This window comes from Dyella lutea, assembly GCF_024158035.1.
Taxonomy (GTDB): domain Bacteria; phylum Pseudomonadota; class Gammaproteobacteria; order Xanthomonadales; family Rhodanobacteraceae; genus Dyella_A; species Dyella_A lutea.
Map to the genome: position 1 here is coordinate 55,029 of NZ_JAMZEK010000004.1, position 54,869 is coordinate 109,897.

General features: G+C 67.6%; 55 protein-coding genes (2 of these 55 cut by a window edge). 33 read left to right on the forward strand and 22 right to left on the reverse strand.

The window, feature by feature from the left end; translation table 11 throughout:
- Both NC595_RS16855 and NC595_RS16860 read right to left on the reverse strand, forming a co-directional pair.
- Window positions 1-144 carry the beginning of a phosphatase PAP2 family protein gene (locus NC595_RS16855; RefSeq protein WP_253568470.1) on the reverse strand. Its footprint begins 426 nt before the window's first position, so the window shows 144 of its 570 coding nt (coding positions 1-144); the start codon lies at window positions 142-144; the stop codon falls past the left edge of the window.
- Window positions 113-1,273 carry a glycosyltransferase family 4 protein gene (locus tag NC595_RS16860; protein WP_253568472.1) on the reverse strand — a complete coding sequence of 387 codons (1,161 nt, stop codon included), beginning with the start codon at window positions 1,271-1,273 and terminating at the stop codon, window positions 113-115. The genes NC595_RS16855 and NC595_RS16860 overlap by 32 nt, the downstream gene beginning before the upstream one ends.
- Window positions 1,274-1,419: 146 nt before the next feature.
- Between NC595_RS16860 and NC595_RS16865 the strand changes: the two genes are divergently transcribed.
- Complete coding sequence (locus NC595_RS16865) at window positions 1,420-1,755, forward strand: hypothetical protein (protein ID WP_253568474.1); 336 nt, start codon at window positions 1,420-1,422, stop codon at window positions 1,753-1,755.
- A 12-nt stretch (window positions 1,756-1,767) separates the two neighbouring features.
- Here the strand turns inward: NC595_RS16865 and NC595_RS16870 are convergent, their stop codons facing one another.
- Window positions 1,768-2,511, reverse strand: coding sequence for a transporter (locus NC595_RS16870; protein ID WP_253568476.1), 744 nt, complete (start codon window positions 2,509-2,511; stop codon window positions 1,768-1,770).
- A gap of 65 nt (window positions 2,512-2,576) precedes the next feature.
- Between NC595_RS16870 and gltX the strand changes: the two genes are divergently transcribed.
- From gltX to NC595_RS16895, 5 genes are all read left to right on the forward strand, one after another.
- Complete coding sequence (gene gltX / locus NC595_RS16875; RefSeq protein ID WP_253568478.1) at window positions 2,577-3,992, forward strand: glutamate--tRNA ligase; 1,416 nt, start codon at window positions 2,577-2,579, stop codon at window positions 3,990-3,992.
- A 36-nt stretch (window positions 3,993-4,028) separates the two neighbouring features.
- Window positions 4,029-4,319 (forward strand): hypothetical protein, encoded by a 291-nt coding sequence (locus NC595_RS16880; RefSeq protein WP_017460427.1) that lies wholly within the window; start codon window positions 4,029-4,031, stop codon window positions 4,317-4,319.
- Window positions 4,320-4,388: 69 nt separating this feature from the next.
- Entirely contained in the window at window positions 4,389-4,892 is a 504-nt protein-coding gene (locus tag NC595_RS16885) for a transcriptional repressor (protein WP_253568480.1), read from the forward strand.
- Window positions 4,893-5,001: 109 nt separating this feature from the next.
- Window positions 5,002-5,430 (forward strand): MerC domain-containing protein, encoded by a 429-nt coding sequence (locus NC595_RS16890; protein ID WP_253568482.1) that lies wholly within the window; start codon window positions 5,002-5,004, stop codon window positions 5,428-5,430.
- A gap of 89 nt (window positions 5,431-5,519) precedes the next feature.
- Entirely contained in the window at window positions 5,520-5,681 is a 162-nt protein-coding gene (locus NC595_RS16895) for a 30S ribosomal protein THX (protein WP_017460430.1), read from the forward strand.
- A 76-nt stretch (window positions 5,682-5,757) separates the two neighbouring features.
- Here NC595_RS16895 and hutI read toward each other — a convergent pair whose 3' ends face one another.
- The 3 genes from hutI to NC595_RS16910 are packed head-to-tail and all read right to left on the reverse strand — an operon-like array spanning window position 5,758 to window position 10,125.
- Window positions 5,758-6,984: an imidazolonepropionase gene (hutI, locus tag NC595_RS16900; protein ID WP_253568484.1), complete on the reverse strand. Its 1,227-nt coding sequence runs from the start codon at window positions 6,982-6,984 to the stop codon at window positions 5,758-5,760.
- Window positions 6,985-7,000: 16 nt separating this feature from the next.
- Complete coding sequence (locus tag NC595_RS16905; RefSeq protein ID WP_253568486.1) at window positions 7,001-8,533, reverse strand: chloride channel protein; 1,533 nt, start codon at window positions 8,531-8,533, stop codon at window positions 7,001-7,003.
- 26 nt (window positions 8,534-8,559) lie between these two features.
- Entirely contained in the window at window positions 8,560-10,125 is a 1,566-nt protein-coding gene (locus tag NC595_RS16910; protein ID WP_253568487.1) for a bifunctional GNAT family N-acetyltransferase/carbon-nitrogen hydrolase family protein, read from the reverse strand.
- Window positions 10,126-10,203: 78 nt separating this feature from the next.
- Between NC595_RS16910 and NC595_RS16915 the strand changes: the two genes are divergently transcribed.
- From NC595_RS16915 to NC595_RS16935, 5 genes are all read left to right on the forward strand, one after another.
- Window positions 10,204-11,580: a formimidoylglutamate deiminase gene (locus NC595_RS16915; protein ID WP_253568488.1), complete on the forward strand. Its 1,377-nt coding sequence runs from the start codon at window positions 10,204-10,206 to the stop codon at window positions 11,578-11,580.
- Window positions 11,581-11,688: 108 nt separating this feature from the next.
- Complete coding sequence (locus NC595_RS16920; RefSeq protein ID WP_253568489.1) at window positions 11,689-12,417, forward strand: ABC transporter ATP-binding protein; 729 nt, start codon at window positions 11,689-11,691, stop codon at window positions 12,415-12,417.
- Complete coding sequence (locus NC595_RS16925) at window positions 12,414-14,780, forward strand: ABC transporter permease (RefSeq protein ID WP_253568490.1); 2,367 nt, start codon at window positions 12,414-12,416, stop codon at window positions 14,778-14,780. Before NC595_RS16920 ends, NC595_RS16925 begins: the two co-directional genes overlap by 4 nt.
- A gap of 16 nt (window positions 14,781-14,796) precedes the next feature.
- Window positions 14,797-15,990 (forward strand): efflux RND transporter periplasmic adaptor subunit, encoded by a 1,194-nt coding sequence (locus NC595_RS16930; RefSeq protein ID WP_253568491.1) that lies wholly within the window; start codon window positions 14,797-14,799, stop codon window positions 15,988-15,990.
- 107 nt (window positions 15,991-16,097) lie between these two features.
- Entirely contained in the window at window positions 16,098-16,265 is a 168-nt protein-coding gene (locus NC595_RS16935; protein ID WP_253568492.1) for a hypothetical protein, read from the forward strand.
- 4 nt (window positions 16,266-16,269) lie between these two features.
- Here NC595_RS16935 and NC595_RS16940 read toward each other — a convergent pair whose 3' ends face one another.
- Together NC595_RS16940 and NC595_RS16945 are read right to left on the reverse strand one after the other, a co-directional pair.
- Complete coding sequence (locus NC595_RS16940; RefSeq protein ID WP_253568493.1) at window positions 16,270-16,878, reverse strand: hypothetical protein; 609 nt, start codon at window positions 16,876-16,878, stop codon at window positions 16,270-16,272.
- A gap of 150 nt (window positions 16,879-17,028) precedes the next feature.
- Complete coding sequence (locus tag NC595_RS16945) at window positions 17,029-17,535, reverse strand: Spy/CpxP family protein refolding chaperone (protein ID WP_253568494.1); 507 nt, start codon at window positions 17,533-17,535, stop codon at window positions 17,029-17,031.
- Window positions 17,536-17,667: 132 nt separating this feature from the next.
- Here NC595_RS16945 and NC595_RS16950 point away from each other — a divergent pair, with 132 nt between their 5' ends.
- From NC595_RS16950 to NC595_RS16965, 4 genes are all read left to right on the forward strand, one after another.
- Window positions 17,668-18,354 (forward strand): response regulator transcription factor, encoded by a 687-nt coding sequence (locus NC595_RS16950; protein WP_253568495.1) that lies wholly within the window; start codon window positions 17,668-17,670, stop codon window positions 18,352-18,354.
- Window positions 18,351-19,715, forward strand: coding sequence for a sensor histidine kinase (locus NC595_RS16955; RefSeq protein ID WP_253568496.1), 1,365 nt, complete (start codon window positions 18,351-18,353; stop codon window positions 19,713-19,715). The genes NC595_RS16950 and NC595_RS16955 overlap by 4 nt, the downstream gene beginning before the upstream one ends.
- Window positions 19,716-19,855: 140 nt before the next feature.
- The gene (locus NC595_RS16960) at window positions 19,856-20,851 is read left to right on the forward strand and encodes a TolB family protein (RefSeq protein WP_253568497.1); all 996 of its coding nucleotides are present in this window, start codon (window positions 19,856-19,858) and stop codon (window positions 20,849-20,851) included.
- A gap of 100 nt (window positions 20,852-20,951) precedes the next feature.
- A complete protein-coding gene (locus tag NC595_RS16965) occupies window positions 20,952-22,232 on the forward strand; it encodes an MFS transporter (RefSeq protein WP_253568498.1) in 1,281 nt (426 codons plus the stop codon).
- 407 nt (window positions 22,233-22,639) lie between these two features.
- Here NC595_RS16965 and NC595_RS16970 read toward each other — a convergent pair whose 3' ends face one another.
- Complete coding sequence (locus NC595_RS16970) at window positions 22,640-23,887, reverse strand: alkaline phosphatase family protein (protein WP_253568499.1); 1,248 nt, start codon at window positions 23,885-23,887, stop codon at window positions 22,640-22,642.
- Window positions 23,888-23,998: 111 nt separating this feature from the next.
- Window positions 23,999-25,252: an alkaline phosphatase family protein gene (locus NC595_RS16975; RefSeq protein WP_253568500.1), complete on the reverse strand. Its 1,254-nt coding sequence runs from the start codon at window positions 25,250-25,252 to the stop codon at window positions 23,999-24,001.
- A gap of 60 nt (window positions 25,253-25,312) precedes the next feature.
- Between NC595_RS16975 and NC595_RS16980 the strand changes: the two genes are divergently transcribed.
- The gene (locus NC595_RS16980; RefSeq protein WP_253568501.1) at window positions 25,313-25,735 is read left to right on the forward strand and encodes a hypothetical protein; all 423 of its coding nucleotides are present in this window, start codon (window positions 25,313-25,315) and stop codon (window positions 25,733-25,735) included.
- Window positions 25,736-25,744: 9 nt separating this feature from the next.
- Here the strand turns inward: NC595_RS16980 and NC595_RS16985 are convergent, their stop codons facing one another.
- From NC595_RS16985 to soxR, 5 genes are all read right to left on the reverse strand, one after another.
- A complete protein-coding gene (locus NC595_RS16985; protein ID WP_253568502.1) occupies window positions 25,745-26,251 on the reverse strand; it encodes a methylated-DNA--[protein]-cysteine S-methyltransferase in 507 nt (168 codons plus the stop codon).
- Window positions 26,248-27,744: a DNA-3-methyladenine glycosylase 2 gene (locus NC595_RS16990; RefSeq protein WP_253568503.1), complete on the reverse strand. Its 1,497-nt coding sequence runs from the start codon at window positions 27,742-27,744 to the stop codon at window positions 26,248-26,250. The genes NC595_RS16985 and NC595_RS16990 overlap by 4 nt, the downstream gene beginning before the upstream one ends.
- A 56-nt stretch (window positions 27,745-27,800) precedes the next feature.
- Window positions 27,801-28,295, reverse strand: a complete 495-nt coding sequence (locus NC595_RS16995; protein ID WP_253568504.1) for a YybH family protein — start codon at window positions 28,293-28,295, stop codon at window positions 27,801-27,803.
- Between the two features lie 82 nt (window positions 28,296-28,377).
- A complete protein-coding gene (locus tag NC595_RS17000; protein ID WP_253568505.1) occupies window positions 28,378-28,812 on the reverse strand; it encodes a barstar family protein in 435 nt (144 codons plus the stop codon).
- Between the two features lie 72 nt (window positions 28,813-28,884).
- Window positions 28,885-29,343: a redox-sensitive transcriptional activator SoxR gene (gene soxR, locus NC595_RS17005; protein WP_253568506.1), complete on the reverse strand. Its 459-nt coding sequence runs from the start codon at window positions 29,341-29,343 to the stop codon at window positions 28,885-28,887.
- A 93-nt stretch (window positions 29,344-29,436) separates the two neighbouring features.
- Between soxR and NC595_RS17010 the strand changes: the two genes are divergently transcribed.
- The 3 genes from NC595_RS17010 to NC595_RS17020 all read left to right on the forward strand — a co-directional run bounded on the left by NC595_RS17010 (window position 29,437) and on the right by NC595_RS17020 (window position 31,020).
- Window positions 29,437-29,808, forward strand: a complete 372-nt coding sequence (locus NC595_RS17010; protein WP_253568507.1) for a hypothetical protein — start codon at window positions 29,437-29,439, stop codon at window positions 29,806-29,808.
- A 26-nt stretch (window positions 29,809-29,834) separates the two neighbouring features.
- Complete coding sequence (locus NC595_RS17015) at window positions 29,835-30,497, forward strand: HAD family hydrolase (protein WP_253568508.1); 663 nt, start codon at window positions 29,835-29,837, stop codon at window positions 30,495-30,497.
- Window positions 30,498-30,588: 91 nt separating this feature from the next.
- Window positions 30,589-31,020: a DUF3429 domain-containing protein gene (locus NC595_RS17020; protein ID WP_253568509.1), complete on the forward strand. Its 432-nt coding sequence runs from the start codon at window positions 30,589-30,591 to the stop codon at window positions 31,018-31,020.
- A 4-nt stretch (window positions 31,021-31,024) separates the two neighbouring features.
- Here the strand turns inward: NC595_RS17020 and chrA are convergent, their stop codons facing one another.
- Both chrA and NC595_RS17030 read right to left on the reverse strand, forming a co-directional pair.
- The gene (gene chrA, locus NC595_RS17025; RefSeq protein WP_253568510.1) at window positions 31,025-32,212 is read right to left on the reverse strand and encodes a chromate efflux transporter; all 1,188 of its coding nucleotides are present in this window, start codon (window positions 32,210-32,212) and stop codon (window positions 31,025-31,027) included.
- Window positions 32,209-33,693 carry a multicopper oxidase domain-containing protein gene (locus tag NC595_RS17030; protein ID WP_253568511.1) on the reverse strand — a complete coding sequence of 495 codons (1,485 nt, stop codon included), beginning with the start codon at window positions 33,691-33,693 and terminating at the stop codon, window positions 32,209-32,211. Before NC595_RS17030 ends, chrA begins: the two co-directional genes overlap by 4 nt.
- A 156-nt stretch (window positions 33,694-33,849) precedes the next feature.
- Here NC595_RS17030 and NC595_RS17035 point away from each other — a divergent pair, with 156 nt between their 5' ends.
- The 4 genes from NC595_RS17035 to NC595_RS17050 all read left to right on the forward strand — a co-directional run bounded on the left by NC595_RS17035 (window position 33,850) and on the right by NC595_RS17050 (window position 42,706).
- Entirely contained in the window at window positions 33,850-35,544 is a 1,695-nt protein-coding gene (locus NC595_RS17035) for a DUF4034 domain-containing protein (RefSeq protein ID WP_253568512.1), read from the forward strand.
- An 87-nt stretch (window positions 35,545-35,631) separates the two neighbouring features.
- On the forward strand, window positions 35,632-37,059 hold the full coding sequence (locus NC595_RS17040) for a S41 family peptidase (RefSeq protein ID WP_253568513.1): 1,428 nt from the start codon (window positions 35,632-35,634) through the stop codon (window positions 37,057-37,059).
- A gap of 27 nt (window positions 37,060-37,086) precedes the next feature.
- Window positions 37,087-38,757, forward strand: coding sequence for a urocanate hydratase (gene hutU, locus NC595_RS17045; RefSeq protein ID WP_253568514.1), 1,671 nt, complete (start codon window positions 37,087-37,089; stop codon window positions 38,755-38,757).
- 142 nt (window positions 38,758-38,899) lie between these two features.
- Window positions 38,900-42,706, forward strand: a complete 3,807-nt coding sequence (locus NC595_RS17050) for an SIR2 family protein (protein WP_253568515.1) — start codon at window positions 38,900-38,902, stop codon at window positions 42,704-42,706.
- A 118-nt stretch (window positions 42,707-42,824) separates the two neighbouring features.
- Here NC595_RS17050 and NC595_RS17055 read toward each other — a convergent pair whose 3' ends face one another.
- Window positions 42,825-44,396, reverse strand: coding sequence for an ATP-binding protein (locus tag NC595_RS17055; RefSeq protein ID WP_253568516.1), 1,572 nt, complete (start codon window positions 44,394-44,396; stop codon window positions 42,825-42,827).
- Between the two features lie 249 nt (window positions 44,397-44,645).
- Window positions 44,646-44,915, reverse strand: a complete 270-nt coding sequence (locus NC595_RS17060; protein ID WP_253568517.1) for a helix-turn-helix transcriptional regulator — start codon at window positions 44,913-44,915, stop codon at window positions 44,646-44,648.
- Window positions 44,916-45,137: 222 nt separating this feature from the next.
- Here NC595_RS17060 and NC595_RS17065 point away from each other — a divergent pair, with 222 nt between their 5' ends.
- The 5 genes from NC595_RS17065 (at window position 45,138) to NC595_RS17085 (ending at window position 48,100) form a co-directional block, all read left to right on the forward strand.
- Window positions 45,138-45,410 carry a hypothetical protein gene (locus NC595_RS17065; protein WP_253568518.1) on the forward strand — a complete coding sequence of 91 codons (273 nt, stop codon included), beginning with the start codon at window positions 45,138-45,140 and terminating at the stop codon, window positions 45,408-45,410.
- A 102-nt stretch (window positions 45,411-45,512) separates the two neighbouring features.
- Complete coding sequence (locus tag NC595_RS17070; RefSeq protein WP_253568519.1) at window positions 45,513-45,797, forward strand: hypothetical protein; 285 nt, start codon at window positions 45,513-45,515, stop codon at window positions 45,795-45,797.
- A gap of 118 nt (window positions 45,798-45,915) precedes the next feature.
- The gene (locus NC595_RS17075) at window positions 45,916-46,476 is read left to right on the forward strand and encodes an RNA polymerase sigma factor (RefSeq protein ID WP_253568520.1); all 561 of its coding nucleotides are present in this window, start codon (window positions 45,916-45,918) and stop codon (window positions 46,474-46,476) included.
- 130 nt (window positions 46,477-46,606) lie between these two features.
- On the forward strand, window positions 46,607-47,389 hold the full coding sequence (locus tag NC595_RS17080; RefSeq protein WP_253568521.1) for a hypothetical protein: 783 nt from the start codon (window positions 46,607-46,609) through the stop codon (window positions 47,387-47,389).
- Window positions 47,390-47,542: 153 nt separating this feature from the next.
- Window positions 47,543-48,100 (forward strand): excalibur calcium-binding domain-containing protein, encoded by a 558-nt coding sequence (locus tag NC595_RS17085; RefSeq protein WP_253568522.1) that lies wholly within the window; start codon window positions 47,543-47,545, stop codon window positions 48,098-48,100.
- 109 nt (window positions 48,101-48,209) lie between these two features.
- Here the strand turns inward: NC595_RS17085 and NC595_RS17090 are convergent, their stop codons facing one another.
- Window positions 48,210-48,968: an SDR family oxidoreductase gene (locus tag NC595_RS17090; protein ID WP_253568523.1), complete on the reverse strand. Its 759-nt coding sequence runs from the start codon at window positions 48,966-48,968 to the stop codon at window positions 48,210-48,212.
- Window positions 48,969-48,980: 12 nt separating this feature from the next.
- On the opposite strand from NC595_RS17090, the gene NC595_RS17095 reads away from it, so the two are divergent.
- Together NC595_RS17095 and NC595_RS17100 are read left to right on the forward strand one after the other, a co-directional pair.
- Window positions 48,981-50,018, forward strand: a complete 1,038-nt coding sequence (locus NC595_RS17095; protein ID WP_253568524.1) for a LysR family transcriptional regulator — start codon at window positions 48,981-48,983, stop codon at window positions 50,016-50,018.
- A 442-nt stretch (window positions 50,019-50,460) separates the two neighbouring features.
- Window positions 50,461-50,721: a hypothetical protein gene (locus NC595_RS17100; RefSeq protein WP_253568525.1), complete on the forward strand. Its 261-nt coding sequence runs from the start codon at window positions 50,461-50,463 to the stop codon at window positions 50,719-50,721.
- 56 nt (window positions 50,722-50,777) lie between these two features.
- On the opposite strand, the gene NC595_RS17105 is transcribed toward NC595_RS17100, so the two are convergent.
- Window positions 50,778-52,145 (reverse strand): alpha/beta hydrolase family protein, encoded by a 1,368-nt coding sequence (locus tag NC595_RS17105; protein ID WP_253568526.1) that lies wholly within the window; start codon window positions 52,143-52,145, stop codon window positions 50,778-50,780.
- A gap of 137 nt (window positions 52,146-52,282) precedes the next feature.
- On the opposite strand from NC595_RS17105, the gene NC595_RS17110 reads away from it, so the two are divergent.
- From NC595_RS17110 to NC595_RS17120, 3 genes are all read left to right on the forward strand, one after another.
- Complete coding sequence (locus NC595_RS17110; RefSeq protein WP_253568527.1) at window positions 52,283-52,909, forward strand: AHH domain-containing protein; 627 nt, start codon at window positions 52,283-52,285, stop codon at window positions 52,907-52,909.
- A complete protein-coding gene (locus NC595_RS17115; RefSeq protein WP_253568528.1) occupies window positions 52,906-53,478 on the forward strand; it encodes a hypothetical protein in 573 nt (190 codons plus the stop codon). Before NC595_RS17110 ends, NC595_RS17115 begins: the two co-directional genes overlap by 4 nt.
- A gap of 166 nt (window positions 53,479-53,644) precedes the next feature.
- Entirely contained in the window at window positions 53,645-54,190 is a 546-nt protein-coding gene (locus NC595_RS17120; RefSeq protein WP_253568529.1) for a DUF922 domain-containing protein, read from the forward strand.
- 189 nt (window positions 54,191-54,379) lie between these two features.
- Here NC595_RS17120 and NC595_RS17125 read toward each other — a convergent pair whose 3' ends face one another.
- Window positions 54,380-54,869 carry the 3' portion of an MBL fold metallo-hydrolase gene (locus tag NC595_RS17125; protein WP_253568530.1) on the reverse strand. 272 nt of this gene lie beyond the right edge of the window, so the window shows 490 of its 762 coding nt (coding positions 273-762); its start codon lies beyond the right edge, outside the window; the stop codon is at window positions 54,380-54,382.

A 54,869-nucleotide genomic window follows, 5' to 3' on the forward strand; every position in this document is an offset into this window, starting at 1 on the left:
GCCCAGGCGGCTGATCGCACCGAAGAACACGCCCACCGCGCGGCGCGCGCCCCAGCGGTTGGCCGCCACGCACATGCGGCGGTCGATCGCGAAGCGTGGCCCGATGGCAAGCTCAGGCGTGGGCAGCGGCGGCAGGCGGGACATGGCGCTTCTCCTCGGCGAGCTGCATCAGCAGGGATTCGAAATCGCGGATCACCGCGTCCGGCGACAGTGCGGCAACGCTGGCCTGGGCGGCGCGGCCCATGTGGCGGATCAGGCTGGGGTTGCTGCCCAGGGTGATCGCCGCCTCGATGAAACGCGGCTCGTTGTCCGGCTCGATCACGTAGCCGTTGTGGCCGTCGGTCATGTGCTCGCGCGCGGCGCCTTCGCGATAGGCGACCACCGGCACGCCGGCGGCCAGCGACTCCAGGATCACGTTGCCGAAGGTCTCGCTCAGGCTCGGGAAGGCGAACAGGTCGGCACTGGCCACGTGCCGTGCCAGCGCGTCGCCGCGCTGCATGCCGGCGAAGATGAAGTCCGGGTGGGCCTCCTGCAGCGCTGTGCGCTCGGGGCCATCACCGACCCACACGTAGCGGGCTTCAGGCATCTGCTGCTGCAGCGCGCGGAAACTGCGCACGGCCAGATCGAGGTTCTTCTCCGCGGCGATGCGGCCGACGTAGAGCATCACCGGAGCATGGCCTTCGGCGCCCCACTGCAGGCGCAGCGCCGGGTCGCGGTGCTGCGGATGGAACAGCCGGGTGTCCACGGCGCGACGCAGGATGCGCGCGTTGGCCACGCCCATGTCGTTGAGTTCCCGCCGCAGCGCCTCGGTAGGCACGAGCGTAGCGCCGCCGCGGTTGTGGAAGCGCCGCAGATAGCCGCGGACCGCTTCGGTCAGGAAGCCGACCCCGTAGTGAGCAGCGTAGGTATCGAAGCGGGTGTGGAAGCCGGTGGCGACCGGCAGGTCGAGCTGCTGTGCGACGCGCATGGCCGACCACCCCAGCGGGCCTTCCGTGGCCACGTAGATGGCGTCCGGCCGCAAACGGGTCCAGCGGCGGCGCAGCATCCGTCCGGCGGGCAATCCGAAACGCAGGCCAGGATAGCGCGGCAGCGAGGCACCACGGGTCTCCACCGGCAGCGTGCCCGGTTCGTCGGCGAACGGCTGCGGTTGCCGCGGTCGGATCACCTCGACCGAATGCCCCAGCGACGCGAGTCCGGCGGCGAGGCTGTGCACGGTCAGCGCGACGCCGTTGATCTCCGGCGGATAGGTTTCGGTGACGATGCCGATACGCATGGCGTGCCTCTGTGTGGCTTGGCATAGCGTGGGCAGGGGAGGTTTCGCGGGCATGGCGCGGCTGTGACGTCCTGGTGACGCCCCGAAAGGGCTACCATCAGGTGCGCGCCCGCTTTCCCCCACCTGTGCGGCGCTGAGGAGTCCTCATGAAGCCGATGCTGCTGTGCCTGGGACTGGCCCTGCCGATGGGCTGCCTTGCCGCTGCCGTGCCGCCGCAGCAGGCGGATGTGGGGTTCGTCGCCCCCGACAAGGTGCCGCCCAGGCCACATCACCCGCTGTTCGAGGTGCGTTACGAGCTGGTCAGCGCGATACCGTCCCGGCATGAAGAGGTCTTGCCGGTGATCGACCTGGGCAGCGCGAAGGCCTCGATCCACCCGGTGTCGCTGGAGGGCCCGGGCGCGATCGCGGTGGGTGGCCGGTTCCGCAATCCCAACATGGAGCTGTGCCGCGGTTGGGGCTGCGAGGCGAAACCGCGCCGCTGAGGGCGGGCCGGCTCAGTTGCCGAAGTAGTACGACGCGCCCAGGTTGGCCTGCCAGCGCGAGGCGTTGCCCGCCAGGTGGTGGTTGAAGCCGGCATCGAGCTGCAGGCGCGGCGTGGCCATCCAGGCCAGGCCCGCGCCGGCGAGCTGGCCTGCCTGTGCATGGGTTGGATGCAGCGTCGCCACCTGCAGGTAGGCACTCAGTCGGGGCGTGATGGACACGGAGTCGCTGACTGCGATCGTGCGGCTGTCGCCACCGGCACGCGCATCGGCCACGTAAAGGCCGAGCGATTGCCGCGCGCTGGCCTGCCAGTTCACCTCCAGCGCGAGTGCGTACTGGCGGCGGTCGGCGCGGAACGCGCGGCTGCCATCGGTGAAGGTCACGTTGCCGAGCAGTCCCCAGCTCCACGCCGAGCCGCCGGCCGGCAGCGCGAACTTCAGGCCCAGGCTGCTGCTGCCACGCCCGTGCAGGTCGCCGCCGGGGGCCGCCAGCCGGTTCCACGGCGTGCTGCCGAGCTGCAGTTCCAGCGGTCCGCCCAGACCCAGGCGGAGCAGGGTGTCGGCGCTGCAAAGGCGGGTGGTCGAGGTACCGTTGCGGTCCTCACTGACATCCGGCAGGCCCTGTTCGATGGTGAACGCACCGGCATCCAGCACGACGGGCGAAAAGCCCATGCCGGGCCGGTCGTAGCCGGGATTGCGGGTCTGTGCCTGGACTGTCCCCGACCCGGCCGAAGCGGCCAGCGCGATCGCCCACGGCATCAGCCGGCACAACCGGCCGGATGGTCTAAAATGGAACGTTCCCTTTCGCATCGCGCCAGTATCCCATGACCGTCCGCACCCGCTTCGCCCCCAGTCCCACCGGCTTCCTGCACATCGGCGGTGCGCGCACCGCGCTGTACTGCTGGCTGGAGGCGCGTCGTCGCGGCGGCGAGTTCGTGCTGCGCATCGAGGACACCGACCGCGAGCGCTCCACCGACGCGGCGGTGCAGGCGATCCTCGACGCCATGCACTGGCTCGACCTGGATGCCGACCAAGCGCCGGTCTACCAGACCCAGCGGCTCGCCCGCTACAAGGAAGTCGCCGACAAGCTGCTGGCCGAGGGCAAGGCCTACTACGCCTACGAGTCGAAGGAAGAGATCGAGGCGATGCGCGAGGCCGCGATGGCGGCCGGCGACAAGCCCCGCTACAACGGCTATTACCGCGACCGCAACGAGCCCGGCTTCCATGAGGCCCGTCGCGACGATCCGAACCGGGTGATCCGTTTCAGGAATCCCACCGAGGGTTCGGTGGTGTTCGAGGACAAGGTCAAGGGCCGCATCGAGATCGCCAACAGCGAGCTGGACGACCTTGTGATCTTCCGCTCCGACGGCTGGCCGACCTACAACTTCGCCGTGGTGGTGGACGACATCGACATGGGCATCACCGAGGTGATCCGCGGCGACGACCACGTCAACAACACCCCGCGCCAGATCAACATCTACCACGCGCTCGGCGCACCGGTGCCGGAATTCGCGCACCTGCCGATGATCCTCGACCATGAGGGCAAGAAGCTCTCCAAGCGCACCAATTCGGTGAGCGTGATGGAGTACCGCAGCGGCGGTTACCTGCCGCATGCGCTGCTCAACTACCTGGTGCGTCTCGGCTGGTCGCACGGCGACCAGGAGATCTTCTCGCGCGAGGAGATGGTGAAGCTGTTCGACATCGCCGACGTCAACAAGGCCGCCTCGCGCTTCGACACCGAGAAGCTGAAGTGGCTGAACCAGCACTACCTGAAGACCGGCGATCCGCAGACCATCGCACCTGAATTCGAGTGGCACCTGCGCCAGGCGGGCCTGGATCCGGCGAAGGGTCCGGCTGCGGCCGACCTCATCGTCGCCTTGCGCGACCGCGTGCAGACGCTGAAGGAGATGGCCGAGCGCGCGGCGATCTGGTTCGGCCCTATCCCCGAATGGGACGAGAAGGCCGTCGCCAAGCACCTGAGGAACGACAGCGCGGTCGCCGTGCTGACCGAATCGAAGGCGCTGCTGGCCGACTGCGCGTGGAAGCCCGAGCCGATCCATGCGGTGATCGAGCAGGTGGCGGCGAAACTGGAACTGGGCATGGGCAAGGTGGCCCAGCCGCTGCGCGTGGCGATGACCGGCACCCAGGTGTCGCCGTCGATCGACCACACCATCTATCTGGCCGGCCGCGACGTGGCGCTGCAGCGCATCGACGACGCGATCGCGCGCGCGCAGGGCTGATCGGCCGCGCCATGCATCGTCGCCCCGGCCTCCGGCATGGATGAATTGCTGGCCAAGGCAACGCAGGGCGTGGATCTGGATGCGCCGGGCGCGTTCTGGCACGTCTTTGCCAACCTGATGGCGTTGGTGCCCTGGGCCGCGCTGACCTGGTGGAGCCTGTTCTTCGTCGCGGTCGGTGCCGCGCTGGGATGGTGGCGCGGACGCACCGGGGCGGGCGTGGTCTGGGCACTGCTGCTCGGACCGGTCGGTTGGTGGGTGGTCTGGCGCCTGCCGCCACCCTCGGCCAGCCGTCCGCCGCCCTTGCCGCCACGACGTCCGTCGCGCTGATCCGTACGAACTTTCGTTCCTGCCGTTCGTCCCCATCTGGCGGTATCGGGTGCATGCGGTGCCCGATGTATGATCCCGGTCGAGGTGAACCGATTGAGCAAGCAGGCAGCGGGCAAGTTCCACACGCACCACGAGGAGACCGCGGAGGGTTTCGTCGAGGCGGTTTCGCACGCGAGCGAGGAGCGCGGCCTGCGGCTCACGCCGCTGCGCAAGGAAGTGCTGGAGCTGGTGGCGGCGGCGGGCAAGCCGGTCAAGGCCTACGACCTGCTCGACCAGTTGCGCGAGCATCATGGCAATGCGGCACCGCCCACGGTCTACCGCGCGCTGGATTTCCTGCTCGAGCAGGGCTTTATCCACAAGCTCGAATCGGTCAACGCCTTCGTCTCCTGCCACCATCCGGCCGAGGCACACCAGGTGCCGTTCCTGATCTGCGATGTCTGCTCCAGCGCGCAGGAAGTGTGCGACGAGCGGGTCGCGGCACTGATCGAATCCCAGGCCGAGAGCTTCGGCTTCCGGCCGCAGGCGCAGACGCTGGAAGTACACGGCGTGTGCCGCAACTGCCGCAAGGACTGAACCGACCCACGCGGGCCGCCGGCTCCGGGTTGGCAAGCGGCAGTGTTATAAAGTAACATCCTGATCCAGACAGGCGGTCCTCCCCGCCGCCGTTGACTGGGGCGACCCCATGCAACCCGAGCCTTCTGACAAATCCTTCTGGTGGCACGTGGCCGATCGCATCGGCGCCACGGCCTCGTTCCTCTGCGCGATCCACTGCGCTGCGCTTCCATTCTTGCTGGCGATCCTGCCGTTGGTGGGGCTGGAGTTCCTGGCCAGCCATGCCTTCGAGCGGGGGTTCGTGATGTTCGCCAGTGCGCTTGCCCTGTTCAGCCTGGGGCGCGGCTATCGGCGCCACCGCGTGCCCCAGCCGTTGACGTTCGCGTTGCCGGGACTGACCCTGCTGTTGCTCGGCGTGACCCTGGCCGAGGGGTACTCGATCGTGGTGCACAGCGTGCTGGTGACGATCGGTGGTCTGCTGCTGGCCTTCTCGCACTTCCTTAACCTGCGTGCCGACCGCCTGAACGGGCACATCCACGGCCCCACCTGCGTGCACTGAACGGCGGCGCCGCGCCGTCTTGCGATTTGCGGGTCCACTGCTACGATGGTCGGCCGTACCAGTCATCAACGAATCATCGAGGAGTTCCCATGGGTAAGGGCGATCGCAGGACCCGCCGCGGCAAGATCAATCGTGCCAGCTACGGCAACAGCCGCGCTCATGGCGCCCAGCCGGCCGTGGCCGGCGGCAAGCCGACCGTGACCAAGCCGGCGGCGGCCAAGAAGGCGGCACCGAAGAAGAAGTCCGCCTGAGCCCACGCGCCAGGCGACGCAAGAGAAACCCCGCCGCGGCGGGGTTTTTCGTGTCCGCGGCAGGCGTGACGCGGAATCAGCCGGCGCGGCGACCGCCGACCCAGCGCTGGCGGAGCAGGGTGCCGCCGATCCAGTAGCAGAGTTCGGCCGGCTCGCGCACATTCCACACGGCCAGATCCGCCCTCTGGCCGGCGGCGAGCGTGCCGCGGTCGACCAGCCTCAGCGCGCGTGCGGCGTGCACGGTGATGCCGCGCAGGGCTTCCTCCGGAGTCAGCCGGAACAGCGTGCAGGCCATGCCGGCTGCCAGGCGCAGCGACAGCAGCGGGGAAGTGCCCGGGTTGCAGTCGGTCGCCACGGCCAGCGGCACTCCGGCGGCACGCAGGCCATCCACCGGTGGAAGTTTAGTCTCGCGCAGTGCGTAGAATGCCCCCGGCAGCAGAACCGCGACGGTACCGGCGCTGGCCATTGCCTCGATGCCGGCCTCGTCCAGATGTTCCAGATGGTCGGCCGACAGCCCGCCGAACTCCGCCACCAGCGCCGCGCCACCCTGGTCGGACAGTTGCTCGGCGTGCAGCTTCACCGGCAGGTTTAGTGCGGTCGCCCGCTCGAACAGGCGACGCGTCTCTTCCGCGGTGAAGGCGATCCGTTCGCAGAAGGCATCCACTGCATCGATCAGGCCTGCCTCCGCCAGCGCCGGCAGCCAGTGGTCGCAGACCTCGGCGAGGTAGGCCGCGCGCCGCTCGCGGAATTCCGGAGGCACCGTGTGCAGGCCCAGGAAGCTGGTGCGCACGGTGATGCCCAGTTCCTCGCCGAGCCGGCGCGCCACGCGCAGCATCTTCCGCTCGTCGTCCAGCGTCAGGCCGTAGCCCGACTTGATTTCCAGCGTGGTGACGCCGTCGGCCAGCAGGGCGCGCGCACGCGCCGAGGCGCTGGCCAACAGCTCGTCCTCGCTGGCCGCGCGCGTGGCGGTCACGGTCGAGACGATGCCGCCACCCGCCCGCGCAATGGTCTCGTAGCTGGCGCCGTGCAGGCGCATATCGAACTCGCGCGCGCGCTGTCCGCCGAACACCAGGTGGGTGTGGCAGTCGATCAGGCCGGGCGTGACCAGCGCGCCGCCCAGATCGATCGTCTCGACGGCGGACGGGTGGTCGACCGTGTCCAGTTCCGTGCGTCGCCCCACCCAGGCGATGCGATCGCCGGCGATCGCCAGTGCGCCGTCGTCGATCAGGCCGAACGGCGCATCCTCGGCGAAGGTCGCCAGCCTGGCTCCGGTCAGCAGCACGTCCCAGCGCGTTGCGTTCATCGCGGCGACCTCCGGCTCAGTGGGCGTCGGGTGCGGTGTCGTGCGGCGGTGCGGCCGGCTCCTCGTAGTCGCGCGGAGCGGCTTGTTCGTCGTAGGCGCTGGTCTTGCCGGCGGGCATCGGTTCCACCACCTCCAGGTCGTCTGGTGCGGCGGTGGGGTGGCCGTCGCCATGTGCTTCGGCCTCGGCCTGGGCGGCAGCGTGCTGGCGTTCGAAATCCTGCACCATGCGCTCGGCGAAATCCTTGTAGACCGGGGTCGGGCTGAAGATCGACGCGGCCGCGCGGGCCAGCAGGCAGGCGGCCATGATCGGGATCACCATGTCCTGGTTGTCGGTCAGTTCCATCGCGATCACCGCCGAGGTCAGCGGCGCGCCGGTCACGCCCGACAGGTAGGCGCTCATGCCCAGCAGCACCACCGCCGCAGCCGGCACGCCCGGCAGGAAGGTGGCGATGTTGTGGCCCAGGCCCGCGCCCACGGCCAGCGCCGGCGAGAAGATGCCGCCGGGAATGCCGGCCCAGTACGACACCACGTTGGCCAGCAGCTTGGCGATGCCGAAGCCCTGGCCCGGGGTGGTGGCGGCCTCCTGCACGAAGGCGCGGGCCTGGTCGTAGCCGGTGCCGTAGATGTTGTTGTGGGTGAGCACGCCCAGCACCGCCAGCGCCAGGCCGCAGCCGGCGGCGAACAGCACCGGTGCACGCGAGCGCAGCCGGCCGATGGTGGCCAGCGGGCCGCGACGGCTGAGCAGGATCAGTCGCGCGAACAGGCCGCCGAGCAGGCCACAGATGATGCCGGTGAGCAGCACCGCCAGCCAGGCGTGGCCCAGCGGCAGGCTGGCGTCCACCTCGCCGAAGTAGGCGTAGTTGCCCATGATGCCCAGCGAGACCACGCCGCCGACGATCACCGCGGTGAGCAGCAGACCGCTGAAGCGGTGCTCGAAGGTGCCGGCCAGCTCCTCGATGGCGAACACCACGCCGGCCAGCGGCGTGTTGAACGCCGCCGCGATACCGGCTGCGCCACCGGCCAGGATGAAGCGCGAAGCCGCCTTCGGGTCGGTGAAGCCGAAGCGCCGGCCCAGTGTGTAGAACAGGCCCGCGCCCACGTGCACGGTCGGACCCTCGCGGCCGATCGAGGCACCGACGCCCAGCGCGATCAGCGTGAGGATCATCTTGCCGGCGGCGATCGGCAGCGCCAGCATCCTCGCGCGGAAGCCCTCGTCCTCGATGTGCAGGGTCCCGATCACCTGCGGGATACCGCTGCCGCGCGTGGCGCGCAGCCTGCCCTCGGTCACCCAGGCCAGAGCGGCGAACACGATCGGCGTGAGGATCAGCGGGATCCACACGCCGTAGCCGAGCACCTTCTGGAACAGGTGGAACGACCAGTCGCTGGCCTTGGCGAACACGATCGCCGCCAGCGCCACCAGCACCGCACCGATCCACAGCGCCAGTCGGCGCTTCCACTGGGCCGGGGCGAAGAATTCGTGGCCCAGCAGCGCCTGCAGGCGCGGGTTGGACGAGGGCGGGGGAGGGGATTGCTGGTGGTGGTCGGTCATCGGATCGCGGGCTGGAGGGGAAGGGGTCAGCGCGCCAGCGTATGCCAGCGCGTCTGGTAGAGGTCGAAGCGGCGATCCTTGAGGTTCTGCACCGCGCCGGCGTTGCGGGCTTTGGCCAGGTTCTCCAGGCTGAGGTCGGCGAACAGCACCGTCTCGATGTTCGGCGTGGAGTCGGCGGCGATGCCGTCGCGGGCGAACGGGAAGTCGCTGGGCGTGAGGATGCAGCTCTGGCCGTACTGGATGTCGAAGTTGTTCACGCCGGGCAGGTTGCCGACGTTGCCGGAGAGCACCACATAGCACTGGTTCTCGATCGCCCGTGCCTGCGAGCAGTAGCGCACGCGCAGGTAGCCCTCGCGCACGTCGGTGCAGAACGGCACGAACAGGATCAGCGCGCCCTGGTCGGTGAGGTGACGGGCGACCTCGGGGAACTCCGAGTCGTAGCAGATCATCACGCCGATCGGGCCGCAGTCGGTCTGGATCGTCGCCGCGCTCTCGCCGCCGGTGATGTTCCACACGGTGCGTTCGCTGGGCGTGGGGTGCAGCTTCTCGCGCTCGTGGATCGAGCCGTCGCGCAGGCACACGTAGCAGACGTTGTGGATGTCGCCGTTCGGCTGCTCGGTCGGGTGCGAGCCGCCGATGATGTTGATGTTGTAGCGCACCGCCAGGTGGCTGAAGAGTTCCTTCACCTGCGGCGTGTACTGGCTCAGCTTGCGGATCGCCTCGACCGGCGAGAGCTCCTCGTTCTCGATCGACAGCAGCTGCAGCGTGATCAGCTCGGGGAAGGTGACGAAGTCGGCACTGTAGTCGGCGGCGATGTCGGTGAAGTACTCCACCTGGGTGGCGAACTCCTCGAACGACGTGATCCGCCGCTGCTGGTATTGCACCGAGGCCACGCGCACCGATTCGGGCAGGCGCTGCGGCGTCGGTACCGAGGGCATGTCCGGATGATCCAGCAGCCGCGGATTGCGCCACACCAGGTGGGCGGCGTAGCCGAGCGAGTCGTAGTCCGACGGCACGTAGTTGCGCAGCAGGCCGACCAGTTCGAAATCGTTGTGCAACTGGAAGCTGAGCGTCTGGTCGCGGCGCCGGCCCTCGACCACCGCCTGCACGTAGGCCTCGGCGCTGCCGTAGCGGGCGAGGTTCTTCGCCAGGCCGGGAATGCGTCCGCCGAACACGATGCCGCGCAGCTTCAGGTCCTGGCACAGCCGCTTGCGCGCCTGGTACAGGCGCTGGCCGATGCGCATGCCGCGGTAGTCCGGGTGCACCACCACTTCCATCCCGTACAGCCAGTCGCCGTCCGGCTTGTGTCGCGAGGCCATGCCGCCACCGGTGATCTGCACCCAGGTGTGCGGCGCCAGCGCGGTGGCCTCGTCGATGCGGAAGGTGGCGCAGTAGCCGACGATGCGTCCCTCGTACTCGACCACGAACTGGCCTTCCGGGAAGTGCGTCTGCTGGGAGCGCAGCATTTCCGCCGAATGACCCCACTCGGCGGTATAGACGCGGGCGGTCAGCTCGACCAGTTGGGGCACGTCCGCGGGCACCGCCAGCCGAAGCTGCAGCTTGGGTGCCTGCTCGGAAATCTTCCTGGCCATCCGCCCATTATGCCGCACTGCCGCGAAGGCCGGGTCGACGCGGGCCGCTACACTGCGGCTTTTCGACGGATCGCCCCCATGATGTCGCCGGTTTCGCAAGAATCCCCCAGTGCCGATGTCCACTGGACGCCCCAGGGCTGGCGGGCCGACGGCCAACTGGCCGTCGATGCCACCGGGCATCTGGCCGAGTCGCCCGATGCGGTCGGCGAGCCCCTCGGCCGCTGGGTGCTGCCGGGCATGCCCAACCTGCATTCGCACGCGTTCCAGCGCGCCATGGCCGGGCTGGCCGAACGGCGCGGTCCGGGCAACGACAGCTTCTGGACCTGGCGCGAGGCGATGTACGGCTTCGCCGCGGCGCTCGACCCTGAATCGCTGCAGGCGGTCGCCGCCCAGTTGTACGTGGAGATGCTCAAGGCCGGCTACACCCAGGTCTGCGAGTTCCACTACGTGCATCACCAGCCGGACGGCGCGCCCTACGCGCAGCCCGAGGCGATGTCGCTGGCGCTGATCGAGGCGGCGAAGGAGGCCGGCATCGCGTTGACCCTGCTGCCGGTGCTGTACATGACCGGCGGCTTCGATGGCCGGCCGCTGGCGCCGCGACAGCGCCGCTTCGGCCATGCCGAGGTGTCCGACTACCTGCGCCTGCTCGAGGCGCTGCGCGCGCACGAGTCGGCCGACCTGCGCGTGGGCATCGCGCTGCACTCGCTGCGCGCCGTGCCGGAGAACGCGATGCGCATGCTCTTGGCGACGGGTGCGGCGCAGGCCGGGCCGATCCACATCCACATCGCCGAGCAACTCGGCGAGGTGCAGGACTGCCTCGCCGTGCGTGGCGCCCGGCCGGTCGAATGGCTGCTCGACCACGCCGACGTGGACGCGCGCTGGTGTCTGGTCCACGCCACCCACCTGACCGGCCACGAGACCTCGCGTCTGGCGCGCAGCGGCGCCGTCGCCGGCCTGTGCCCGACCACCGAAGCCAACCTCGGCGACGGCCTGTTCCCGCTGGCCGACTACCTCGATGCCGGCGGCGTGCTCGGCGTCGGCTCGGATTCGCACATCTCGGTGTCGCCGGTGGAGGAACTGCGCTGGCTCGAATACGGTCAGCGGCTGGTCACCCGTCATCGCAACATCGCTGCGCGCAGCGAAGGCGCCAGCGTCGGCGAGACGCTGTGGCGCGCAGCGCTGCGCGGCGGTGCGCAAGCCGCGGGCCTGCCGGTCGGCGCACTGGACGCGGGGCGGCGCGCCGACCTGCTCGTACTGGATGACGAGGCGCCGTTGCTCGCCGCGCGCGATGCCGGTTCGGCGATGGACAGCTTCCTGTTCGCAGGCAACGCGCCGCTGGTGCGCCACGTGATGTGCGGCGGCCGCTGGGTGGTGCGCGACTTCGTGCATCACGACGAGGAGCGCATCGCCGCCCGCTACCGCGCGACGGTGGCGGCGCTGGCCGCCCGCGCCTGACCGCGCGCCGGCAATCGGGCCGGTAGTTGCGCAGGATCAGGTCGGCGGGATCGCGCAGCGTCTAGGGTGCTCGGCACGACACCTCCGCGCGGTGTCACGGAGCCATGCATGGGGACGCCCGCCCTTCCGGACAGCGATGCCGTCTTCCGCGCCCGCGGCCTGACCAAGGTCTACCGCATGGGCGAGGTGGAGGTGCATGCGCTGCGCGGCGTCGACCTGGACCTGTACCGCGGCGAGTTCGTGGTGCTGCTGGGGCCGTCCGGCAGTGGCAAGTCCACGCTGCTGAACATCCTCGGCGGGCTGGACGTGCCCACTGCGGGCGAGGTCTGGTACGAGGGACACCACCTGTCCGGTGCCGACGAGCGCGAGCTGACCCTGTTCCGCCGCGAGCACGTCGGCTTCGTGTTCCAGTTCTACAACCTCATCCCCAGCCTCACCGCGCGCGAGAACGTGGCCATCGTCACCGACCTGGCCGAGGGCGCGATGAGCCCGGAGGAAGCGCTGGCGCGGGTGGACCTGGCCGACCGCATGGACCATTTTCCGGCCCAGCTCTCCGGCGGCCAGCAGCAGCGGGTGGCGATCGCCCGCGCCATCGCCAAGCGGCCGGCGGTGCTGTTGTGCGACGAGCCCACCGGCGCGCTCGACTCGGCCACCGGCGTGCGCGTGCTCGAGGCGCTGGAGCGGGTGAACGCCGAGCTGGGCACCACCACGGTGGTGATCACCCACAACGCCGACATCGCGCGCATGGCGCACCGGGTGCTGTACCTGGGCGACGGCCGCATCGTGCGTGAGTCGCGCCCCGAGCAGCGCATTCCGGCGCGGGAGCTGCGCTGGTGAGGGCGCTGGGACGCAAGGCGTGGCGCGACCTGTGGCACCTGCGCGGGCAGGCGCTGGCGATCGCGCTGGTGATCGCCGGCGGCGTCGCCACGCTGGTGATGTCGCAGTCCACCTACCAGTCGCTCACCGCGACGCGGGAGCGGTTCTACCGCGAGGGCGCGCTGGCCGACCTGTGGGCGCCGCTCAAGCGCGCGCCGGACGCGCTGGCCCCGCGGCTGGCGGCCATCGACGGCGTGCAGACCGCGCAGACCCGGCTGATGGCGGCCGGCACGCTCGGCGTGCCCGGCTTCGGCGAACCGGTGCGGGTCGAGCTGGTCTCGCTGCCGCAAGAGGGCGGGCAGCCGCTGCTCAACCGCCTGCAGCTGCGCAGCGGGCGGCTGCCGAATCCGGACGTGGACAACGAAGTGGTGCTCGGCGAGGCCTTCGCCGCCGCCCACGCGTTGCGCGCCGGCGACACGCTGAGCCTGACCCTGCGCGGGCGCCAGCGCTGGCTGCGCGTGGTCGGCGTGGCGACCTCGCCGGAGTACGTCTACCAGAGTCCGCCCGGCGCGGTGTTCCCGGATTTCCGGCGCTACGCCGTGGCGTGGATGAACCGGCATGCGATGGAAAAAGCGTTGTCGATGGATGGCGCGTTCAACAGCGTGGTGTTGCGGCTGCGGCCGGAGGCGAAGCCGGCCGCGGTGATCGCCGCGCTGGATAGTCTGCTGGCGCGCTACGGCGGCGTCGGTGCATACGGTCGCCACGAGCAGACCTCGGCCCGCTATCTGGAGGAGGAGATGCGCCAGCTGCAAACCATGGCGCGGTTGTTCCCGGCGATCTTCCTCGGCGTCGCGGCGTTCCTGGTGCACGTGGTGCTGATGCGCCTGCTCGGCACCCAGCGCGATCAGATCGGCGTGCTCAAGGCGTTCGGCTACCCGGACCGCGCGCTGGCCCGGCACTACCTGGGGATCGCCGCGGTGATCGCCGGTGCCGGCGCGCTGCTCGGCATCGCCCTGGGTGCAGCGCTCGGCGGCTGGCTGGCCCATGTCTACCAGGGCATCTACCGGTTTCCGTTCCTTGCCTACCGGCTGAGCGCGGTCGCGGTCGCCACGGGACTGGCGGTCAGCCTGGGCGCGGCCGCGGCCGGTGCGTTGATGGCACTGCGCGCCGCCGTGCGCCTGCCGCCGGCCGAGGCGATGCGCGCGCCGGCGCCGGCCCGGTTCGGGCCGAGCCTGGTCGAGCGGCTGGGCCTGCGTCGCTGGCTGACGCCCGCCGTGCGCATGGCGCTGCGCGACCTCGGGCGTCGTCCCGGGCGCGCGGCGTTCACCGTGTTCGGGTTGGCGATGGCCAGCGCGGTGATGATGGTCGGCCGCTTCCAGGGCGACGCCGTGCAGACCATGGTCGACACCCAGCTCGGCATCGCGCAGCGGCACGACTTGTCCGTCAGCTTCGTCGAGCCGGCACCGCGCGGCGTCGTGCCGGAGCTGGCTGCGTTGCCCGGCGTGCGCGCGGCCGAACCGGTGCGGATGGCGCCGGTGCGCCTGGTGCATGGCCTGCACAGCTACCGCACCGTGCTCGAGGGCCTGCCGCCCGGCGCACGACTGCGCCGCCCGCTGGACACCACGCTGCGGCCGGTGCTGCCGCGCAGCGACGGCGTGCTGCTGACCGACTACCTCGGCCAAATGCTCGACCTGCGGCCCGGCGACCGGGTGGAAGTGCAGGCGCTGGACGGCCATCGCCGCCACGTCAGCGTGCCGGTGGCCGGCTTCGTGCACGAGTACATCGGCGCGCAGGGCTACATGGATCTGGACGCGCTCAACCGGCTGCTGGGCGACGGCGACGTGGTTTCCGGCGTGCTGCTGGGCGTGATGCCCGGGGCCGCGCCGGACGTCTATGCCGAGCTGAACCGGCGTCCCTGGGTGGCCGGCGTCGATTCGCGGCTGGCCGCCGTGCGCAGTTTCTACGCGACCATGGGCGAGAGCATGCTGGTATTCGCCTGGGTGGCGGCGCTGCTCGGCGGCGTGATCAATTTCGGACTGGTCTACAACGCCGCGCGCATCAGCCTGTCCGAGCGCGGGCGCGAGCTGGCCAGCCTGCGCGTGCTCGGCATGACCGAGGGCGAGGTCAGCATGCTGTTGCTCGGGCAGCTGGGCGTGCTGGTGCTGGTGTCGGTGCCGCTGGGTTTCGTCGCCGGATACGCGCTGTGCTGGCTGATGACCCAGGGCTTCCAGTCCGAGCTGTTCCGCGTGCCGGTGCGGCTCACCACTGCCACCTACGCGTTTGCCGCGGCGACGGTGTGCGTGGCCAGCCTGCTGTCGGCGCTGCTGGTGCGTCGGCGCATCCACCGGCTCGATCTGATCGGCGTGTTGAAGACCCGCGAATGAGGAACCCGTCGTGCGCATGAAACGCCCGTACCTGATCGCCCTGGTCATCCTTGCCGTCGCGCTCGCCGCGGCGTTCCTCTGGGCATGGCAGGCCTCGCCGCGCCTGGTGGACATCGCCACGGTGCAGCGTGGTCCCCTGGTGCAGCGCTTCGAGGAGGAGGGGCGGACCCAGTTGCCGCGGCGCTGGGTGGTCTCGGCGCCGCTCGCCGGCACGCTGCAGCGGATCAACCTGCTGCAGGGCGATGCGGTGAAGGCCGGTCAGGTCGTCGCGGTGATCGAGCCGATGCACGGCGCACTGCTCGATGCGGCCAACCGTGCCCGCCTGCTCGCCGAGCAGCAGGCGGCCGAGGCCTCGATGCAGGCGGCGCGGCAGCGTCTGGCGGCGGCCAGCGCGGACGCCGAGCTGGCCTCGCGCGACGTGCGCCGCATGCGCACGCTGGGCGCCGGCGGCGTGGTCAGCGCGGCCACGCTGGATGAGGCCGAGGCGCGGGTCGCCCGCGCGCTTGCAGCCGCCGCGGCCGCGCGTGCCGAGCAGCACGCAGCTGCGCAGCAGCGCGATGCGCTGGCGGCGCTTCTGAAGGGGCAGGGCCAGGGCGGCGGTGAGCGGATCGAACTGCGCGCGCCGGTCGACGGCGTGGTGCTGCATCGTTACCAGGAGAGCACCGTGCCGGTGCAGGCCGGGCAGTCGCTACTGGAGATCGGCGACCTCGACGAACTGCAGGTGATGGTGCAGGCGCTGTCGCAGCAGGTGATCGGCCTGCATCCGGGCTCGGCGGCGCGGATCCTGCGCTGGGGTGGCGACCGGCCGCTGCCGGCGCGCGTGCTGCGGATCGAGCCCGGCGCCTTTACCAAGGTGTCCGCGCTCGGCGTGGAGGAGCAGCGCACCCTGGTCTGGCTGCAGATCACCGCGCCGCGCGCGCAGTGGGCGGCGCTGGGCGACGGTTTCCGGGTCGAGGTGCAGTTCGAGGTGGCGCGCCGTGACGACATGCTGCAGGCCCCCTCCAGCGCGCTGTTCCGCGAGGGCCGCCGCTGGATGGTGTTCCGCGTCGCCGGCGGGCGCGCACGCCGGGTCGAGGTCACGCCGGGCATGCAGGGGGACGGTGCGGTGGAGATTCTCGCCGGGCTCAAGGCAGGCGACCGCGTGGTGGCCTATCCGGACGATCGCCTCGTCGACGGCCAGCGCGTGCGGGCGCTGGAGGCCTCCCCATGAGGTCGATGCCCGTACGATGAACGGTGGCCGTCCGCAAGCTTCCGCGGTAGTCGGCCCACGGCGCGTCGGGCCGTTCCTGGCAGCACCATCCACATCGGGAGTGCGCCATGCGCCGATTCGCATCACGTCTGTTGATCTCCACCGCCTTGCTGGGCGCCAGCGCCCTGTTGGCCGGCTGCATCGTGGTGCCGGCCCGCGGTCATGCGCGCGTGTGGATACCGGGCTACTGGGCCGCGCCGCATGTATGGGTTTCCGGCCACTGGCGCGTGCGCTGAGCGCTCAGCGTGACCAGTGCACTCCGGCCAGCGCGGCATGCAGCGCCTGCCACGCCTGGGCCTGGCTGAAGGGCGGCGTGCGCGGCGGGGCGTAGACCTCCGGCCGGGTGCCGTACACCAGCAGGTCGATCGCCACGCAGCGGTCGTCGCGCACCGCCCGGTAACCCTCCACCTGCAGGTAGTGGCTCATCGCCGCATCACCGGCACGGAAGCGCTGGAACGGGGTCCCGTCCAGCGTCTGGCTGGCGATCGAGCCCGGCTTTGCGCTGGCCGGAGTGTCCTCGCAGTGGGCCAGTGCGTCGGCGTCGCCGCTCTCGCTGATGCGCAGCTCGGCGGAGGTGATCCGGTTCGAGCCTTTCAGCACCAGGGCGGCCAGCGGCTGGCCCTGGCCGTGCGGTCCGGCGAATGCCTGCCAGGCGGCGGCATCCAGATAGCTGCGATCGAAATCGCGGTGCAGCGTCATATCGGCCGGTATCGGTATCGACAACCCCAGCGACGGAGCGGTGAACCGGTGGGGTGTCGAGTCGCCCGCCGCGGGTGATGCGGTCGGCGGCTTGCCGTGGCATCCGGCAAGCAGGGCGAAACTGGCGGTGATCAGGCTCAGGCGTCTCATCGGCGGCTCCCGGGTGTGCGGGGATGGTCCGGTGCCACGCATGAAGGCCGCGCCTGCAGCTCGTCGCCGCGGCGTGGATGTCCCGTGAGTGCCACGAAAAAAGGCGCCAGCTCACGCTGGCGCCGGACGCTTCGAGTGGATGCCGGGGAGTTACTGCGCCGAGCTGGCCGACGGCACCGGATGGCTCTGGCGGAACTCCTTCCACTGCTCGCGACGCGCCTCGCGCTGGCTGCGCATGGTCGCCAGCTGGGCCTTCTGCTGCGCCGTCAGCACCGCGTAGATCTGCGCCTTCACCCTGGCGCGCTGCTCGATGCGGGCCTGGGTCGCCTGGCCTTCGGCTTGCGCCAGCCGGGCCGCCGCGGCCTGGTAGCCGACCTGGTCCGGGGTCATCTGCTCGAACGCCTCGCGTTGCGTATGCAGGGCCTGCCACTGACCCTTGTTCTGCTCGCGGCTGGCCTGGGTGATCTGCTTGATGCTGGCCTTCTGTGCGTCGGTCAGGTTGAGCTTGGCGAAGGCCTCGCGCATGCCGTGGTGATCGCGGTGCCCGTGGTCGCCGGGGCGGTGCCCCCCGTCGTGGTTGCCGCCGGCGGCGAAGGCGGCGCCGGTGATCGTCAGGGCCGAAGCGAGGAGGAAGCCGAGGGTGGTCGTCTTGCGCATGGGTAACACCTCTTGCGTGGGTGGAGGACTGGCGATCATTGGACGACACCCCCGCGTGTATGTTCTTTGCGCGTAGGTAAAGATGCGTAAAGCCCGTGGCGTCCGCGCCGCTGCCCCACTGAAATGGCTGCCATGCAACGGATCCTGATCGCCGACGACGACCGCGCCCTCACCGAATTGCTGGCCGAGTACCTGCAGCGCGAAGGCTTCACCGTGGACGTGGTGCACGATGGCGAGGCGGCGCTGGCGCGTCTGCGCGACGGTGCGCAGCGTCCGGACCTGCTGATCCTCGACGTGATGATGCCCGGCCGCGATGGCCTGGAGACGTTGCGCGAACTGCGCCTGCAGCAGCGGTTGCCGGTGATCATGCTGTCCGCGCGCGGCGAGCCGGTGGACCGCGTGATCGGGCTGGAGCTGGGCGCGGACGACTACCTGTCCAAGCCCTGCCTGCCGCGCGAACTGCTCGCCCGCGTGCGTGCGCAGCTGCGTCGGCGGACGCCGGAGGCGGCGGCGAACGTGCAGGTCGGCCACCTGCGCCTGCAGCCGGGCGACCGCCAGGCGTTCGTCGACGCGCGGGAGCTCACGCTGACCGGTGCCGAGTTCTCTCTGCTCCTCGCGCTGGCGCAGCGCGCGGGCGAGGTGGTGGACAAGGCCACGCTCACCCGGCTCGCGCTCGGTCGCGAGCTGGAGCGCTTCGACCGCAGCATCGACGTGCACGTCAGCCGCCTGCGGCACAAGCTGGCCGAGGCGTCGGCCGATGCGCCGCGGATCGAGTCGGTGCGCGGCTCCGGCTACCTGCTGCGGGCGGGTGGCGCATGAACCCGCTGCGCAGCTCGCTCTACCGGCGCCTGCTGGTCGGTTTCTGCCTGGCCAACCTGGTGGTGCTGTTCGTCGGCGGCTCGCTGGCGCAGCGCTTCATCGAATACACCACGGCGGTGGAGATCGACTGGTCGGCGCTGGCCCGGGATGCCAGCCACGCCTACGACACCGGGGGCGGGCGTGGGCTGGCCGAGTGGTCGCGCGAGCAGCACAGGGAAGGTATCGAGGCGACGCTGTTCGAAGACTGCCGGCCGCTGACACCGTTCCGTGCGGGGCCGATCATGCTGCGCGACCTGCCCAGCTGGCTCGCCGCCGGGCACGACGTGCTGGTGCAGCCGCGCCCGGGCCTTTACCTGGCCGTGCAGCCGGTACAGGGCGCCGACGGCCGGACGCGCCAGCTGGTCGCCCTCAGTCGCACCCACACCCGCCTGCACCAGCACACCCGGCAGACCATCCTGCTCGCCGTGCAGGCGCTGCTCTCGCTATTGCTGATCGGCGTGATCGGCTGGTGGATCGCGCGCAGCGTGGCGCGTCCGGTGGCGGCGCTGCGCGAGGCGACCCGGCGCATGGCGGCCGGCGAACTGTCCACCCGCGTGCACTGGAAGAACGGTCGCGGCCGCGACGAGCTGGCCCAGCTCGCCGGCGATTTCGATGCGATGGCCGAGCGCATCGAGGCGTTGGTCGCGCATGATCGCGGCGTGCTGCAGGACCTCTCCCACGAACTGCGCTCGCCGCTGGCGCGGCTGCAACTGCTGCTGGATTTCGCGCGGCGCAGCGAGGATCCGGCCGAGGCCGCCGGCTACTTCGCCCGTGCCGAGCAGGAGATCCAACAGCTGGACCGCATGACCGGCGAGATGCTGGCGCTGTCGCGTCTGGAAGGCGGCCTGCCGGGCGACCAGCGCGAACCGGTGGACCTCGCCGCGTTGGCGCGCGACGGCGCGGCGCGCGCTCAACTGGAGGCCGCCGCCCGCGGTATCGCCCTGCGGCTGGACGCGCCATCGCCGGTCCCCGTTTCCTGCCATGCCCTGCTGCTGGAACGCGCGCTGGACAACCTGCTGTCGAACGCGATCAAGTTCAGCCCGCCGGGCGGCGAGATCGTGCTGGGCGCGCACACCGCGGCAGGGCAGGCACGACTGTCGGTGCGCGACCACGGTCCGGGTGTGCCGCCGGGCGAATTGGCCGCGCTGTTCCGGCCGTTCTTCCGCGGCAGCAACGCGCCTCGGGCGGAGGGAAGCGGGCTGGGATTGGCCATCGTCAAGCGTGTGGCGCACGCACACGGCGGCGGCGTGCACGCGGAGAACGCTGCGGGCGGTGGGCTGGAGGTGTCCCTGCTGTTGCCGCTGGCGCCGGCCGGTGACTGATTCGCCCTGCCATGGGTGCGGGTGACGTCCGGCAGGTGCCGCCGCCGGACGCGTGGCGCTAGCGTGGGCACTGCCCCTCTGTCGCCTCGAAGGCAGGGCCCGCCACCGCTTCCGGCCCGCGCGCCGTAAGGAGTTCCTCCATGCAGGGATCGCCCCGTTCCACCGCCTGGCTGGCCGCGGTGCTGGCCTGTGGCCTCAGTGCCGCCGCCAGTGCGTCCACACCGACCGTGCTGGCAGCCCCGCAGATCTTCGCTCCCGGCGTCGTGTCCGGTCCGGCCAACGACGAAGCCCCCACTTTCAGCCCGGACGGGCAGACCCTGTTCTTCACCCGCAGCGGCGCCGGCGGCGGCACGATCATGGAGTCGCACCGGATCGACGGTCACTGGTCGACACCGACGATCGCCCCGTTCTCCGGCCGCTGGCCGGACCTTGCGCCGGAGATCTCGCCGGACGGCAAGTCGCTGGTCTACGTCTCGATCCGCCGCTCCGCCGGCATACCCGCGCACCAGCAGGTCGGCCTGTGGAAGGTGGACCGCATCGGTCCCGGCTGGGACCGCTGGAGCGAGCCGCAGCGCCTGCCGGCCACGGTCAACCTCAGCGACGCGGTGTGGAAGGCGAGTATGGCGCGCGACGGCAGCCTGTATTTCCTCTCGATCGACCCGGGCAAGGGTAAACGGCTCTACGTGTCGGCATTCGCGCACGGTAGCTACCAGCCGGCGCATCCGCTGTCGTTCAGCCACTACGGCGACAACGACGTGGACCCGGAGATCGCACCGGACGGCTCGTTCATGGTGTTCGCCAGCGACCATCGCCTGCCCGGCGACAGCAAGGACCACCTGTTCATCGTGTTCCGCCAGGGCGACGGCTGGGCCGAGCCGCAGCCGATCCGCTACGCCGGCGACGATGCCGGCGGCTTCAGCACGGACTACCTGCCGCACCTCGGGTCGGACCATCGCACGTTGTATTTCGCCAGCGACCGCGCCGCACCGGTGGGCCACTACCCGCACTCGCCGGCGCAGGCACGGGCCTACCTCGAACGGATCGAGCAGTGGGACAACGGCAACCTCAACGCCTGGTCGGTGTCGCTGGAGCCGCTGCTGCGCGGGCATGACCCGTCCGGTAGAGCGAAGGACTGACCGACGGCCCCGACCGGTCGCCCAATCGCGATGGTCGATCGTCCGGCCCGCTGGCTCTAAGCTTCGCGCTCCCCGATCACCAATCCGGCAGGTCAACCCGATGACGAAGGGCGGTTCCGAGGCGGTCGACACGGCGCAGCCGGCCGAGGTCGAGTCGATCCGCCATGGCACGGCGGCGTTCCGGCGCACCAACCTGGCCTTGTTCGCCGCCGGCTTCGCCACCTTCGGCCTGCTGTATTGCGTGCAGCCGCTGATGCCCGAGTTCAGCCGCGACTACGGCGTCAGCGCGGCGACCAGCGCGCTGTCGCTGTCGCTGAGCACCGGCGTGCTGGCCTTCGCCATGCTGTTCATGGGCGGCGTGTCCGACGCGGTGGGGCGCAAGTCGGTGATGGTCGCCTCGCTGCTGTCCTCCGCGCTGCTGGTGCTGGCCAGCACGATGGTGCAGCAGTGGCCGCTGCTGCTCGCGCTGCGCATGCTGCTCGGCTTCACCCTGAGCGGCGTGCCGGTGGTGGCGATGACCTACCTCGCCGAGGAGGTGCACCACGACTCGATCGGGCTGGGCATGGGGCTGTACATCAGCGGCAACGCGATCGGCGGCATGAGCGGAAGGCTGATCGCCGGCGTGCTGACCGACCACTTCGGCTGGCGCGTGGGCATGGGCACGGTGGGCGCGGTGGGGCTGGTGGCCTGTCTGCTGTTCTGGCGCAGCTTGCCGCCATCGCGGCACTTCACGGCGCGACCGTTCCACCTGCGCAGCCTGCTCGGCCGCTTCGCCGGGCTGTTCCGCGATGCCGGCCTGCCGTGGTTGTTCGCCGAGGGCTTCCTGCTGCTGGGCGCGTTCGTCACCGTCTACAACTACCTCGGCTACCGCCTGCTGGCCGCACCGTACCATCTCAGCCAGACCGCGGTCGGCCTGGTCTTTGGCATCTACCTGATCGGCACCTTCAGCTCGACCTGGATGGGCCACCTGGCCGGTCGGCTGGGTCGGCGCAAGGTGCTGTGGAGCGCGTTCGCGCTGATGCTGGCCGGCGTGGGGCTCACTGCTGCGGCATCGCTGCCGCTGATCCTGCTCGGTATCGTGGCGATCACTTTCGGCTTCTTCGGTGGCCACTCCATCGTCAGCAGCTGGGTCGGTCGTCGCGCCGGTGCGGCCAAGGCGCAGGGCTCGAGCGTGTACCTGTTTTCGTACTACATGGGTTCGAGCATCGCCGGCGCCAGCGGCGGGCTGTTCTACGCTTCGCACGGTTGGAACGGCGTGGTCGGCTTCGTCGGCGCGCTGGTGCTGGCCGGCCTGCTGGTGGCATGGCGGCTGTATCGGCTGCCGCCGTTGGTGAACGTGGCGACGCTGCCGCAGCCGGCCAGTCGCGGGGCGATGCCGTGAGGGGGCTTTCCCTCCGCGCTGCAGCCGCCGCAGAGGGGCAGGGCGCGCGCCGAGTGTTACCGCATACCCAACTGCCGTCATTCCCGCGAAAGCGGAAGGCGCGTTTCAATGGCGGAAGCCGGTCATCCAGTGTCTTTCCGCAGTCCTCGTTGTGCTCAGCATCAGAGCCAAGAGCGGTTTCGTCCTCCTGCGGAGGCCGAGTCACTTTCTCTTGGCGACCCAAGAGAAAGTGACTCGGGCGCCGAAGGCGTACGAAAGCCTTGGCTTTTCATGAGCGCACTTCCCGGCAGCTAGTGGGGACTGCATCAAGCGGTGGGAATTGCAGTGGATGAAGAACAGATAACGATGCGAACGCCCTCCACGGTCACTCGATCAAGCCCAGACCATCCCCGCAACGCGAAACGGCCTCACCGCGCCGCCGGCACCAGCATCTCCTCCACCGGCCGGTAATCGCCGTCGTTGCGCTCGGGCACGATGTGCAGCAGATGCGTCATCAGCGGATAGACGTCCACATTCGGGAACTCCGGCACCACCACGTGACGGCGGAAGTCCGGGCCGTGGGCCAGGAACAGCGCGCGCATCGCCGGGTCGTCGTTGTCGAAGCCGTGTTCGCCCCAGATCGGCTTGCCGTGGTGGAGCATGCTGCGGGTGTTGCTGGTGATCAGCCAGCCGGTCTGCGCCAGGCAGAACAGCGGCGGCACCCGCGCGTTGTGGCCGTAGTGCAGGTGGGCCGGGATGTCCGATTTCTTCCAGCACTGCATGTGCGGGTGTGGGCGCAGCAGGGCGTTCGCCACCTCGGCCTCGTGGCCTGGCGCCGGGATGATCCCGGAGATCGCGCCGGTGGACACCACCGTGGCGTGCCCCGGCACGATCAGGTCGTCGAGGAAGATGCGCTGGTCCGGCGGCGTCTGTGCCATGCCGTGGTCGGCCACCACGATCAGGTCGATGCGGTCGTACAGGCCGCGCTGCTTCAGCCCGGCCACCAGCCGCGCCAGCGCGGCATCCACCTGGCCGATGGCCGCATTGGTCTGCGGCGCATCCGGTCCGTAGTAGTGCCCGGCGGTATCCACGGCCTCGAAATACAGTGTGAGCAGCTGCGGGCGCTGCGCGGCCGGCAGGTCCAGCCAGGACAGCACCTTGTCCACGCGCGCGTCGTATGGCATGTCGCCGTCGTACGGTCGCCAGTGGTCCGGCCGCACGCCGTGGATCGCGGCCTCCGAGCCGGGCCAGAACAGCGTGGCGGCGCGCAGGCCCTGCTTCTGCGCGGTCACCCAGATCGGCTCGGCCTCGTTCCACCAGCGCGCGTCGCCCACCGCCTTGCGGTTGCCCAGGCTGAAGCGACCCAGCGCGGGATCGAACATCGAGTTGTCGACGATGCCGTGGTCGTCCGGGTAGCGCCCGGTCACCAGGGTGTAGTGGTTGGGGAAAGTCAGCGAAGGGAATGATGGCTTCATTGCCTTCGCGCGCACGCCTTGGTCGGCCAGCGCGGACAGAGTGGGCGAAAGGCCGCGGTCCAGGTAATCGGCGCGGAAGCCGTCGAGCGACACCAGCAGCAGCGTCGCCGGCGTGGCCGGGCGCGCGGCAGGGGCGTGGGGCGCGGTGGCGCAACCGGCCAGCAGGGCGACGGCGGCGCAGCAGAGAGATCGGAAGAACATGCGGGTACGGGTCGTGAAAGGGGAAGGGGTGAGCGATGATGGACAGCCATGGCGCACACGCCATGGCCCGATTGGCCTATGGCGCTTTTTCCTGTAGCCGCGCCGTCACGCTCAGCGCGTCGCCGGCACCAGCATGTCCTTCACCTGGCCGTAGTCGCCGTCGTTCGGCCGCGGCTCCAGGCCCAGCAGGTGCGCCATCAGCGGATACACGTCCACGTTCGGGAACGCGCCATGCACCACGCCGCGCTCGAACGCCGGACCATGCGCCACGAACAGCGCGCCCATGCGCGGGTCGGCGTTGTCGTAGCCGTGCTCGCCGCGGGTTCCGGTCTGCGGGTGGCGGCGCATGTAGCTGTCGGTGGAGATCGTCCAGCCGGTGTCCGCCAGGCACAGCAGTTGCGGCACGCGCGGGTTGTGGCCGTAGGCGAACCGGGCCGGCACGCGCGACTTGTCCCAGCACCGCATGTGTGCGTGCGGCCGCTCCATGCGGGCCTCGATCGCGGCGAAGTCGGTACCCGGCTTCGGGTCGATGCCGGCCAGCACGCCGGCGGTGACCAGCTTCACCTGGTCCAGCGGCAGCAGCCCGTCCAGTGTGATCACGTGGCCCATCGGCACCGTGGCCATGCCGTGGTCGGACACCACGATGATGTTCATGCGTTCGAGCATGGCGCGCCGGCGCAGCCCCGCCACCAGGCGGCCCAGCGCTTCGTCGGTATCGCGCAGGGCCTGGTCCACCTCGGACGAGTCCGGGCCGTGCTCGTGGCCGGCGTGGTCCACCGCGTCGAAATACAGGGTGAGGAAGCCCGGGCGCCGGTCACCCGGCAGGTCCAGCCAGGCCAGCACCTGGTCCACCCGCTGGTCGGCGGTGACGTCGCCGTCGTAGGGGCGCCAGTGATCCGGATGCATGCCCTGGATGTCGGCCTCGGTGCCGGGCCAGAACATCGTCGCGGTCTTCAGCCCGTGGCGGTCGGCCGTGATCCACAGCGGCGTCGCCTCGTCCCACCAGCGCCCGTCGCTCACCGCCTTGCGATCGCCCAGGTCGAAATGGCCCAGCTGCGGGTCGTCCATCGTGTTGTGCACGATGCCGTGGTGATCCGGGCGCAGGCCGGTGACCAGGGTGTAGTGGTTCGGAAAGGTCAGCGAGGGGAACGAGGGCTGCATGCTGCGGGCGCGCACGCCGTCGCGGGCCAGCGCGGCCAGGTTCGGGCTGAAGCCGCGGTCGATGTAGTCGTGGCGGTAGCCGTCGATCGAGATCAGCAGCAGCGGGGCGGGGCGATGGCCCGCGGCATCCCGCGCCGGGGTCCCCGCGCAGGCAGCGATGAACGGCAGCAGCGCGAGGGCGAGTAAACGAAACGGGAATTTCATGCGTTGGAACCTACGATCCACATCCATGACAACGCGCCATGATCGCGCACAGGTGTGACAATGACACGCTCCCGCCCGCTCTCCCCCGTGTTTGCCGCCATGGCCGTGGCCCTGCTCGCCGCTGGCGCCGTGCAGGCCCAGTCCACCGCGCCGGCCCCGCGCCCGGTGCCGATCCAGCCGACCGGCTCGCAGCAGCGCTTCCGCGAGGCGGTGCAACAGAGCCAGGTGCGCGACCAGTTGCAGAAGGCCCAGCTCGAACACCAGCTGACCCAGCGCACGCTGGAGAGCACGCGCAGCAAGCCCGGTAGCACCACCTCGAACGACAAGCAGGTCGACAACGCCAAGCAGGCGCAGGACCAGCTCTACAACGCCCAGCAGCGCGATCGCGTACAGCGCTACAGCGACGCCCTGATGGCACAGCCGGTGCCGCAACCCGCCCCCCAGCCGGTGGCCGCAGAGAAGGGTGGCACCGTCGGCCACTGAGCGCCGCGGTCAGCCGAACAGGTCGCCCCGCGCCACGCGCGCTTCCAGCGCCAGCAGCCAGCGCTTGTTCGGCAGGCCGCCGCCGAAGCCGGTGAGGTTGCCGTTGGCGCCGATCACCCGGTGGCAGGGCACCACGATCGGCAGCGGATTGGCGCCGTTCGCCGCGCCTACCGCCCGCGCCGCGCCAGGATCGCCCACGCGCCGCGCCAGTTCGCCGTAGCTGATCGTCTCGCCGTACGGGATGCACGACAGCTCGCGCCATACCGCGAGCTGGAACGGCGTGCCCCGCGGGTTCAGTGGCAGCTCGAAGGCCGTGCGCTTGCCGGCGAAGTATTCCTCCAGCGCCTCGCGCGCGAACGCCAGCGCCTCCGGGTCGAGCACCCAGCCAGCTGGTGCCGGGCCGTGGCCGCGCCGTCCTTCGAAATGGATGCCGCGCAGGCCGTGCGCATCGGCGCTGAGGCGCAGCACGCCGCAGGGCGAGGGCAGGTCGACGTAGTGGATCGTCGTGTCGTTCATCTTGACGGTTTCGTCTTCGGCGCAACGGCCACGCTGCGCCACAGGTGCATCACCGCGTAGGCGCGCCAGGGGCGCCATGCCTCGGCGCGCTGTTCCATCGCCCGTGTGCTCAGCGCCTCGCCATCGGGGGCGGCCGCGCGGCGCAGGATCAGGTCCGCCGCGGGGAACGCATCCGGATGGCTCAAGCCGCGCATTGCCATGTAGTGCGCGGTCCATGCACCGATGCCGGGGAGCGCCACCCAGCGTTCGACGAATGCGTCCAGCGGCTGTTCGGGGCGAAAGTCGATGCGGCCGTCCAGTAGCGCCTGCGCTACGCCACGGATCGTCGCTGCGCGCGCCGTGGTGATGCCGAGCGCGCCGAGGTCCGCCTCGGCCAGCTGCGCGGTGGAGGGGAACAGCTTGGCCAGTCCCGGCCGCGGCGAGGCGGCCAGCGGCGTGCCGAAGCGCTCCACCACCCGTGCGGCCAGCGTGCGCGCCGCGGCCACGCTCACCTGTTGGCCGAGGATCGCGCGCACCGCGATCTCGAAGCCGTCCCAGCCGCCGGGCAGGCGCTGCCCCGGGTGTTTCCTCGCCAGCGGGCCGAGCACCGCATCGCGGCGCAACGCGGCGGCGATCGCCTGCGGCGCGGCGTCCAGGTCGAACATGCGGCGCAGCCGCGTCACCACCGCCAGCAGTTCGCCCGGCGGCACCCCGTGCACCTCCAGCCGCAGCGCATGCTCGTCGCGTGCACCGGCGCTCACCCGCAGCCACGACGGCGCGGCCGGATCGCCGAACACGCGGCTGTAGCTGGCTTCGTCCACCGCCTCCACGCCGGGCAGCGCGCGGCCGCGCAGGAACGCCAGCAGCGCGGCGAAGTCGTACGGCGGGCGGTAGCCAAGCTTCAGCACCAGCGGTGCGCCGGCCGGTGCGCGCGGCAGCCGGCGCAGCTCGCGCGGGGCGATCCGGTTCGCCTGCGCGAACGCGGCGTTGAAGCGGCGCAGGCTGCCGAAGCCGGCCGCCATCGCCACCTCGGTCACCGGCATCGCGGTCTCGGTCAGCAGCTGCTTGGCGAACAGCAGGCGGCGCGTGGTGTGCACGCGGATCGGCGGCACGCCGACATGCTCGACGAACAGCCGCCGCAGCTGCCGCGCGCCCAGGTCCAGCCGCGCCGCCAGCGTGTCCACCGAGCCGTGCTCCAGTTCGCCGTGCTCGATCAGCGTGAGTGCGCGCGCCACCGCATGCTCGCCGCGCTGCCAGACATCGTTGCCCGGCGCCAGCTCCGGCCGGCAGCGCAGGCAGGGCCGGAAGCCGTCCGCCTCGGCCGCGGCGGCGCTGGCGTAGTAGCGCACGTTCGCGGCCTTCGGCGCCGGCGCCGGGCACACCGGGCGGCAGTAGATGCGCGTACTGGTGACGGCGGTGAAGAACAGGCCGTCGAAGCGCGCGTCGCGGCTCAGTCGCGCCTGTTCGCAGGTGCGCGTGTCCAGCGGTCGCGGGAGCAGGGTGGAGGTGTCCATGCCGGCAGGCTAGCACCGCGTCCGCGTTGGAACTCGCCGTTTTCGGACATCAATGCTCAGCGCGATTCGGGGCAGGGAGCGTCGCGGTGCCGGTCGAACGCGGCGAGTGCCGCGGCGTCGGCCGGGCGCCCTTCGTCGCCGCCGTCGAACTGCACCCGCCACGCGCCGTCGCGACCCCGACGCCACGTGGTCGCGAAGCGACCGATCACGGTGTGCGCCTGGCCGTCCTTGCCCGTCGCTGTCATCACGTACGGGCCGCTCGACAGCGCCAGCCGGCCATCCGCGCTCGTCACCACCTGCGCCGGCTGCCAGTCCAGCTGCAGCGCCTTGCCGTCGATGACCGCCTGCCAGGCCGGCAGGATCGCGGCCGGACCGTGCAGCGGGTGTTCGCCGTTCGCGTCGAACACTGCGTCCGCGGCGAGGAAGCCGCGGAATGCCGTCGCATCATGCTCGCGCACGCTGCGCGCGAACGCCTGTTCGCGCTGCCACACCTGGCAGGTCGGCGACGGCGCGGCGGTCGAAGTGATCAACAGGGCAGCGAGCAGGATCATCGATGGCGCTCCGGCAGCGGGTGTGCGGTGGAGCATCCGGTCGGCGCCTGGCCTCCGCCAGTGCCGCTCGTCCCGGGTGATCTCAGGCGTCGATCGCCGCGTCGCGGGTCTCGTTGTCCGGGAATGCCATGAACACGAAGAACGGCACGCCGCGCGCATGCCAGGCGCGCGCCATCTCCTCCAGCGCGCGGCGGCTCGCGGCATACGCATCCGGGGACGCACGGCAGAACGTCACCGCGTGGTCGAACAGCAGCACGCGACCGGCGCCCTCGTCGGCGCGCAGCGCCGCATCGAGCTGTGCCCACGAGCCGGCGGCCGCGGGCGGCAGGCCGGCCTGCGCCGCGATGCGCTCCAGCGCGGCGGCCTCGTTGCCGCAGTCCGCCAGGTCGATGCGCGCCAATTGGAGCCCCGCGCGCTGCGCGTCGCCCACCAGCGTGACCGGGTCGTCCGGGTCCACCCGGTACACCCCGTCGCGTCCGGCATCGTGCAGGTCGATGCCCAGCACCCTGGTCGTCATGGCGATCTCCTCGGCTGGTGGCCTGGCGATGATGCCTCCGCGTGCGGCCGGCCGCCAAGCCGCGGCGCAGCGCTACAGCGCGTCCGCGTCGAGCAGGCGCGGGCCGCTGCCGTCTTCGCTGAGCCGGTCGCCTGCATTGCGCAGCGGACATTTCTTCAACGACAGGCAGCCGCAGCCGATGCAGCCGGTGAGTTCGTCGCGCAGTTGCGTGAGCCGCGCGATGCGCTCGTCCAGTTCCGCGCGCCAGTGGCTGGACAGCAGCTTCCAGTCCGCCACGGTCGGCGTGCGCTCGTCGGGCAGTTCGGCCAGTGCCGCTGCGATCGAGGCCAGCGGCAGCCCGGTGCGGTTCGCCACCCGGATCACCGCCAGCCGCCGCAGCACGTCGCGTCGGTAGCGCCGCTGGTTGCCGGCGTTGCGCCAGCTGCGGATCAGCCCCTTGGTCTCGTAGAAGTGGATCGCCGACACGCTCAGGCCGCTGCGCGCGGCCACCTGGCCCACGCTCAGCGCCGGGACATCCGATGCCTTGCCCATGCTTGACCTCAAGTTAAGTTGAGGTCTTACCGTGCCCGATGCCGCGCGTGCCGACAAGCCGCGCGTTTCCCGCTCCCCATCGAGGCACGATCCATGACCACGCAAGTCGCTTCCGCTCCGCTGCCCACGCTGATGCAGCGCCTCGCTGCCGCCTTCCGTCCGATGCACGCGCGCGGCGCGCTGTTCGCCGGCCCCGCACATCCGCCAGCCGGACCGGGCGCCGCCGCGCCGCGCACCTCCGCACCGCAGCTCGATCGCTTCGTCGCCCAGCTGCGCGAGCTGCTCGCCGCCACCGACGAAACCGCCCGCCGGCGCCTTGAGCGCGAAGTGCTGGAACTGGCCGCGCCGCTGCAGGCCGCCGGCGTGTTCGACCTGCTGCGCATCGCGCACGCACCGCTGGCCGCGATGGTCGCCGACCACCTCGCCGCAAGCGCCGGAGAGCCTCGCCACCCTGCGCTAGGATGAACGCTTTCCCGCCACGGTCCGTGCCCATGTCGTCCGCCGCCACATCGCCCTCCCTGCCGCTCTCGCCCGACCGCGCTGGCAGCCGGGTCGACACCGTGGTGTTCGACCTCGGCGGCGTGCTGGTGGACTGGGATCCGCGCTACCTGTATCGCTCGCTGTTCGACGACGAGGCGGCGATGGAGCGCTTCCTTTCCGAGGTGTGCACGCCGGCCTGGAACCTCGCGCAGGACGCCGGCCGGCCGTGGGCCGAGGCGGTGGCCGGCCTCAGCGCGGAACATCCCGGATACGCCGAACAGATCGCCGCCTACCGCGCGCGCTGGCTGGAGACGCTGCGCGGCCCGATCCAGCCCAGCGTGGACCTGCTCGCGCGGCTGCGTGACGAAGGCGTGCGGCTGTACGCGCTCACCAACTGGTCGCAGGAAACCTTTCCGCTGGCGCGCGAGCGCTTCGATTTCCTCGGCTGGTTCGAGGGCATCGTGGTGTCCGGCGAGGAAAAGCTGATCAAGCCCGATCCCGAGATCTTCCACCGCCTGATCCGCCGCTACGCGATCGAGCCGGCGCGCACGCTGTACATCGACGACTCGCTGAAGAATGTCGCCGCCGCCGAGGCGCTCGGCATGCATGGCTGGCACTTCCAGGGTGTGGACGGCCTGCGCAATCGCATGCAGTCGCTCGGCCTGCCGGTGTAGCGCCCGCCGCCGTGCCCGCCCTTGGGGCCGGACGCGGCATCGGTAATCATGTTGCGCGGGGCCGGCGCGGTGCCGGCCAGGAGATGTCTGCATGGTCGATGCATCCGAAAGCCCGCTGCCGCGCGGCATGCCCGCACTGGGCTGGAGCGGCGTGCTGCCGTTCGCCGGCGCGCTGCTCGCCGCGTTCGCGTGGCCGGCGTGGAGCGGTTTCGCCGCCGCCGTGTTCGTGTCCTACGGGGCGGTGATCCTCAGCTTTCTCGGCGGTGCGCGCTGGGGCCGCGGCCTGGCCGGCGGCGTCGCGCCCGCGCGCTTCGTGGAGGCGGTGATGCCCAGCCTGATCGCCTTCGCCGCACTGTTGCTGCTGCACACGCCGCCCGCCGCGCTGGCGCTGCTCGCCGCCGGCTTCGCGATCTGGCTCGCCATCGACCTGCGCGACCCGCTGTGGCCGCCGGCCTACCGCCGCATGCGGCTGGGCATCAGCGTGGTGGTGCTGGCGCTGCACGCGGGGTGGCTGCTGGTCTGAAAGCTCAGGCCAGCGCCACGCCCAGCGTGGTGGCCACGCACCACGCCACCACCGCCAGCGGCGGCCAGCGCCGCGCCAGCATCAGCACGCCGATCGCGGCGATCACCCAATCAAGCGGCGCATGCAGCGCGCTGGTCGCCACCGGGGTCACCAGCGCCGCGGCCAGCAGCCCGACCACCACCGCATTCACCCCGGCCAGCGCGCGTGCCGCGCCGGCGCGCTGGGCCAGCACCCGCCAGAACGGCAGCACGCCGGCCACCAGCAGCAGGCCCGGGCCGAAGATCGCCAGCACCGCCACCATCGCGCCGAGCGCGCCGCCCATGCCGTCCGGCAGGCGCGTGCCGAGGAAGGCCGCCAGCGAGAACATCGGCCCCGGCACTGCCTGGGCTGCGCCGTAGCCGGTGAGGAAGCTGTCGTTGTCCAGCCAGCCCGGGTCGACCACCGAGGCCTTCAGCAGCGGCAGCACCACGTGGCCGCCGCCGAACACCAGCGCGCCGGTGCGGTAGAACGCCGCCGCCACCTGGCCCAGCGGCGGCATGCCCGGCGCGAACGCCACGCCCAGCCCCAGCGCGAACAGGCCAATCAGCATCACGCCGGTGCCGTGCCCGTAGCCCAGCGCGAAGGTCTCGCCCCGGCGCGCCATTACCCCGCGGCACAACCACGGGCCGAGCAGCGCACCGCCGGCCACCAGCACCAGCTGCATCCACGGCACGCCGAGGACGAGCATCGCGAGCGCCGCCAGCAGCGCCATCGCACGCCGTGTCCAGTCCGGCGTCAACGTGCGCGCCATGCCGTACACGCCATAGGCCACCACCGCCACCGCCACCAGCTTCAGCCCGTGCACCAGCGCGTGTCCCCACACGCCGTCCAGCGCGCGGCTGGCCAGTGCAAAGCCGAACATCAGCAGCGCCGAGGGCAGGGTGAATGCCGCAAACGCGGCCAGCCCGCCGAGCCAGCCCGCGCGCAGCAGGCCGATGGAAAACCCCAGCTGGCTGCTCGCCGGGCCGGGCAGGAACTGGCTCAGCGCCAGCAACTGGCCGAAGTGCTCCTCGTCCAGCCAGCGCCGCCGCTCCACGAAGGCCCGGCGGAAATAGCCGATGTGCGCCACCGGTCCGCCGAACGAGGTCAGCCCAAGCAGCAGGAATGCTGCGGCCACCTCGCCCGCGCGGCCGCGCGTCGACGCCTCGCTCATGCGCAGTCGAACAGGGCCATGAAGCCAAAATCCATGTGCAGCTGCATGTGGCAGTGGAACAGCGACAGCCCGCGCTGGTCGGCGGTGAAATCCACCTCCATCGTCTGGTAGCCGCCGAGCATTGCCACGTCCTTGTGCAGCCCGGCCGTGGGCTGGCCGGCGAGGCGGGTGATCTCGAACGTGTGGCGGTGCAGGTGCATCGGGTGGATGTCGTCGCTCGCGTTGTGCATGCGCAGGCGGTAGCGCTTGCCGTGCGCCAGCGCGAAGCGCGGGGTGCCGGCACGCATGTCGAACGCCTGGTCGTTGATCGTCCAGCGGTTGAAGCCGCCGGCCGCCGCGTTCTGCTTGGCGAACGTCATCTCGATCACTTCGTTGGGCTTGGCAGCCACCGCGCCGGGCAGGGTGAAGAGGCGGTAGTCCCAACCGAACGGCGGCGGTGCCTCCCAGCGCGGCGCGCCGTGCTGGCCGGCGTACTCCACCACGATGCCCATGCCGCGAGAGCGGTCGTCGTCGGCCAGGTCGCCCATCACCCACACGCCGGGGCGGTCCATCTCCACGATCGCGCTGATCCGCTCGGCGGTGCCCAACCACAGCACCGGCACGCGGGTCGGCTTCGGCACCGGGTTGCCGTCCATCGCCACCACGGTGAACGTGTGGCCGGGCAAGGCCAGGCTGCGCAGCTCCGTGGCGCTGCCATTGAGCACGTGGAACAGCACGCGCTCGCCCGCCTTCACGCGCACCGGCTCGCCGTGGCCGAGCATGCGCCCGTTGATCGCGAACGCCTGGTAGCCCACCTCGTAGCCATGCTTGTCGCCGCGCCCCAGCGAGGCCTGCATCGCCTGTTCGCCACGCGCCTTCAGCGCTGCTTCCACGGTGTCCGGGCGCAGGAAATCCATCGCCATGTCGCCGCCCTGGCTGAAGAACGGGTCGAACTCCTTCAGCGTCAGGAACACCTCGCGGTCGTACGCGCCCGGCTCGTGCCGGGGCTCGATGTACACCGGTCCCACCAGCCCGCTGTACTGGCCGCGGGAGAGGTCGTCACCGGCCCTGACATGCGTGTGATAGAAGCGGAACCCGGCCGGTCCCGGCACGAAGCTCAAGCGCCGCATGCCGTGCGGCGGAATGTACGGCGTGCCTTCCTCCGCTGCGCCGTCCACCGCCACCGGCAGGAACTGGCCATGCCAGTGCAGCTGCTCCGGCACGTCGGTGTCGTTGTGCACGTCCACCACCACCCGCCGCCCCTCGCGAAAGCGCAGCAGCGGGCCGGGCACGCTGCCGTTGTAGGTGGTGGTGGAGACGATGTGGTCCGGCGCCAGCTCCACCAGGCTGCGGGCGATGCGCAGGGTGTAGTCGGCGGGTATGGCCAGCTCGGCCGCCATGCGAGTGGCGTCGCTGACGCCGGGCCAGGCCAGTCCACCCGTACCGGCGGCCAGCGCACCAAGCCCGGAGAGCTTGAGAAAGTCACGTCGGTCCAGCGGCATGGCGGTCTCCCGTGGCGGTCATGGCGAAGCCTAGCGGCGCGTTCCGGTGCCGCCTATCCGCAGGTTCTTTCGTGGCCGCGTGCCCGCGCCGGGCAGAGTCATCCGGGAGGCTGGCGGCTCTGCTATGTTCGGGTGCGGGATCACGGGGGCGTTCTCATGGAGAGGAACCATCAGTTGCTGGCCGCGGGCGCGGTGGCGTTGCTCGGCGCCATGGCCGTCACCGCCTATTGCTGGACCCACCGGCATCCTCCGCTGGCCGAGGCCGCCGCACGGATCGCTGCAGACCCGGCGAAGTCCTCCACGGTGGCGAAGCCCGCCAACGCGGAGGCAACCACGGCGCACGTGTTTACCCAGGCCGAGCTGCAGGCGTTCCTCGCCGCGGCGACGAAGGCCGAGAGCATCGACGATCCGCTCAAGCGCTGTCTCGCCTATCCCGATCCGCCCGCCAGTCACTGGAGCCCGGCCGCGGTGCAGGCGTACTGCCGCTACCGCACCCAGCCCATCGTCACGCTGGCGCAGGCGCGCGACCTGATCGAGCACGGCAAGGCCGCCGAGCTGGACCGCCTGCTCGGCGAGGCGTTGCACGCTCAGCTCACCCAGCCCGACGCGCGCGGCCGGCTGGATCGCACCTTCTTCGCCGATTTCGACGACGGCTCGCTCGATCTGCGCTACCTGCTCGACGCCTGGAAGCGCGCCTCGCCTGACAGCGCCTTCGCACTCGCCGCCAGCGGCTTCGCCTACGTGCAGATGGCGGTGGCGGCGCGCGGCGTGGACTACGCCAGCAAGACCCCGCAGGACGCCATGGAGTCGATGCATCGCCTGATGCAGCAGGCGGACGCCGACCTGCAGGCGGCACGCCAGCGCGAGCCGCGCATCACGCCGATCTACATCGCCATGCTGCAGGCCGGCGGCTACGACTTCGGACCGAGCTACGCGACCCGGGCGCTGCACGAGGGCCTGCAGCAGGATCCGGCCGACTTCGCGATCCACGCGCAATACGTATGGCTGTCGCAGCCGCAGTGGTTCGGCAGCCTGGACGTCATGCAGCACGCGATCGACGAGGGCCTGCAGCAGGCCGCAAAGAATCCGCTGCTGCTGCTCGACAAGAACAAGGCGGCCGGCTTCCGGGCCAACATCGAAAACTGGCGCGACCAGCCGGTGCACGTGGCGGACTTCCCCGCGGTGCTCGACGAGGCGGCCGACGCCGGCTCGCTCAGCGCGGCGGGCAACACCGCGGCCGCGCATCGGCAGTTCATCATTGCCGCGATCTACCTCTCCGAGTCCGTGCGCTTCAACCCGGACGCCTTCAGCGACCGCAGCCGGCTGGCAAGGCTGGTGTCGGCCGAAGGCCAGCCCCGCCTGCTGATGCTGCATGCGCGGCAACTGGTTGCCCAGCGCCCGGACGATCCTGACGCGCTGGGCCTGCGCGGACTGGCGTCGCTGCAGCAGGGCGACGTGCCCGCCGGGCGCGCCGACCTTGCCGCGGCGCTGGAGAAAAGCCCGGACAACCCCGCCGTGCTGTCGCTGCTCGCCCGCGTCTACACCTACTCCACGCACGAATGGGACAAGGCCTGGACCCTTTCCAGCCGACTCATCGCCGACTATCCCCAGCTCCCCGACGGCTGGCGCATGCGCGCGAGCATCCAGCTGCACCAGCCGCGCGCCGGCCTGGACGACACGCTGCACTATTTCATCCTGCACTTCGGCAACGATCCGCGGCAGCGCAGCGTGGTGCGCGAGATGGAGCGCATGCTCGAAGCGGAGGCCAAGGGCGGCGACGATCCGCTGGCGCCGTTCCGCGGGCCGCGGTCGGTGCCCGCCCGGCCGGTGTCACATCCGGCGACCCGCTGATCCGGCGGCGGGCCGCCGATATCCGGGATGAAGCCCACGACGAGACACCACAGGCCATCATCCCTTGGTCCACATGGAGGCAACACCATGGCTTGTTGGATACGCACGGCAGGGACGCTGCTCGTGCTGCTCGGCGCCTCGACCGCCGGCAGGGCGCAAACGACGCCGAACTGGATCGTCACCGGTTCGGATCGCATGCACTACACGGTGCAGGGCATCGGCGACCCGCGCGATCCGCAGGGTGCGCGCGTCACCCTGCGCGGCGTCGATCCGTTGCCTGGCCAGTTCGGCGCGTCGGGCCTCGTGCTCGATGCGGTGCCCTACCGCGGCCACCGGCTCACGCTCACCGCGGACCTGTCCACCCGCGACGCGACCCAGGGCGCGATGATCTGGCTGCGCGTGGACGGTGCGCGACCCTCGGAGGCGTTCGCCAACTCGCAGCTGCAGCCGGTGTTCGGCACGACCGCCGCGGCGCACCGCGAAGTGCGGGTGGACGTGCCGGCGGACGGCGAGAAGATCTTCCTCGGCACCGGGTTGATCGGCGCAGGCGAGGTCAGCACCACCGACCTGCGCCTCGCCGGGCACATGTCGCCCGTGGCACCGCTCACTCCGCCGCGCCTGCTCGACGCGGCCATCGCCATCGTGCGCGGGCACGCCCTGCGCGCCGCACAGGTGGACTGGTCGACCCTGGTGCCGAAGCTGCACGCCATGGTGCCGGCCAAGGGCCCGCCGGCCGCGGCGTATCCGGCCATCCACGCGTTGCTCGGCGCACTGGGCGATCACCACAGCCTCATGCTGCCGCCAACGGTCACGCAGCGCTTCGATCACGGAGGCTTTCCCACGTTTCCACCGAAGGTGGAGGCGATGTCCGGCGACCTCGGCTACATCGCCATGCCGGGCTTCAGCGGCGTGCAGCCGGCAGCGCAGCAGGCGTTCGCGCGCCGGGTGATCGACGGCATCACCCGCGTGCAGCCACAGGCGCGCTGCGGCTGGGTGGTGGATCTGCGCCAGGACCCCGGGGGCAACATGCGACCGATGCTGGCCGGCCTGCGCCCCTTGCTGGGCGACGGCGTGGTCGGCGGCTTCCGTCGTGCCGGGGGGCAGGTGTATCCGGTCTACGCCCACCCGCCGTCCAGCGCGGATCTGCCTGACGGGCCGGCGCTGGAGCACGCCCACGTCGCGGTGCTGCTCGGCCCGCACACGGCCAGCTCCGGCGAGGTGGTGGCGGTGGCGTTCCGCGGCCGGCCGGACACGCGCTCGTTCGGCCAGCCCACGGCCGGGCTGAGCACCGCGAATGCGGGCTACCGCCTGCCCGATGGCAGCGAGCTGTTTGTCACCACATCGGTGGACGTGGACCGCACCGGCCACGCCTACGGCGGCCGCTTGCTGCCCGACCAGGCAGTGCCGGACGATCCCGCCGCGAAAGGCGACGCCACGCTGGCCGCCGCGCGCCAGTGGCTCACCGGCGCCTGCGGTGCACCTGCACAACGGGTCGCCGGCAGCCCGAACCTATAATCGGCGCTTGCCTGACCGGAGCCTGCCATGAACGCCCCCACCCGCATCGACACCACCCGCACCATCCGCGCGCCGCGCGGCACCGAGCTCAGCTGCAAGAGCTGGCTCACCGAGGCGCCGTTCCGCATGCTGCAGAACAACCTCGACCCCGAGGTGGCCGAGAACCCGGCCGAGCTGGTGGTGTACGGCGGCATCGGCCGCGCCGCGCGCAACTGGGAGTGCTTCGACGCCATCCTGCGCAGCCTGCGCGACTTGAACGACGACGAGACCCTGCTGGTGCAGTCCGGCAAGCCGGTGGGCGTGTTCCCCACCCACAAGGACGCGCCGCGCGTACTCATCGCCAACTCCAACCTGGTGCCGCACTGGGCCACCTGGGAGCACTTCAACGAGCTCGATAAGAAGGGCCTGATGATGTACGGCCAGATGACGGCCGGCAGCTGGATCTACATCGGCTCGCAGGGCATCGTGCAGGGCACCTACGAAACCTTCGTGGAGATGGGCCGCCAGCACTACGGCGGCAACCTCAAAGGCAAGTGGATCCTCACCGCGGGCCTGGGCGGCATGGGCGGCGCGCAGCCGCTGGCCGCCACCCTGGCCGGCGCCTGCAGCCTCAACATCGAGTGCCAGCAGAAGAGCATCGACTTCCGCCTGAAGACCCGCTACGTCGACGAGCAGGCCAGCGACCTCGACGACGCGCTGGCGCGCATCGCCAAGTACACCGCCGCCGGCGAAGCCAAATCCATCGCGCTGCTCGGCAACGCCGCGGACGTGCTGCCCGAGCTGGTCAAGCGCGGCGTACGCCCTGATGCCGTCACCGACCAGACCAGCGCGCACGACCCGGTCAACGGCTACCTGCCGCAGGGCTGGACGGTGGAGCAGTGGTTCGAGCGCCGCAAGAGCGACCCGGCCGGCACCGCCAAGGCCGCCAAGCAGTCCATGAAGGTGCACGTGGAGGCCATGCTCGCCTTCCATGCCCAGGGCATCCCCACCTTCGACTACGGCAACAACATCCGCCAGATGGCCAAGGACGAAGGCTGCGCCAACGCCTTCGCGTTCCCCGGCTTCGTGCCCGCCTTCGTGCGCCCGCTGTTCTGCCGCGGCATCGGCCCGTTCCGCTGGGTGGCGCTCAGCGGCGACCCGGAAGACATCTACAAGACCGACCAGAAAGTGAAGGAGCTCATCCCCGACGACGCCCACCTGCATAACTGGCTGGACATGGCCAAGGAGCGCATCCGCTTCCAGGGCCTGCCCGCGCGCATCTGCTGGGTGGGCCTGGGCCTGCGCCACAAGCTGGGCCTGGCGTTCAACGAGATGGTGCGCAATGGGGAGCTGAAGGCGCCGGTGGTGATCGGGCGCGATCACCTGGATTCGGGGTCGGTGGCGTCACCGAACCGGGAGACTGAAGCGATGAAGGATGGCTCCGATGCGGTGTCGGATTGGCCGTTGCTCAATGCCATGTTGAACGTGGCCGGAGGGGCGACTTGGGTGTCGCTGCATCACGGTGGCGGGGTGGGTATGGGGTATTCGCAGCACTCGGGGGTGGTGATTGTTTGCGATGGGTCGGCCGAGGCGGACAAGCGGATTGGGAGGGTGCTTTGGAATGATCCGGGGACCGGGGTGATGCGGCATGCGGATGCGGGGTATGAGGTGGCGGTTGAGTGTGCGCGGGAGCAGGGGTTGAAGTTGCCGATGCTCTGATTCACACAAAGAAACGAGAAAAGGGACCGCTTCAAGGCGGCCCTTTGCTTGGTTGAATCTCTGTCGATCTTGGTCACCGTGTCCCCGCGGGTTTGGCTGTCTGACTCTGTGACCAACTGGCTGTAGTTGATAGTCTGCGGCCATGAGATTTCATGCCGATGGACCCGCCATACCTGACATCCTGCTGGAACGCTGCGACGCTGGTCGCGTCGTATTCCTTTGTGGAGCAGGTGTTTCATTGCCATCAGGGATGCCAAGCTTCATCGGTCTCACGCAGCATGTAATCGAATTCTTCGACCCTCCCGAAGGTTCTGAGATCAAGTTGGCCTTCCAGCCTTGGCTGGATGACCCAGCGGGCGCGAACATGCCTTTGGACCAAATCTTCAACCTGCTCCACCAGGAGTACGGGAAGGATGAGGTGAACGCCCTAGTCACTGAACGGCTCAGAGCTCCTCCAATAGCTAATGGGATTGGTCGAGAGCATGGACTGATAAAGCGGATATCTTCGAACCAGAGCGGTGTGCCGCAGATCGTCACCACCAATTTCGATCTCTTATTCGAAACGGGGATGCAGGCTGGAGAAAATATCTTTGTTCCACCGGCATTTCCTGATCTTGCTTTTGGAACGACGATTGAGGGTATCACCTATTTGCATGGTCGGTTGGCATATGCCGGGTCAGTGCATCATTCGTATATATTGAGTAGCGCAGACTTCGGTCGCGCGTATCTTTCTGAAGGATGGGCTACTAACTTCATAAGAAATCTTTTGATCCGCTATACCGTGGTCCTTGTTGGATATCAGGCCGAAGACCCACCTATTAAGTATCTGCTTCAGGGGCTCAACCACGATGGGCTTTATGATCGCTCTCGCATCTATGCATTTGATCGGGGGGTGCCGGAGGAAATTGAAGCTAAGTGGCGTGATCGAGGCGTGACGGCTATTGCATATGCAAGCCACGGTGATCTTTGGAGAACAATAGAGGCTTGGGCAGATCGCGCCGACGATCCGCGTCGATGGCGGGCATCTGTCATATCAGCCAGCCGACAAGACCCAAAGCAAATGGCTCAATATGAGCGTGGTCAGGTTGCCCATGTGCTTCGAACGGCGCAAGGGGCGAGGCTTTTCTCGGAATCCAATCCACCGCCCTGTCCAGAATGGATATGTGTCCTAGATACAAACGTGCGGTCGGCGAAGTCGAGCAGCGGTTACGGAGAGGACGCCGAGACATTCGATCCTAGGCATGCCTATGGACTCGACGACGATCTGGATCACTTTTCGGATGATGATCGTAGACAAGGAGTTAGCAATGACAATTTGCTAGTGTGGCGCGCAGGGGACGACAGTCCGCACGATCCACATCATTTGAGTGGATTGCCAGCCGTTGGCTTTGAGCCGCTCCCTGTCCGGCTCTGGCACCTTGCCAGTTGGGTCAGCAAGTCTCTTGATAGCCCCGTTATGGCTTGGTGGGCCATTCGACAGAACGGACTTCATCCGCGGTTGCTTAAGCTGATTGAATTGCAAGCGCATGGTTCGACAGGCCTACATGAGCGTGCCCGCCATGTCTGGAATTTGATCCAAGAGCACCATCGTAACCCTCGTAACCGGCAGTGGGACGGAAGCTGGTTTGACCTCAAGAAGAGGATCGCTGACGAAGGGTGGACAGCCAGTACGCTCCGCTACTTTCGAAATGTTTCCACGCCCGGAGTCAATATCAGGCCGCCTTTTGGCCTCGGTAGTTCCAAACCACCCACGGCAAGCTGGGACGAGATTCGCCTCAGTGATCTTGGCCAGTTCGAGGTCAAGTTCTTCGAACGGCACAATGAAGAACTAGACGTGCCCGACGAGGCGTTGCCACAGGTATTTAGCATTCTTGAGGATCAGCTCGCCGTTGCTTCCGGCTTGCTAACGGATGTCGAGGCGGTCTATTTCCCAACACCCACCTGTTACCCAGATCGAGAGGTCGATGGGAATGATCGCGTCGCAGAAATAGGAGCGGTCTTGACACTGTTCATCAAGTTATTCGACAGGATTGCAGAAAAACTGCCAGACTTGGCCGGCGCCCATGCGATGACTTGGCAGGAAGCGGACAAATACTTCTATCGTAAACTCAAATTGTATGCGTTCGCCAAAAGGAACGTTTTCGATGCTGGCTACGTTGCCGAGGCCGTGCTTTCCTTCGATCAAGAGGCGCTCTGGGATAATGATGTGGTTCGGGAGCTTCTGTTCCTCCTTGCGGACAGGTGGGCAGATTTTTCGCCGGATAACCAGTGGCAGCTGACCGAGCGTATCTTGGCTGGGCCTGACCAACGCGAGTATTGGTCCGATGATAAATATCCGGGCATCCGAGACGAGCTCGCAGCGCGATACGCCAGGTATCTCGAACTGCAGGGATGTATTTTTTCAGACGACCACCATGCTCGTCTCGCGAGCATCATTAGCCGCATCCCTCGATGGGACGATGGTTGGGCGATCTCGACAGTAACCAAGCGGGGCTCGCATTTTGGTTGGGTCGGCACGGATGAGACGCCGGACGCAGTGCTAGACCTCCCTGTGAATGAAATTGTGGCACGGGCCAAGGATGACTTGGCACGTGACTTCGGGAGCTTTACGGAGAAGCGCCCTTTTACTGGACTAGTGAAGGCCAATCCGCGGAAGGCGTTGTCTGCGCTGACAGTGGCTGGCAAAGCGGGCGAGTACCCGCAAGCGTTTTGGTCATCCATGATCAACGATTTGCCCGAGGACATATCCCCTCGGCTGAAACGCGCATTCCTCAATAGGCTGGCTCGACTTCCGCGCGCCCTGATCGCGGAGTTGAGGCACACCCTGGGTCGCTGGCTCCAAGAGAAGTTCGTCTCCATTCTTGATTTCGACGATAAGCTTGGCTGGGCGATCTACGATCACATCGTTGACAGCATTCTGAGCGGCGGAGCGGATGCGGCAAGGAGTGGGATTGGAGAGGTTAGGCAAGGTGGTGAGCTCGTAGAGCGATCCCGGCGAACAATGGATCATGCGATCAACGGTCCACTAGGCATGTGCGCAGAGGCGCTCTTTCAAGCTGCTTCTGGAGAGGCCCAAGAGGCGGGTTCTTTGATCCCCGATCGCATAAAGAGCCGAGTTGAGCGACTCCTCGTTGTGCCCGGTGAAGGAGGGGATCATGTTGTGTCGATCACGATGAGAAGGCTCAACTGGATCATCTACGTTGATCCCACCTGGACCAAAGAAACCCTCCTTCCGATGTTGGCATTCGATCACCCTGCATCGGAACCTGCTTGGAATGGCTTTCTTCATAGTGGAAACGTGCCCGGGCGTCTTTTGACCGCTTCGATCAAACCGCTACTTTTAGACCTGTTTCCATGGATTTACGGTTTTTCTTGGAATCGTGAACTTTCCGAAATCGCCGGTCAGTGGCTTGGCTGGATGCGGGTTTTTCGCCCTGACCAGCCTGACGGTTTGACGAGGCGAGAGATGCGCTCGGTGCTCCGGTTAATGTCCGATAAAACAAGGCGGCAATTCATTTCCTGGCTCGGAATGGTGGGTCAGAAGAACGAGAATGGTTGGGTCAAGCTTGTCATCCCTTTTATCAACGATGTGTGGCCTAGAGAAAGACAGTTCCGGACCTCAGCGTCAATAAGACATTGGATTGGTCTTCTCGATGATACGGGCGATGATTTTCCCGCAGTGTATGGTGCCGTAAAGCGGTTCTTGGTTCCGGTTGAGACGAACGAGCACCCACTCTACCGTTTTACGAGAGATATTAATGGCGAAAAATCAATTTCGGAATGCTTCCCTGAAACGACACTCGATCTAATGGATACCATCACGCCTCTCGTGCTCACAAAACCTCCCTACGAGTTGCCTAACGTGCTGGTAATAATTGCTGAAGCAGACCCTGAGCTAAGCTCGGACCCTCGTTACTTACGCCTCATCGAGCTTGTGGAGCGAAGCTGAAAATAAAAAAAACAGGGTCATGTTCGATTTTCCTATTGATAAATTGGATCTAACTTCTGTTTTTCCATGATTCAATTGATCACTCGCGTTGGTCGGGACCTGAGTAAGGATATTTGTGTCAGGCTGCAAACCTCAATTTGTAGAGCTTCTTAAGAACATCCTCTACCACCTTGCGAAAATCAGCAAGATCGCCATCGCTCACGGTTGCTGTTGACCGGCGATGAATCAAGTTGTTTCGCATATCGCTATAGTGCTTGATCTTTCCCCACGTGACCGGGTCTATAGTGATGTATTTCTGGATCTCTGTGTGCACTTTGTGCCGAGATCCGAAGATGCCAAGCAACTGTGCATCGCTGTAATGAGTGCCTGAATCGTTGACAAGATATTCCTTGAAGGCAATCTCTAAGGTGCTGTCGAGTACGATCAGCGCGATACGATTTCCTTGCTCGAGGGGCTGTCGAATAATGACATCGGCCGCGATCACCCCCTCGTACAGGCCGCGCGTCCAAGGTTTCTTTTTGGCAACGGTAACGTTGGCTTCTGTGACCTTCTCTGCGTAGCGAGGGCGCGACTTCGGCATCGGAGGTAGATAGGATTTCTTTGCCGCAGGGAAATCGTCTACCGCAACGTCGATGATTTTTCCCTTGTCGTGCTGGAATACCTTCTCGGGCCACTCACCCATCCATATACGTGACAGGGCGGCGTAATCCTTTACGACTTCATTAAGCCAGGTGTGTATTGCCTGGAAGACCTCGTGTTTGGTGCTAATGTCGGACTTACTGCTGTTCCAGGGCATGTCGCGGGCATCTCCATTCAACGCCACGATGACTTTCGTCAGCGACACTTTTGGATGGGGCAGTCCCGCGTAACCTTTCATGAACCCCACGTCGAAGCTCTTGAGTGCTCGTGCCACTAGACGGTCGTTGCAGTAGAAATACACGCCGTATTCGCCCGCTGCAGGGCTGGATTCGTGGCTGAGCCCTGCCGTGACGTCGACTCGAACTGTTCGCCCCTCGGTTAAAGGAAGGTTGCCATGGTAGTGCCGGGGTTCGTAGCCAGGAGGGTACGACCACACGTCGAAAAAGATCGGAGCAAGCCGAACGCCGTTGAGTGATATCGCGACTTTGTCGTTGATTAGGAATTGGGCATAAGTAGCGCGAAGATGATCTGCCAAGTTCTCGACGGATGTTCCGTTTATGGGTACGCGAAGTTTATGCAGCTCCACGATGGTCGTGCCTTCGGAGATTGGGTCGACTTCGTATAGTGGTAGCTCCCAATCTTCTGTTTTTAGCCATCGATCATCGAAATCGATTTCGAAAGTCTTCTCTTTTTGGTGGCGCGTAGTGATTCGTATTGCCTGAGCTAGCGCAACGACAGCGCGCTTTGTGCCGACGCCAAATATTCCAATCGTTTCGTCCTCTTCGCTTGAGCCGGTTTGGCCGGGGCCTACGATGAAGCGAAGTTCTGAGCGTTTTAGACCTCCAGCGTTGTCCCGTACCGTTATCGTTTTCTGATCGGTGTCGAGTTCAACATCGATCGAAATTGGCTTCTTCCGACCTGCTCGTGTCCAGACGTCTAACCCATTGTCTACTAATTCGCAGATCGACCTGTTGAGGTCGTAGTCCGCGATGATAGACAAAAAGAGCCGTTTGGAAGGCACTGCGTCGAGCGTGCCGGCTTCCTTCTTCATGCCTATCTCCTTTAGCAGCCCGAGTCCAGTGGACTAAGTGGTCACCAAATTGGTGCCGGGGTCAATAGGTACGTTGCTCTTCTGAAGCGGCAAGCCGGGGAGGGTATCCCGGTTGCTTGAGGTCTGTCGTCCGCTGCGTTCGATTCGACGCTGGGACTAAAGGGACGCGGCTAATTAAATCCGTTCGTCGTCTGGCGCCCAATTCGCCCGCCAAGCTTTTCGCCCTTATTGCCAAGTCCGCACGATGCTCTAGCGCTTGGCGCGCACGCGCTTCTGCGCCGGAACATCCTGACCTTGTTCCGCCAGCTCGCGTGCAAGTGAAAACACTTCGTCCAGGGACACGGACAGCTCGCTCGCCATGCGCTGCATGGATTTCAACGAAGGATTGCGGCGGCTTCGCTCGATGCCGCTGACATACGTGCGGTCGAGGCCCGCGCTCAGAGCGAGCTGCTCCTGGCTGAGCGAATGTTGCTCGCGCAGAAGGCGAAAGGCAGGGCCGACGTAGGGGGTGATGTCCACCGTTGAACAGTCGCGTCTGGTGGACTATTGATCTACGGACTATAAGTCACGTTATACTTGGGTCGCCCACTGTCTGCAGGCGCATGTGTCGGTGCGCCGGCCGGGGTTGGGGCCGGGTCGCGATGAAGCCACATTTGTGGCCGCGTCCCTCATCGCTTTGGGATCGACGACAGGATGATCACCGCACGACATTGAGATCGACAGCGCCGAAGGAGATAAGCCATGACGCAGGAACGCCTTGCTTTCGGAGTCACGACCAACCAGTTCGACCAGCTCGTTCGCTTGCTCCGCACGATCACGGCCAACGGAGATGTGATGACGGTGGGCGGTGCCGAATCGCTGCATCGGCATACGGTATCGGCGCTGGGAGAGGGTATCTTTGAGGCCGCGCTTGAGGTGCAAGTGGTGCTCGATGAAGTGGAGGAGCAACGCCTGCCCAGAGAGCCACGCACTGCAAACGCCCGCCCTCACCGCGGAGCCGCGTCGGCCAGCTGACCGGCAAACATTTGTGCATCGGCGGCGGGCTCAGCAGAGCCGCGGCCCATCATTGCCCCGTCGCCGCAAGCGAGGGCGATAACGCAGCAAGGAGACACGACCATGGATCGTGCATCGTCCCTTGAGCAAAGAACCGTCGACACGTCCGGCATTGCGCTCTCCCTGAGCAACTACGAGGCCCTGCTCGATCTCTGCGACGAGTTGCAGCTACTGGTGGCACTCACCGCCACTACCCACCCAATCGATGACGAGATTCTCCCGGTGAATCTCAAACGCGCCGCGCTGGCTGGCTATCTGCGCGGGGTGGCCGAGCGCATCGCGAATGCACTGGAAGAGGGCGGTGACTCGTTCGACGCACATGCCGCGCACCGGGACGTGGCGAGCTAGCAAGGACAGTCCACCGCCATGCTGATCAGTGTTGGTACTGAAGGCGTTGCAGCCCCGAAGAGCCACGTATCCAGCTGCGAGGGCTGCAACCTGCGGCGTCATCGGAGGCCAAGCGGCCATGAGCGAGCGCTACCCATATCGAGCCATGGATGATCCACGTGCTACTGAGGAGATCGCGCGGCGTCGCGCCCAGTTCGATGAGGCGGTGATCCGTTTCCGCGGCGAATTGCTCCGGTACCTGCTCCGACGCACCCGCGATGCCGAGTTGGCCGCTGACCTCACGCAGGAAACCTTCTCGCGCATGCTGGTATATCGCGATGCTCCAGATATCGGGAGCCATACCTCACTGATGTACCGCATCGCACACAACTTGCTACTTGAGCGGCAGCGCGCCCGCCATCGGCGCCACGCTTCCCAGCATGTTCCGCTCAGCCTTGCCGAGCCGCTTTGCGCCGACGAGCCATCGGCCGAGGAATGGGCTGACGCACGGTCCTTGGAGCAGTCACTCAGGCGTGCGCTCATCGCTCTTCCACCCAAGCGCCGCTTGGCATTCGTGCTCAGTCGCCACGACGGACTCACCTATTCCCAAGTGGCTGCGACCATGGGGATCTCGGTGAAGATGGTGGAGAAGCACATCAGCGAAGCCTTGCTGGCGTTCCGGTCGGCCGTTGAAGAGTAGGTGCCGGCGTCTAAGCCGGACCCGAATTGAAGGAGGCGTGGCTAATTCATTCAGCGAATAAAGGGGACGTGGCTAATTAAACTCGCCACCGTCAGGTATTGGGGCATGGTCAAAGGGAGCGCGTGCGTTGATGATCCGATTGCTTCTGCTGGTGCTTTGCGTAGTGGGCGTTACGACGGTCCGCGCGAACGCACCTGAAGCGCCGCGGGCGCTGTCGTCGCAGGAGGCGGCAACGCTTCATGCAGATGAAGTGGTGGGGCGAGCCATGTATCTCAGCGACCGGGCCGCCGCTTTGGCGACCGACGCGGCGCTCGAATTGGACGCGTTCCGGAAGGAATTACGCGTGCGTGGCTGGATCACCCAGGCGCACGACGACGCGGTAACGGTGACCTTCATCGACGCGACGCCATCAGCGCTGTATCGCGCCACCGTATCGAATGCCGGCAAGCTGGTCGGCAAGGTGGAGGCGTACGCCACGCCGCAGCCGCTCTCTCCGTTCGAGGCTGGTGCGGCCGCTGCGCGCACGGTTGCACTTGGCGCGAAGTTCCAGCCGTGCAGTGAGCGCTACGACACGGTAGTGCTCCCGCTGGGCGACTCACCCGCGGGGAAATGGCTGGTCTACCTTCTGCCCGCGACGAAGCAGCCAGGCGTCATCCCGATTGGCGGCACGTATCGGGTGACCGTGGACCACGGCACCATCGCGGCGCAGCGTCCTTTCACGAAATCGTGCATCGCCCTGGAAAATGACCCACGTGCGGTTGGACTGATGATCAGCCACCTGCTCGACACCACGCCGACCGAGGCGCACGTCTTCTGGAGCCTGTGGGCGCACAAGGATATGTACGTGAGCACGGAGAGTGCGACGTGGGCGATCCACGATGGGCACATCCGTCTCGTCGAAACCGGCCACTGATCGACAACAGCGTAAACCGCCAGGGTCGGCGTGCACTTTCCAAGGCGCCGCTGCGTTGAAAAGTCGACTCTGCCGCCTGGCTCGCTGCTTCCGGCGTTCTAGGCGGCAAGCTGCACTACGACAGCTGATGGGTTAATCGATGCGGATAGGGACATGAATCGAGTGACGAGAACCCACGGCACCCTTGCAGCCTGGAACGACGATCGGGGCTTCGGCTTCATCGAGTTGCCGGGAAGCGGCGAAAGGGTCTTCGTGCACATTTCGGCCTTCCCGCGGGGCGGCGCGCGGCCGGCTGTCGGTGAGCTCGTTTCGTTCGAAATCGACGCGCGCGAGGCAGGCAAGAAGCGGGCAGTGCGCGTCATGCGGTGCGGCAGCGGCTCGCCGCCGCGGCGCATGCGGCAGCCGGCGGCTGCACACCGGAGCAGCGTCCTCGGTTCGCTGGTCACTTTGCTTTTGCTGATCGCGGTTGGCTGGTACGGCTACCAGCAATTCAGCGGGAATCACGAGCCGGTGGCGACACCACGCGTGAATGCCGCAGGAGCCGTTGCACCGGCGACGGCCTCGCCCTTCAGCTGCGATGGCCGCACGCGATGCTCGCAGATGACCTCATGCGCCGAGGCCAAGTTCTTCCTTAAGCAATGCCCGGGCACACAGATGGATGGCGACGGGGACGGCGTGCCCTGTGAGAGTCAGTGGTGTCCGGCCGAATAGCGGCTCGCTGGCGAATGGGGCCCGGTTCACCTATCCCATGCCCGGAAGTGAACCTGACCCCGCTTGGTTCGATCGCCACGATTGCGGCGACCTGCAGCGCGCCGGGCCGTTATACCTGCGCCAGGCCGCCATCGACGAAAAGCTCGGTGCCGTTGACGAAGCTGGCGTCGTCGGAGGCGAGGAACACGGCCGCGCGCGCGATCTCGACCGGCTCGCCCACGCGGCCCAGCGGCACCTGCGCGGCGAGGGCGTCGAGCAGCCCCTGCTGCTGGGTGGCATCCGGCCCGGCGAGGTCGACCAGGCCCGGCGTGCGCGTGGGGCCGGGGCTCAGCGTGTTGAAGCGGATCCTGCGGCTCTTGTCGACGTCGAGGATCCAGTTGCGGACGAATGCCCGCACAGCGGCCTTGGATGCGCCGTAGACGCTGAAAGCGGGCGTGCCGGTGGTGGCGGCGGTGGAGCCGGTCAGGATGACGGAGGCGCCCTCGCCCAGGATGGGCAGCAGGGTCTGCACGGTGAACAAGGTGCCCTTCACGTTGCGGTTGAAGGTGTCGTCGAACTGTTCTTCGGTGATCTCCCCCAGCGGCAGCATGGAGCCGCCGCCGGCGTTGACGAACAGCACGTCCACCCGCCCGTGCTCGCGCTTGATGCGGTCGGCGAGGTGCTGGAGGTCGCCGAGCTTGGCCGAATCCACCGGGACGGCGATGGCCTGCGGCCCGATGGAGGCCGCGGCGGCATCGAGTTCGGCCTTGCGGCGACCGGTGATGTAGACGGTGGCGCCCTCCAGGGCGAACTGGCGGGCGGTTTCCAGGCCGATGCCGGTGCTGCCGCCGGTGACCACCGCGATCTTGTTTTCGAGCTTGCGTGACATGGGGAGAACCTCATGGGCGAGTGGATGACGGCGAAAGGTTATCGACGGAGCATTGGCAAAGAAATAGAATCAAATGAAATCCATCGTTGCAAAAATGACATGTCCAAGCTGCCGGATTTCGAAGGGCTTGCCCTGTTCGCCAAGGTTGCCGAATGCCGCTCCTTCCGGGCGGCGGCGCGCGAGCTGGATCTTTCGGTGCCGACGCTCTCGCGCGGCATCGCCCGGCTGGAGAAGCGCCTGGGCGCGCGCGTGTTCAATCGGACTTCCCGCCAGCTCGCGCTCACCGCCTTCGGTACCAGCCTGCTGGAGCGGGCGACGCAGCTTTACCGTGATGCCGAGGAGGCCGAGGCATTGGCGCGGGATCAGTCCGCCTCCCCGCGCGGGACGGTTCGCCTTGCCGTGCCGATGACCTTCGGCGTGCATTGGGTCGCCCCGCTGCTGCCGGGATTGCTTGAGCGCTATCCGGACGTGTCCATTGACCTGCATTTGTCCGACGCCGTGGTCGACATCGTCGGCGACGGCTTCGACGCGGCGCTACGTATTGCGGCACTGCCCGACTCGTCGCTGGCCGCACGACTGCTTTGCAAGGTATCGCGGTTTACCGTGGCGGCGCCGGCTTACGTGAAGCGGCATGGCGCGCCGAAACACCCGCGCGACCTGGATCCCACCCACTGCCTTGCCTACGCGTTTCGCGCGGGAAGCGACGTGTGGCGTTTCCGCAACGGCCACAAGGAAGCCGTGGTCCATCCGATGGGGCGGCTGCGCGTGACCAATTCGGAGGCACTGCTGCCGGTGTTGCTGGCCGGTCAGGCGGTCGCCGCGCTGCCTGAGTTCATGGCCGCCGAGTACCTGCAGGATGGACGCCTCCTGCCGTTGCTCCCCGACTGGGAGCAGCCTGGCGGTGGCCTGTATTTCGTTTCGCCGACCACGCGCCATCGAGCGGCGAAAGTGGAGGCGGTGGCGAGCTACTTTGCCGAAGTCTTGAGCGATCCGGTATGGCGGTGGCCCCGCCCAGCAAAGAAGAAAAATAAAGGGGACGTGGCTAATTAAGGCGGCTCGCGAAGGCTGGCTTGCCGGGCCGCCCGCGGGAGCGGCAGACGGTAGGGCGTCCGAGCGTGGTTTCCGGGGCGGGTTGCCTGCCTGGCTTAATTAGCCATGTCCCCTTTTTTTAATAAGGACGAACGCATGCACGGCAATGCCGTGATCGCGGAAAGCACTGCGGAGCAGGCGCCTGAAGTGGTAGCGATCGTCCGCATCGAGGAAGATGGCCCCTGGTTGATGCCGCGTTGCGTGACGTGTAGCGGGATACCTGGCAGTTCCAGACGCGGTCGTCGTGGCATGGTAGTCCCCGGTGCGAGATCAGCTGCCACGGTGCTGCAGATCGGCGGGCATGTCCGCTGCCGGTAGGCTCGGGCTTGATTGGCCACGGCCCTTTTTCCTTTTTTGCTTTTTTGGAAGGCCCTATCTCATGCGAGCTATCAGTGAACGCGACTTGGCGGTGGTGATCCCGTTGCTGGCGGCGAAGATCCGCGACCTCACCCTTGAGTTGCGCGCAAGCCAGGCACGTGCCGGGGAAGTGTCGGACGAGAAGGTGGAGGACCGCATGCAGATACAGGAGATGCTGGAGCAGTACGGCGGCATTCTCGATTCGTTGCGCGAGGAATACGAAGAGGGCTTGAAGGAGGGAATCCAGCTGCCCACGTTCAACACCCTTGTCCGGCCGTTCCAGCTTAAAGGGGACGTGGCTAATTAAATTCAGTCGTCGCCTGGCAGGGCGGAGCGCTTTCCTGGCTTAATTAGCCACGTCCCTTATTTCGCAGGGCGGAAGACCGTGCTGGTGCCGTAACGCTGCGCACCGATCCGATCGTGAAGGATGAAGTCGCGCATCATGGCGAAGTAGCCGTCGGGATTGCGGGTGTCGACGCGCGTGCCGTCCGCCGCGGTTTCATACTCGTAGATGCCGTGTTCGGTGTCGGGGAACACTGCGACCGTGACCGGTTTGCCCCTGGCCTGCAGAGCGCGAAGGCGCCGCACAGTCTCTGCGCTTGGCGCATCGTGGTCGTTGGCGGCGAGAATCCAGAGTTGCGGCGTATCGAGATTGCGCAGCACCGGCATGGGGTCGTAATTCGCCGGGACGCCTGCCAATAGCACGGGACCTTCTTCGCGAAGCTTGGCTTCTGGCGTCTCGAGCATGAAGAAGGTGATATCGCCATGCACGTATTTGAACCATGGCTCCTTGCCGTATTTCGCCTTGACGGCGGCCAGTTGGTCGTAGCCTTTCCGGAAATGGCTGACGATGATTGCCGCCGTGGCATCGGCGATGTGCATCGCCTTGGCAACCTCGCCTGGGCCGTAACCGCGGCTGGTCAGGTCGAACGCGATGGCTTCGCGATCCTCGTCGAGTGGCGACACGGCCAGGCCGAATCCGACGATCACGAAATCCACCGGCTCGATCTTCGCGGCCAGCGGGGCGACCCAGCCGCCCTGGCTACCGCCCTGGTAGCCAATGCGACCGGCACGTGTGCCAGCCAGAAGTCGGGCTTCGTTTTTTGCGGCAATCGTGTCGTCGGCCAGCTCAAGGTAGTTTTGTGTATACACCCCACCCGACTTGCCGGTGCCTCGCTTGTCATACACGAATACGCCAATGCCTTCGGCGGGCAACTGGCGTTGCAGGGAATAGGAATCCAGTGCGGACGAGTGCTCTGAGCCGTGCACCAGCACCACGATCGGCACGCGGGCGGTGCCTTGCGGCATCACTAGCCGTCCGGCGAGCTGCACGCCAGCGCCTTCGAAGGCAACGTTCGTGACCTCCAAAGGGATTCGCTTGCCCGAGACTCCGGCGAAGTCGATCGTGTTTTCGGCGCAATCAAATGAAACGCGCTTGCCGTCCGGACGATTCGTCCAACCCAGCGTGCTCGTCCATGCGCCATCCGGGTTCCGGGTCAGCAAGCCGGTGGTGCCATCCTCCTTGCGCCACCGAAGGTGATCGTCATCGATCACTCCGACATCGACCTTGCTGCCGTCGTCCAGTTGATAGATGCTGGCGCCGCAGTTGCCTGCGCGAACTTGCGGTGATGGCGCGGCAGTCGCTGTTGTCGTGGTCCCCAAAAGGGCCGCCAGTACGAACGGTGCGCCGAGCAGCGCTCTGGCGCCAACGGTCAATGATAAGAACTGCATTGGAATACCTCATCGCGGAAAAGGCTGGGGTCATAGTGCACTTTTGCCAAACCCGGGCCAGCTCAGGGCGCGCTTTTCGTGCGCCCTTTCGTTGTCCTCCAGGATCACTTGCACCTTTCGAATCAAGGGAATGAGACATGGCAAAGCAAGCGTCAGGAAGCAAGGTCGACCCATTCCAGAGGTTCGGCACGCACTCGGTGGACATGCGCGTTGCCCTGAACCAGATCAACCCTGCGTTGGCCTATAAAGCGGGGAACATGGAGTGGCTGAATGAAGTGAAGCAAGGCATACGCTACGAGAATGGAGAGAGCCTTTCGGAGCTCTCGGAGAGGATGTTCCTGGTGGCTGCGCTCGCGGAACTCGCTACCACCCCTGAGCCCTCCAAGTTGCTTGCGACCAACATGACTGCCGCCGGAGACCCGAAGCCGGAGGGTGAAACCGAGGCGCATCATATTGTCGCGTTCAAGGCCCAGGCGGCACATGCATCGCGAAGGCTGCTTTTCAGGTGGCGCATTGCCATCAACGACAAGGACAATGGGGTACATCTTCCCGCGTTCAGGCGTTCAGTGGTGCCCTCTCTTCGTGATGCGCTGAAGCATCGACCGATTCATACCGACGTTTACCACATGGCCGTCTTTCGGCGGCTTGACACCTATGCAAGGACCGGTGCGACGGATACGGCCGTCGGCCGCGAGGCGCTGAGGTCGATCAAGAAGAAGATATTGAACGGCACTTTTCCGTATTTGCGGGAGCACCAACGATGAGCGTCTGGGAAATCACCAATTTCCTCACGAATACCGTTGCCCTGGTCGGCCCTTCGCCCGAGGTGCAGTTCGATCCGGATCTGTCCGAGTCGTTCTGGGCGCAGTTCGAAAACAGGGTGCCCGGGGCGCCTCTTCACTGGAACGCCCGTCCCGAGCTTGCGGTACTGCCCAAGGAAGGACGCAGGAAACTTCCGCCTCGCGCCGACGTCAGTCCGTTTACGGCGACGGGACTGGTGGTCAACGAAAAGGTGCACACCGCCCTCGGCGATCTCCTGGCCCGGTTCGGACAGCTTCTGGAGATCAACGTCGAAGGCAGGACCGAGTACTACTACAACGTCACGAATGTGCTGTCGTGCATCGATCGCGAGCACTCGGAGTTCGATGGGCCGTATGCCGAGGTGCCCGTATTCCTCGGGTCGCAGATCCCATCCGTACCCTGCATCTTCATCGAGCCGGCCATACATGGGCGGATCTTCGTCAATGATGCAGCGAAGAACGCCATGGCTGAGATCATCGCTGCCAACAAGATCAGCGGCATGGACTTCAAGCGCTGGGACACGAGTGACTAGCCGGGATCGTGGCCAGAGTGCACTTTCTTGAAGCGAGTGCAGCGGAACATCGGCTTTGAAAGGGGTTAAAGGGGACGTGGCTAATTTAATTCGTTCGCCATCTGGCAGAGCAGGGCCGCCTGCATGGCTTAATTTGCTACGTCCCCTTTTCTGCAAGGTGGCTTTCATGGGATTGATGGCGTTCAGTGCCGGTCCGCACGCGGAAGACGCGACCGGGTCGTTGACGGTGACGACATACGACGTGCACGGAGCGACTGCCGACGCGATCGCCGACGATATGAAGCGGAGCGGGCCCCTCGATCACGGCCATCGGGTGGATGGCTACACGCGGTGGCGCATCGATACCTCGTACGACTGGCGGTTCGACCCTCGGCAATGCAAGCTGACCCGTTTCGATGCGACGCTAAGCATCGGGATGACCCTGCCGCACTGGATTCCGACCGGACACCCGCCGACGAAGCTTCAGCGGCGATGGGAGCGTTTCAGTGCCGCATTGAGGACGCACGAGGATGGACATGCTGCGATCGGCAGGGATGCACGGCAACAGATCGTGGACCGTGCCCGCGCCCTCGGTCCGGAGACGGATTGCAAGGCGCTGGTCCAGCACATCAACGATTTGGTCGCCGACGTCATCAAGAGCCACCGGCAGATGGATGCGGACTATGACGCCCGCACGAATCATGGCGAGTCGCAGGGGGCGGTCTTTCCCTAGCGAGGAAGGCAGGGGGCCGAGTGCACTTGCGGTCGTACCTTGCTTCGCCGCCCGATCCTGAGCGGTCTGGCGGGTCGGGCCAGCTGGGCCTCGACGGCGGCGGGGAAGCGATCCGCCACCAGCACCTGCACGAGCGAGCGACCTGGCCGCCAGGGGATAACCAGTACCCCCTGGCGACGTCGGGTCGCATCATGGTGATGCGTGTGCGTGTTGACCACAGGCGCAGTGCGGCGGGTGCAGCCTGGCGAGCACCTTCGCGTGGCGCAGTACCTCCGGCGCCTCCAGCGGCCCGCCATGACCCATGTGGAAGCGCTTGGCGCCGCTGTTGACGAGCCGCTCGAGCTCGCGCGCCACGGTCTGCGGGTCGTCCTCGAACGGCGGGCGGATCGCGTGGCCGTTGAAGGCGATGCCGCCGATCAGGATGCCCGAAGCAATCAGGTCGCCGACCAGCGCATCGTGCGAGGCCAGCTCGATGCCGATCGAGCCCGGCGTGTGCCCGGCGGTGTGGCGCACGATGCCGTCGACGCCGAAGTCCTTCAGCGAGATGGTCTCGGCATCTTTCATCAGCAGATCCGGCGCAAAGCCCACGTAAGGCTCGTGCGGCACCGGCGTCTTGACGAAGAGCTTGCCCACCCAGCCGGTGGTGCAGTAGGTCATCGGCACCTTGCGGCTGTAGTAG

What these genes read in the sequence shown, in the direction of transcription:
- NC595_RS16860 (WP_253568472.1), bottom strand. Translation starts at nt 1,273, where the DNA reads ATGCGTATCGGCATCGTCACCGAAACCTATCCGCCGGAGATCAACGGC.
- NC595_RS16865 (WP_253568474.1), top strand. Translation starts at nt 1,420, where the DNA reads ATGAAGCCGATGCTGCTGTGCCTGGGACTGGCCCTGCCGATGGGCTGC.
- NC595_RS16870 (WP_253568476.1), bottom strand. Translation starts at nt 2,511, where the DNA reads ATGCCGTGGGCGATCGCGCTGGCCGCTTCGGCCGGGTCGGGGACAGTC.
- gltX (WP_253568478.1), top strand. Translation starts at nt 2,577, where the DNA reads ATGACCGTCCGCACCCGCTTCGCCCCCAGTCCCACCGGCTTCCTGCAC.
- NC595_RS16880 (WP_017460427.1), top strand. Translation starts at nt 4,029, where the DNA reads ATGGATGAATTGCTGGCCAAGGCAACGCAGGGCGTGGATCTGGATGCG.
- NC595_RS16885 (WP_253568480.1), top strand. Translation starts at nt 4,389, where the DNA reads ATGATCCCGGTCGAGGTGAACCGATTGAGCAAGCAGGCAGCGGGCAAG.
- NC595_RS16890 (WP_253568482.1), top strand. Translation starts at nt 5,002, where the DNA reads ATGCAACCCGAGCCTTCTGACAAATCCTTCTGGTGGCACGTGGCCGAT.
- NC595_RS16895 (WP_017460430.1), top strand. Translation starts at nt 5,520, where the DNA reads ATGGGTAAGGGCGATCGCAGGACCCGCCGCGGCAAGATCAATCGTGCC.
- hutI (WP_253568484.1), bottom strand. Translation starts at nt 6,984, where the DNA reads ATGAACGCAACGCGCTGGGACGTGCTGCTGACCGGAGCCAGGCTGGCG.
- NC595_RS16905 (WP_253568486.1), bottom strand. Translation starts at nt 8,533, where the DNA reads ATGACCGACCACCACCAGCAATCCCCTCCCCCGCCCTCGTCCAACCCG.
- NC595_RS16910 (WP_253568487.1), bottom strand. Translation starts at nt 10,125, where the DNA reads ATGGCCAGGAAGATTTCCGAGCAGGCACCCAAGCTGCAGCTTCGGCTG.
- NC595_RS16915 (WP_253568488.1), top strand. Translation starts at nt 10,204, where the DNA reads ATGATGTCGCCGGTTTCGCAAGAATCCCCCAGTGCCGATGTCCACTGG.
- NC595_RS16920 (WP_253568489.1), top strand. Translation starts at nt 11,689, where the DNA reads ATGGGGACGCCCGCCCTTCCGGACAGCGATGCCGTCTTCCGCGCCCGC.
- NC595_RS16930 (WP_253568491.1), top strand. Translation starts at nt 14,797, where the DNA reads ATGAAACGCCCGTACCTGATCGCCCTGGTCATCCTTGCCGTCGCGCTC.
- NC595_RS16935 (WP_253568492.1), top strand. Translation starts at nt 16,098, where the DNA reads ATGCGCCGATTCGCATCACGTCTGTTGATCTCCACCGCCTTGCTGGGC.
- NC595_RS16940 (WP_253568493.1), bottom strand. Translation starts at nt 16,878, where the DNA reads ATGAGACGCCTGAGCCTGATCACCGCCAGTTTCGCCCTGCTTGCCGGA.
- NC595_RS16945 (WP_253568494.1), bottom strand. Translation starts at nt 17,535, where the DNA reads ATGCGCAAGACGACCACCCTCGGCTTCCTCCTCGCTTCGGCCCTGACG.
- NC595_RS16950 (WP_253568495.1), top strand. Translation starts at nt 17,668, where the DNA reads ATGCAACGGATCCTGATCGCCGACGACGACCGCGCCCTCACCGAATTG.
- NC595_RS16955 (WP_253568496.1), top strand. Translation starts at nt 18,351, where the DNA reads ATGAACCCGCTGCGCAGCTCGCTCTACCGGCGCCTGCTGGTCGGTTTC.
- NC595_RS16960 (WP_253568497.1), top strand. Translation starts at nt 19,856, where the DNA reads ATGCAGGGATCGCCCCGTTCCACCGCCTGGCTGGCCGCGGTGCTGGCC.
- NC595_RS16965 (WP_253568498.1), top strand. Translation starts at nt 20,952, where the DNA reads ATGACGAAGGGCGGTTCCGAGGCGGTCGACACGGCGCAGCCGGCCGAG.
- NC595_RS16970 (WP_253568499.1), bottom strand. Translation starts at nt 23,887, where the DNA reads ATGTTCTTCCGATCTCTCTGCTGCGCCGCCGTCGCCCTGCTGGCCGGT.
- NC595_RS16975 (WP_253568500.1), bottom strand. Translation starts at nt 25,252, where the DNA reads ATGAAATTCCCGTTTCGTTTACTCGCCCTCGCGCTGCTGCCGTTCATC.
- NC595_RS16980 (WP_253568501.1), top strand. Translation starts at nt 25,313, where the DNA reads ATGACACGCTCCCGCCCGCTCTCCCCCGTGTTTGCCGCCATGGCCGTG.
- NC595_RS16985 (WP_253568502.1), bottom strand. Translation starts at nt 26,251, where the DNA reads ATGAACGACACGACGATCCACTACGTCGACCTGCCCTCGCCCTGCGGC.
- NC595_RS16990 (WP_253568503.1), bottom strand. Translation starts at nt 27,744, where the DNA reads ATGGACACCTCCACCCTGCTCCCGCGACCGCTGGACACGCGCACCTGC.
- NC595_RS16995 (WP_253568504.1), bottom strand. Translation starts at nt 28,295, where the DNA reads ATGATCCTGCTCGCTGCCCTGTTGATCACTTCGACCGCCGCGCCGTCG.
- NC595_RS17000 (WP_253568505.1), bottom strand. Translation starts at nt 28,812, where the DNA reads ATGACGACCAGGGTGCTGGGCATCGACCTGCACGATGCCGGACGCGAC.
- soxR (WP_253568506.1), bottom strand. Translation starts at nt 29,343, where the DNA reads ATGGGCAAGGCATCGGATGTCCCGGCGCTGAGCGTGGGCCAGGTGGCC.
- NC595_RS17010 (WP_253568507.1), top strand. Translation starts at nt 29,437, where the DNA reads ATGACCACGCAAGTCGCTTCCGCTCCGCTGCCCACGCTGATGCAGCGC.
- NC595_RS17015 (WP_253568508.1), top strand. Translation starts at nt 29,835, where the DNA reads ATGTCGTCCGCCGCCACATCGCCCTCCCTGCCGCTCTCGCCCGACCGC.
- NC595_RS17020 (WP_253568509.1), top strand. Translation starts at nt 30,589, where the DNA reads ATGGTCGATGCATCCGAAAGCCCGCTGCCGCGCGGCATGCCCGCACTG.
- chrA (WP_253568510.1), bottom strand. Translation starts at nt 32,212, where the DNA reads ATGAGCGAGGCGTCGACGCGCGGCCGCGCGGGCGAGGTGGCCGCAGCA.
- NC595_RS17030 (WP_253568511.1), bottom strand. Translation starts at nt 33,693, where the DNA reads ATGCCGCTGGACCGACGTGACTTTCTCAAGCTCTCCGGGCTTGGTGCG.
- NC595_RS17035 (WP_253568512.1), top strand. Translation starts at nt 33,850, where the DNA reads ATGGAGAGGAACCATCAGTTGCTGGCCGCGGGCGCGGTGGCGTTGCTC.
- NC595_RS17040 (WP_253568513.1), top strand. Translation starts at nt 35,632, where the DNA reads ATGGCTTGTTGGATACGCACGGCAGGGACGCTGCTCGTGCTGCTCGGC.
- hutU (WP_253568514.1), top strand. Translation starts at nt 37,087, where the DNA reads ATGAACGCCCCCACCCGCATCGACACCACCCGCACCATCCGCGCGCCG.
- NC595_RS17050 (WP_253568515.1), top strand. Translation starts at nt 38,900, where the DNA reads ATGAGATTTCATGCCGATGGACCCGCCATACCTGACATCCTGCTGGAA.
- NC595_RS17055 (WP_253568516.1), bottom strand. Translation starts at nt 44,396, where the DNA reads ATGAAGAAGGAAGCCGGCACGCTCGACGCAGTGCCTTCCAAACGGCTC.
- NC595_RS17065 (WP_253568518.1), top strand. Translation starts at nt 45,138, where the DNA reads ATGACGCAGGAACGCCTTGCTTTCGGAGTCACGACCAACCAGTTCGAC.
- NC595_RS17070 (WP_253568519.1), top strand. Translation starts at nt 45,513, where the DNA reads ATGGATCGTGCATCGTCCCTTGAGCAAAGAACCGTCGACACGTCCGGC.
- NC595_RS17075 (WP_253568520.1), top strand. Translation starts at nt 45,916, where the DNA reads ATGAGCGAGCGCTACCCATATCGAGCCATGGATGATCCACGTGCTACT.
- NC595_RS17080 (WP_253568521.1), top strand. Translation starts at nt 46,607, where the DNA reads ATGATCCGATTGCTTCTGCTGGTGCTTTGCGTAGTGGGCGTTACGACG.
- NC595_RS17085 (WP_253568522.1), top strand. Translation starts at nt 47,543, where the DNA reads ATGAATCGAGTGACGAGAACCCACGGCACCCTTGCAGCCTGGAACGAC.
- NC595_RS17090 (WP_253568523.1), bottom strand. Translation starts at nt 48,968, where the DNA reads ATGTCACGCAAGCTCGAAAACAAGATCGCGGTGGTCACCGGCGGCAGC.
- NC595_RS17095 (WP_253568524.1), top strand. Translation starts at nt 48,981, where the DNA reads ATGGGCGAGTGGATGACGGCGAAAGGTTATCGACGGAGCATTGGCAAA.
- NC595_RS17105 (WP_253568526.1), bottom strand. Translation starts at nt 52,145, where the DNA reads ATGCAGTTCTTATCATTGACCGTTGGCGCCAGAGCGCTGCTCGGCGCA.
- NC595_RS17110 (WP_253568527.1), top strand. Translation starts at nt 52,283, where the DNA reads ATGGCAAAGCAAGCGTCAGGAAGCAAGGTCGACCCATTCCAGAGGTTC.
- NC595_RS17115 (WP_253568528.1), top strand. Translation starts at nt 52,906, where the DNA reads ATGAGCGTCTGGGAAATCACCAATTTCCTCACGAATACCGTTGCCCTG.
- NC595_RS17120 (WP_253568529.1), top strand. Translation starts at nt 53,645, where the DNA reads ATGGGATTGATGGCGTTCAGTGCCGGTCCGCACGCGGAAGACGCGACC.